This window comes from Nitrospira sp. M1 (assembly GCF_965152605.1).
The window spans coordinates 1862644-1920314 of sequence record NZ_OZ224217.1 but is presented as its reverse complement, the minus strand read 5'-3'; the positions used below and the strand labels follow the sequence as shown (position 1 = coordinate 1920314).

Sequence of the window (57671 nt, the reverse complement as noted above, 5' to 3'; positions counted from 1 at the left end):
CGTGAGCTGAGGAAACCGTCACTATCGCACGTGAAGGGGTTTCACCAAACAGGAGTGCATCTAATCGTAACTGCAACTGACGAAGTTGAACGGAAGCGCCTCGTGGCGTTGAGGGATGTGAGATGCAACATTCTCCTAGTGTAACGGCTAACCCACCTTCTGAGCAATCATGTGCCGACTGGACCAGACCTTCACGAATAGCCTGAAGCAGGGTGCGATGGAGTGCGCACTCTTGATCAAGGTCTAGCCATGGCGGACTCCCCTGCTCACGCGCATGCACGAGCTTCAGGTATTCCGTGCCGCCTAAGTCCTCTTTCGTATCACCCAACAAAATAATCTGATCGCCTTCATGTTTGAACCATTGCGTCATCGCGCGAGATGCCGGTTCAATCAGACCGACCATGCCTAAAACGGGAGTCGGGTAAATGGAAAGACCATTCGTTTCATTATAAAAGCTGACATTTCCACTCACCACTGGAATTGCGAAATGACGACAGGCATCGCTAATTCCTTCAAGCGCCAGAATAAACTGCCACATAATATCCGGCCGTTCAGGATTCCCAAAATTCAAACAATCCGTCACGCCAATTGCCTCAGCACCCGAACAGGCCAAATTACGTGCGGCCTCGGCAACCGCCAGTCCCCCCCCCATGTACGGATTCAAGAGGCAGTACCGACTATTCCCATCTGTCGTCAGAGCAAGCGCTTTATCGGTTCCTTTAATCCTGACGACCGCGGCATCTGATCCAGGACACACGATTGTATTGGTTCCAACCATATAATCATACTGACGCGCCACCCAACGTTTACTGGCAATCGTTGGAGACTGCAATAACTCAAGAAGCACATCAGAAGGGTTTTTGACATCTGGTAAATTTTCAATGACCAGGGCCTGTAACAAATCTTGATATTGCGGTGGTTGAGACGGCCGTTCATATCGAGGTCCCTCTTCGGCTAAAGCCTTAGCAGGGATTTCTGCAACAACGGTCTCCCCTTCTTTAATGCGGAGCATGCCATCATCCGTCACGCTTCCGATTATTGCGGCGTCGATACCCCATTTATGGCAAATGCCAATGACGTCTTGTTCCTTACCCGGCTTCGCCACCAAAAGCATGCGTTCTTGAGATTCAGAAAGCAGCATTTCATATGCCGTCATATTGGGTTCCCGACAGGGAACGTGCGTGACGTCTAGTTCAATACCTGTGCCGGAGCGAGAAGCCATTTCACAGGATGAACTCGTCAGTCCAGCTGCTCCCATATCTTGAATGCCAACAAGCAAGTCTTTCTCTAAAAACTCCAAACAGACTTCTAGGAGTAACTTTTCAAGGAAGGGATCACCGACTTGAACATTCGGTCGCTTGGCTTCAGACTGATCATCAAAACTATCTGACGCCATGGTCGCCCCGTGAATGCCATCCCTCCCCGTTTTCGCGCCGATATACAACACGGGATTCCCCACACCTTGCGCCAACCCCCTTAGCAGGCGATCTTTTTCAACAATCCCAAGACAAAAGACGTTGACAAGTGGGTTTTTTGAATAGATGTCATTGAACGTAATTTCTCCCCCGACCGTCGGAACGCCGATACAGTTCCCATACCAGGAAATTCCAGACACCACGCCTTTGAGTAAATGACGATTCTTGGGCAGATCTAACTCACCAAATCGAAGCGAATTCAATAAGGCAATGGGTCGTGCTCCCATGGTGAAAATATCGCGAAGTATCCCGCCAACCCCGGTCGCGGCACCTTGAAAGGGCTCGATAAAGGATGGATGATTATGTGACTCGATTTTAAAGACCGCCGCTAATCCATCACCAATATCCACCGCTCCGGCATTTTCGCCTGGTCCTTGAACGACGCGTTCACCTTCAGTCGGCAAGCGTTTCAAATGCACTCGCGAACTTTTATAGCTGCAATGCTCACTCCACATCACCGAAAACACTCCCAACTCGGTCAGGTTAGGTTCACGTCCCAAGTGTTGAACAATGTTCTGGTATTCGTCTTCCGACAAGCCATGTTGCTCGATGAGCTCTTTTTGTATTGGAGAGTGAGTTGAAGACATGTTACGTCTCAGAATGTTGGGAAGGCATCCGAAGTGGCAAATGGTCAGTGACATATGACGCATACCGCAGGGCAGTGAGCACTTGTTCGTAGGTCACATGAAATGCTTCTTGCACAGCTTCAAAACTTTGCCCCGTTCCTAAGGCACCAACAATCGTGGCGACATCAACCGAGGTATCAGTAATACACGGTTTACCGGAACACATTGCTGAATCCATTGACACTCCAGGAAAAATTTCCAATTGCCCCTCTGGGTAATGCGCTATGCAACCATTTGATTCAACGCGTGGCGAAGCGATGTAAAAAGCCCGACCCCATCCGTCATGCCAAACACACTTTCCGCACAACGTTCGGGATGCGGCATCATGCCTAACACGTTTCCTGCCTTATTGCGGATTCCTGCAATATTCTCAAGCGATCCATTCGGGTTCGCCTCAGCAGTCACGTTTCCACGTGTATCACAGTAACGAAAGACAATTTGCGCGTGCTCCTGTAATGCCGAAAGCGTCATAGGATCGGCATAGTAATTTCCCTCTGCATGGGCAATAGGAATTGTCAGGACTTGATCAGCCGTGTACTCGTTTGTAAACGTCGTTTCGGCATTCTCAACTTTGATGCACACATCTTGACAAATGAAGGAAAGATGCTGATTTTTGAGCATGGCACCAGGAAGCAGACCCGCTTCAAGCAATATTTGAAATCCGTTGCATATTCCAAGAACGATGCCACCTTTTTCGGCAAACTGCTGAATGGATTCCATGATTGGTGAAAATCGAGCAATAGCGCCAGTGCGAAGATAGTCACCGTAAGAAAAACCTCCAGGGAGTATCACCACATCGACGTTTGAGAGAGACGTTTCTCGATGCCAGATCAAGTGAGCTTGGTATCCCAAGACATTTCTGACAACATGCTGGCAATCCCGATCGCAATTCGACCCAGGAAAGGTGATGATGCCGACGTTCACGGAGCAATCTCGTCTTTCATCGTCATATCATAGGAAGAGGACATGTCGATTGTGAACGATGCGTTGCTGACAAAGCGATGAGTCTCATCGATGTAACCGTCGTTACACCTATGAGAGTTCAAAGCGATACTCTTCAATGACAGGATTTGATAATAATTTTTCACACATCGCGTTCACGACAGCTTCTGCTTTGGTGTGATCAGTTTCCTTCAGATTGACTTCAAGCAATTTGCCAATGCGAACAGTATCCACGGAGTCAAACCCTAATGTCTCAAGCGACTGATGAATGGCATGCCCCTGTGGGTCATGTATGCTAGACTTGAGCGTCACGTAGATTTTAGCTTTCATCCTTGCCCAACCTCGCGTTCAAGCACACACACGCTTCAAGACTTCTTGATAGGTTTCTTCAATTCGACCGAGATCTTTGCGAAACCGATCTTTATCCATTCGTTCACCTGTTTGAATATCCCAAAACCGACAAGTATCCGGGGAAATTTCATCAGCCAGAATGAGCTGCCCGTCTGAGTCACCAAATTCAAGTTTGAAGTCCACAAGCATCATGCCCTTGTCCTTAAAAAATGGAGTAAGGACCTCATTGATTCGTAGCGCGGCTTGACGTAACTGAACAACTTGCGCATCAGTCGCTAACTGCAATAAACGGATATGGTCTTCGGTGATTAACGGATCCCCAAGCGGATCATTTTTATAGAAAAATTCGACAAGCGGGGGATCAAGCACCATACCTTCTTCAAAGCCCAATCGTTTCACGAGGCTTCCTGTAGCTCGATTTCGCACCACGACCTCAATCTGAATAATTTTTAAATGTTTGGTGCGCATTTCTCGGTCGCTGATCTGTTCAACGAAGTGCGTGGGAATTCCGGCTTCCTCAAGCAATCGGAATAAGCGTACAGAAATCTTATTATTCACGATTCCCTTGTTGAAAATCGTCCCACGTTTTTCAGCGTTAAAGGCCGTTGCGTCATCTTTAAAATACTGAACGACTTGATCGGGGTCTGGTGTCGCAAAAACTTTTTTGGCTTTTCCTTCGTAGAGTAGTGTTCCTGATTCCATGATCGTTACCCTCGCTTTGATCGTGATCGTAATGTGGGTTTCCCACGTTTCGCAGATGATGTGGATGCCGTCTGACGAGATTGTGACTTGGCAGTCTTCTTGCCAAATACGCGTGCAAAGATGTGTTTCTGATGACGAACATACGACTTGGGCTCGAAGCACGACGCGATCTCTTTTTGAGACAAATGTGTTGTAATCACCGGGTCATGCGCAATGAGTGTCTGAAAGTCTCCCTGATTCTTCCAGGAAGTCATCGCATGTCGCTGAACCGTTTCATAGGCTTCTGTTCGAGTTGCCCCTTTGTTGACCAATGCCAGCAAGAGTCGTTGTGAATAGACGAGTCCTCCGGTCATGTGTAAATTGCTCATCATGCGTTTCGGATAGACTTGAAGATTTTTCAGAATTTTAGTCAGCCGGACCAACATGTAATCAATTAAGATCGTGCTGTCTGGGATAATGATGCGTTCAACAGACGAGTGACTGATATCTCGCTCATGCCAGAGCGCCACATTTTCCATGGCGGCAAGACTATTGGCACGTATCACTCTCGCGAGCCCGCAGAGATTTTCCGAGCCCACAGGATTTCGCTTGTGAGGCATGGCGGACGACCCCTTCTGTCCAGCCTCAAAATTCTCCTCGGCCTCCAGGACTTCGGTCCGTTGGAGATGGCGAATTTCCGTTGCGACTTTTTCAATGCTGGCGGCTAATAACGCCAACGCTGAGACATACGCAGCGTGACGGTCACGTTGAACGATTTGACTGGAGATCGGCGCAGGGCTCAAGTTCAACTTTGCACAGACTGCCTTTTCTACAGACGGCGGCAAGTGCGCAAACGTTCCCATGGCCCCGGAGAGTTTGCCCACCGCAATATCATTCCGTACGGTACGTATCCGTTGGCGTTGTCGAAGAAATTCCTGATACCAAATCGCCAATTTCCAACCAAAGGATATGGGTTCTCCGTGAATGCCATGCGATCGGCCAACCATCATGGTGTCTTGATGCTCGAACGCACGCGCGTGAATCGTCTCTAAGAGATTCCCAACATCCTCTAAGATCAGATCGGTGGCTTCACACATTTGCAAAGCCAGTGAGGTGTCGAGAACGTCCGATGAAGTCAATCCGGCGTGGAGATGTCGAGCTTCTTTTCCCGCTTGCTCAGTTACCGATTCGAGAAACGCAATAACATCATGCTTGACAACCTGTTCAATGGCCTCGATCCGTGTAGGATCAATTCTGACCTTTCGTCGAACACGAGCAGCAACGCCTCGCGGCACAGTTCCTTGTTGTTCCATGACTTCGCAGACAGCCAATTCGACACGAAGCCACGATTCATACTTACGCGTTTCGCTCCAAATGCTGGACATTTCCTGTCGTGAATATCGGGCGATCATTTTTTACTCTTCGCAAGATCCCGCGTTACGTGATGGACTGGAATGTGGCTGTGACGACTGGGGTGGGTGTTGTGCGGTAATCTCGAAGCGTTTGGCCTCAAGCTGGGGAGCATGTTGAATAATCCGATCCAACATTCCGTTCAGAAAGCGCCTACTTTCCTCATCGGCAAAGCGTTTAGCAAGTTCAAGCGCTTCGTTAATCGTGACTTTGGCCGGAACATCTGGAAGCCAGAACAGTTCGAAAAGAGCACAGCGTAAAATATTCCGATCAACGACCGGCATACGACTTAGCGACCACTCCACCGCATATTCATTAATAACGGTATCGAGTTCTTTCTGATGTGCAAACACTCCAGCCACGACTTGATCAGTGAAAAATTTGACCTCTGGAGTGGCGTCATGATCCACCCAGAAATCGTCTAGGGATTGAGCGGTCGTTTCTTGAAACTCATCTTGAAATAAGAATTGCAACGCCAGTTGTCGCGCCGCACGACGCGAACGATGAGGTGATGATTTTTTTTCCGTTGTCACGGTTGAATGTGCTGAAGAATTCATGAAAGACAATAGATTGTAAAACCAGCGTTTCCAACTCTAACGAAGTTGAAGAGCATGTTCAATTGGTCTTTTGGCTCATATCACGATAGGAGGCCATACAAGAGAGCGCTGCCCTTCTTGAAACCCACCATCACCTTTTTAGCCTCGCCGCAGAGGACATGGACAAAGATTCGTTGTTCTGGTGCATGATCCATGTCGTGTCAACAACTCAGCCATTAGCCTCCTTACGCAACCACCCTGGTTCGTATAGGTCAATCGCGCATGGTCTTTGGGACGAAAGGTTAACTACCAACATTCCAAAGGATCAATGGCGTCACGAGGAGTCGTTTGTGAATTGGAGCCCTTGGAAGATCGCTGTAACACAGGATGAGCCATCAATGCAGCCATCTCAATAGCCGAACGCGCGGCATCTGCACCACGATTTCGCTCCGATGAGCCTGCACGTTCCATGGCCTGCTCCACCGTATTTGCGGTCAGGACACCGAAAATCACCGGAACGTTTGTCTCAAGACTGATGTGCGCAATACCACGTGCCGTTTCTGCGCAAATGTAATCAAAGTGTGGAGTCTCACCTCGAATCACCGCGCCTAAACACAGCACGGCATGATAGCGCATCGAGACCGCCAATCGTTGCGCAATGAGAGGAATTTCAAATGCTCCCGGAACACGAACAATTTGAATATCCTCCTCCACGGCTCCGTACTGTTTCAACGTCTCAAGGGCACTCGCTAGCAAGCGGCTCGTGACAAATTCATTAAATTTGCTGACGACAATGCCAAAGCGACAATCTTTGGCTTGAAGTACGCCTTCGAGTGGTTCGATCATGAGGTCCTGTCACGAGGTAATGGATAAGGGGTGCAGAGTAATGAAAAGTTCGTGTCCTGAGGACTGAGAAATGCATCGACGTGCGAAGTCATAGAATGAGCTAGACGTTATTCAAAATATGGCCAAGCTTGGCCTTTTTTGTCCGGAGATAATGGACGTTGGATTCTTGAGGAGCAATTTCAATCGGAACCCGTTCGACGACTGTCAATCCATAGCCTTCAATGCCCACGATTTTCCTGGGATTATTGGTCATCAGTTTAATCTGCTTCAATCCAAGTTGGACCAAAATCTGTGCGCCAATTCCATAATCTCGAAGATCAGCTTTGAACCCTAACTTAAGATTTGCCTCAACCGTATCACTTCCCTCATCTTGAAGATGATAGGCTCGAATCTTATTCAGCAGTCCAATGCCCCGCCCTTCTTGGTTCAAATAGAGCAGCACGCCCTTCCCTTCTTGTTCGATCATCTCCATCGCATGATGCAGTTGATCTCGACAGTCACACCGTAAAGACCCGAAAACATCAGAGGTCAAACATCCTGAATGAACCCGAACCAGCGTTGGGGATTCATCGATTGCCCCTTTGGTCAGCGCGATATGTGTTCCACTATCAAGTTCGTTCTCAAACACCACCGCCTCAAATTGGCCAAATATGGTTGGCATTTTGGCGCTTTCCACGGACCGGACAAAGGTCTCACGATGCAGTCGATGCTGAATAAGATCTTTAATCGTAATAATTTTGAGTTGATGGTGCTTAGCAAATGCGACTAACTCAGGCACCCGAGCCATCGTTCCATCATCATTCATAATTTCACAAATCACTCCTGCTGGATAGAGTCCCGCAAGTTTTGCGAGGTCAACCGATCCCTCTGTCTGGCCTGCACGTTTCAGCACTCCGCCTTGATGGGCTTTCAGCGGAAAAATATGACCAGGCCTGGCAAAGTCTTCAGCCCTACAGTTTTGATTGACCGCCATTTGAATGGTCATGGCACGATCGGCTGCCGAAATACCGGTGGTAATGTCTCGACCGGCATCAATAGAGACGGTAAACGCCGTCCCAAACGGTGCAGTATTTACCGTTGCCTGTGGCGGAAGCTTGAGCTCGTCTACTCGTTCTGGAGTCAGCGTGAGACAAATCAAGCCTCTCCCAAACTTTGCCATGAAATTAATGTCATCAGCCGTGACCTTTTCTGCGGCCATAACCAGATCGCCTTCATTTTCACGATCTTCATCATCGACCAGGATGACACACTTTCCGGCATTGATATCAGCAATGGCTTCCTCAACGGTATTGAATTGGGCTGTTGTCATAAGAGAGCTATATGGAAATGGCTAGTAGGTGATCGGTTCATTTGAATTGTTTTCGCATTCTAGCATAAAGAGCGGTCTTAACCAGACTCTTGATGTATTGGGAATCGGCTTGAACGAGGAATAATCAGAACACTAAGCCCTGCAAGGCCTGCCATGCAAGCAAAAACCCAAAACCCGGAAGAAAATGTACCAGACAGGTCCTTGAGCATGCCAAACCATGCTGGCAGGAGGAAACCTCCCATGGCTCCTGCCGCTCCGATCAGACCAGATGCCGTCCCAATAATATGCCGAAATTGAGTCGCCGCCACCTGGAAAACCACACCATTCCCAAATCCAAGAAGAAGAAGTACGCTTATTGACACGGGGTATGTCCACACGGGAGACAGCAATTGCCCTAGCACAATGCACAATATGGCAACAACAGGAAAAAGGATTTGAAGTAATTTCATCCCTCCATATCGATCAGCCAAATGCCCGCCAATAGGCCGCGCCACGCTACCAGCCAGGCCACAAAAAGCTGTCATCGTTCCAGCCGCAATCATGTCAATTTGATATTGATCATGAAAGAATATGGGAAGAAAACTTGCTAAACCTATAAATCCACCAAATGTTACTCCATACAAAAAGCACAACCAATACATTAACTTCTGACTTATGGCATGACGTAATAAGCTTCTGACGGATATTGAGTCTTTGCGCACTGACGAGAGTTCTGATGCGCCAACCGTAAACCAAAAAATGACTGCTGTTACAACAACGGGAATAACCATCAACCCGAACGTGTTACGCCACCCAACGACATGCGCCATGCGGGGGGCCAGCAAGGTCGCCAAGAGGACTCCGCTATTGCCAATGGCAGCCACCCCCATGGCTAACCCTTGATGGGCTGCTGGATACGCCTGACTCGCGAGTGGTAATGCGACGGCAAAGCTTGCCCCCGCAATGCCCAATAAAAGTCCGATACAGAGCAACTCTAGGTAATTCGAGGCAAAAAGCCAGACAAATACAAGTGCAAGGCATTCGCAAACTAACACAAGCATCCCAATGGCTTTCGGACCATAATGATCGACCATTGGTCCAATAAAGATACGGAGCACTCCTCCACCAAGTAGAGGAATTGCAACGAGAAACCCCTTTTGCGTTGCGGAAAGCGCAAACTCTTCGGAAATAGCTATTCCCAGTGCTCCCATAAGCACCCAGACCATAAAACTCACTTCAAAATGAAGCCAGGCACCAATTAATGAAGGCCAATACCCACTCGTTAACGCACGAAAGCTATTGCGCATCATAAGAAATCATTGAGCCTAATGGATGAATAGTTACTGGAATAAACGGAATGATGCTGGCAAAACATGAAGCAAGCGCGACTCATTCAGTCAACAACAAACTATAGTTGAGACTTTCAGGATGTTTCAATTCTTAGTTCGCTGATGAAGGGGGATTTACGTGAAGACATGCAGACTGGTAGCTTGGCCATAATCCTTGAGAGGATCTTGAGAAATTCATTACAATGCATACATTATCGCCCTATGTAATTACGTATATGTCGCTAAGACCGACATTGCCATTCGGCCTGCCATTTCAAAAAGCTTGAGACAGACACATGCATGACCCTCAACAGGAATCTTCCGAGGAGGAAGACTGGCCAGTGGATATTGACGTTGAAAGTATCGAAATCCTTCCAGCAGACGAAGATTCCAAACTTCAGGCTCCAGAAGACCCGTTAATTGAAGGTACGACCAGTGCCTCGTGGGAAGCCGTCTCGACAGCGCTAGTTCCCACTACGACACTTGATCGTTATCTGGCAGAAGTCCGGCGTTACCCCTTTTTAACCAAGGAAGAAGAAATACGCCTCTTTCACGAATATCACGTCAAAGGGAAAGAAGACGCCGCCGTAAAACTTATATTAGCCAATCTACGAATATCCGTGGCAATTGCTACAGAGTATGGCAATGTGGGAATGGATAAAATGGACCTCATTCAAGAAGGCAATGTTGGTCTGTTGCAAGCGATGAAGAAATTTGACCCCACGAGAAATGTTCGATTTTACGCCTACGCCGCTTGGTGGGTGCGAGCCTATGTCCTACGCTATCTGTTGAATAATTTCCGGCTTGTCAAAATCGGAACGACACAAGAACAGCGAAAACTGTTCTTTAATCTCAAAAAAGAAAAGGCGAAGCTCGAACAGCAAGGATTCGTCCCGGACCCAAAGTTAATTGCCGATCGCTTACAAGTACGTGAACGTGATGTCATTGAGATGGATCAGCGCCTGGGAAGCTGGGAATTATCCTTAGATCAGCCCCTCACCGATGACAACGAAGGCACATTTTACGACCTCTTTCCCTCCACGCAGCCGGCTGTTGACGATCAAATTGGAGACAACCAATTACGGGTCGTGTTTCGAAAAAAATTGGGAGAATTTGCCAAGACCTTGACTGAACGGGAAGAGGATATCCTACGAAACCGGTTACTCTCTGAATCTCCGCTTACACTTGAAGAATTGGGGAAAAAATATTCGATCACAAAGGAACGGGCAAGACAGGTCGAAGCGAAAATAATCAAACGATTACGGGTATTTATGAAAGACAACCTGAAGGATTTTGACCAGATTCACCTGTAATACCCACGTTTTCGTTTTGTTCAATCAGTAAAACCACCATCTCAGCAATCGAGCCTGAAAAAATATCTTCAACACGCCTCTTGACTTCCTTCAGAATAGTCTTATCTGATTCCAGTCAATGCGACAAAAATGACTGACAGGGCACAGGGGCCGATGTCGAGTCACGATACATCGTCATTTCGTGTTTAAACAAAGGAGGAGAGTTCACATGGCAGCATCAACGAAAGAAAAGAAGGATGAAAAGTCTGGAAGTAGTGCAAAGGGGTTTCGCCCCCTAGGTGACCGTGTCTTTGTTACCTATACAGAAGAGTTAGAACGAACAGCAGGAGGAATTTATGTTCCTGATTCTGCTCGTGAAAAACCTCAACGTGGCACGATTGAAGCGGCTGGCCCTGACGTGGATAATGTGAAAGTTGGCGATCAGGTTCTCTTTGATAAGTATTCAGGAACCAAAATTAAGATCGAGAATGATGACTGCCTCATCTTAAAAGAAGAAGACATCTTAGGTGTATTTGAAAACTAACGAATTATGCGTACTGTCAGTTTATAATCTTGTAACCGTGAAATGTGAGCCGATAAGGCTCGCATGATTTGAAGGAGGACCATATGGCAAAGCAGCTCCAGTATAGTGAGCAAGCACGAGCATCGATTCTGAGTGGAGTCAATCATTTAGCCAATGCTGTCAAGGCAACGCTCGGCCCCAAGGGTCGAAATGCGATTCTCGACAAGAAGTTTGGCGCGCCAACGATCACGAAAGACGGTGTGACGGTGGCAAAAGAAATCGAATTGCAAAATCCATATGAAAATATGGGAGCCCAACTTGTGAAAGAAGTGGCGAGCAAAACCAGTGACGTGGCTGGTGACGGAACCACGACGGCTACTGTATTGGCACAAGCCATTTTCCGTGAAGGCGTGAAAAACATCACCGCTGGTGCGAATCCAATGGACCTGAAGCGTGGGATTGATCAGGCCGTTGAAGTCGTCATCGGAGAGTTAAGCAAAATCAGCAAACCATGCCAAACGAAAAAAGAAATTTCACAGATTGGTGCCATTTCGGCCAATAATGATCATACAATTGGTGATCTTATTGCTGAAGCTATGGACAAAGTGGGAAAAGACGGCGTCATCACAGTAGAAGAAGCCAAATCCATGACCACAGCACTTGATGTGGTCGAGGGTATGCAATTCGATCGTGGGTACATTTCTCCGTACTTCGTCACGAATGCCGAACGAATGGAAGCCTCACTGGAAGATGCCTTCCTATTGATCAATGAGAAGAAGGTCAGTGCGATGAAAGACTTGCTTCCGATCCTTGAGCAAGTCGCTAAGATGGGAAAACCCTTGGTCATCATCGCTGAAGATGTTGATGGTGAAGCCTTAGCCACCTTGGTGGTCAATAAGCTTCGTGGAACGCTGAACGTCTCAGCCGTGAAGGCTCCAGGCTTTGGTGATCGTCGAAAGGCGATGCTTGAAGATATTGCCACATTGACTGGCGGACAAGTCATTTCTGAAGAAGTCGGCTTGAAGCTTGAGAATGTCAAGCTCACAGATCTCGGTCGCGCCAAGAGAGTCACTATCGACAAAGATAACACGACCATCGTCGAAGGTGCTGGTGATCCGAAGCGCATCGAAGCTCGAGTCAAGCAGATCAAAACTCAGGTTCAAGAAACGACGTCTGACTATGACAAAGAAAAGCTACAAGAACGCTTGGCCAAGATGGTCGGCGGTGTTGCCGTCATTAATGTTGGCGCGGCAACGGAAACCGAAATGAAAGAAAAGAAGGCTCGCGTGGAAGATGCGCTGCATGCCACCAAAGCCGCAGTCGAAGAAGGCATTGTTCCTGGAGGGGGCGTCGCTCTTCTTCGTTGCATTAAGTCTCTTGAATCACTAAAGCTTTCACATGACCAACAAGTTGGCGTCAATATTGTGAGGCGTGCCTTAGAAGAGCCGCTTCGACAAATCGCCATCAATGCCGGAGAAGAAGGCTCAATGATCGTCGAAAAAGTCAAAGACGAATCAACCACGCGCGGATTCAATGCCGCATCTGGTGATTATGTCGATATGGTTGAAGCTGGCGTGATCGATCCAACGAAGGTCTCGCGTTGTGCCTTGCAGAACGCAGCCAGTGTTGCCGGTCTCATGTTGACCACCGAAGTGATGATTACCGATCTTCCTGAAGAGAAAAAGGAACCAGCCATGGGTGGTCATGACCATGGTATGGGCGGTATGGGTGGTATGGGCGGAATGATGTAAAACGCCTCATCTAGATGAGGGTATCTGTTTAATAAAAAAGGGCCTGGGACATATCCCAGGCCCTTTTTTTATTGCCGTCTCCCTCACGACCACCACAAGGAATGCGCCTACGACGAATGCCTACTTAAGCCTGATAAACCTGAGGCTTTGCATGTAACTCTACTACGAAAAGCCCAATTGATTAGTACATGACAAGCAGAAACACTGTTCGCACAAAGAGTCTTCAACGACCTGCAGTCTTATCGACTTTCTGTCACTTTAATGTGAGGTGATCGAACCTGACGCCACGTATCAAATGCTGGAAACGGTATACGATCCTGACTCATCAACCCCCATGCCGCTTCGATTGGTTCACCACTTTGCTCCGCTTTCCACGGTAACGAAAACGCCTCGAACGACGTGGCAAACGATGTCCAAACATGAGGATTGGACAGTGAATAGACTAGACGATCCTCCCTGACATACATATCCCAAAACTTTTCCTGAGCTTGTGGCGTAAAATGTCGCTCACCTGAATGAGGATATCCGGTTTCTTTTACGAGTACAGGCTTCTGGGATTTTTTCATCAAAGAAATCGCTTGAGTTCTCGTCCAAAATACAGCATCTTTGGGAGGCAATGCCGGCTTTTCCCAGACCGGATGGATATTGGGCGCTAAAAAGTCTCCGAATGCAAAGAGGGCAGGATCACGATACCTGCTCATTGGTTCACTGGTCGTGATCGGAACATCAAGATTCGAGCCGAGTTCGTCTCGAATTACGTGTTCAGCTTGAAGCAAATCATTGATCGTGTAACGATGAAAAGTCAGCCCTTCATTGCCAAGACATATGGCCAACGTCATACTATCAGCATATTGACGAACCAGTTGAATCACACCAGCAATTTCTCTTGTTGAACGTGCACTCCAGATTCCCAACACCACGGCACGAAAATGAAGTTGTTTCGCTTTCTCAAGAATCACCGGAGTGACATTTGGGTGATAACTGTACACGATCAGGCCATCAAATACTTGCCGTAAGGCAAACAAATCTTTCTCAATCGACTCTGGAGATGGTAGATGAAAATTACGGCCATGACGAGGATCAAAGTCCGATGGAGAATAGTCTATGAGTAGTGGCGAACGCTCCTTGTCAGTCAAATACAAAAAAAATGCGGACTCTTCCTGCAAAGAAGTTTGATTGGCGAAGGCAGAGTCGATACCCTCCAGTGAGAGGCTCAACACGACAAACATAATCAGTACGGCCGAACGCGTTCCCCAATTCATTGCTCATTTCCTTTCCAAATAACCAACCAGAGCTTTTGTCAACTCTTTCGGAGTATTTCGAGAAAAAATGAACTGGGCTTGTCCCGATGACCGCACGACGGAACTTTCTCACATAGTCATAGAAACCTCCGCTATACTTCCCAATCTGTCATCGATGGAATGAGACATGCCCCAGGCCTGAAGACTCAGCGAAACCATCAATTCACCAGGGTCCTGGACGGTTGAGAACGAACCGTTATTGACTTGAGACAATAGCGAAGAATTGCCTATGCAGTTGGAGAATTTCTACAATCGTCAAGGACGGACACGACGACCTAGGGCATGAGTTGAAAGAACGGCTCGAAGGAGTTTCACGAGAATATAATCGAGAAACGTGCCTGAATCTCACGTGACATTGTTTTGTCAAGTCCGTTGGAGAGTTTGCGTTGCATCTTGCCATCCCTTCAGTTTTCTCTGGTATCCTTGTGAGCATTGCCTTGGTCTTTGGATAATATGACACATTGCACGTTCTCGTTATGTGAAAGAACCATTCTCGCTGCCTACCAGTTCCAGAGACGATTTCAGATTTCATAATATGCTCCGGGAGACACACATTAAGGTCAGTCTCTCGCCTAGCCGAACAGCACCTTTATGATATTTAGCTCCACTATTTTCTTATTTGTATTCTTGCCCGTGCTTCTGATGGTCTATCATCTAGTGCCCCGATCATTGAAAAATGTGGTGGCACTGTTGGGGAGTTACCTATTTTACGCGTGGGGAGAGCCGATTTTTTCCATAGTGTTATTGGGATCTTCGCTTATCGATTATCTACTGAGTTTGTATCTAGTTCGACATGCGGACGATGAACAATTCAAACGAAAATGTGTGTTAGCGGCATCAATTGCAAGCAATATTGGCACATTGCTCTACGCAAAATATTCGAATTTCTTTATGGAGCAATTGAATGTGACTCAGGGATGGTTGGGACATGACCCACTATCCTGGGAGCATATCGCACTACCAATCGGCATCTCATTTTTCACTTTTCAAAAGTTGAGCTACATGATCGACGTGTATCGAGGTCATGTACGTCCGGCAAGTAATTTTGTGTCATTCGCCTTGTATGTCGCCTTATTTCCACAGCTCATCGCGGGTCCGATTATTCGTTACCATGACGTGGCGGATCAGTTGGTAGAACGCGTTCATTCGAGTCGAAAATTTATGGAAGGCGTATATCGGTTTAGCGTCGGGCTCGGAAAGAAGGTACTCATTGCCGATGCGATGGGACAACTTGCAGACACGATATTCGCATACTGGTTACATCACCTGCCAATGCATTATGCCTGGATTGGCATCTTTGCCTATAGCATGCAGATTTATTTTGATTTCTCAGGCTATTCAGATATGGCTATTGGCTTGGGTAAGATGATGGGATTTGATTTTCTCGAAAACTTTAACCGCCCCTATGCAAGTCGAAATTTTACAGAATTTTGGCGTCGCTGGCATATCTCACTCTCAAACTGGATGAAAGAATATTTGTATATTCCATTGGGGGGGAATCGGGTAAAGCCGTTTCGGCAATATTGTAACTTATGGATCGTGTTCTTATTGGCAGGCTTTTGGCACGGAGCAAGCTGGAATTTCATTATCTGGGGAGCGTTTCACGGCTTCTTTCTCACCTTAGACAAAATTTTCACACCGTGGAAATGGACGAAAATCCCTAAATGGGTTTCGCAAATGGTCACGTTCTTCTTCATCTCACTCGGGTGGGTGTTCTTCCGTATGGAAACGCTTGACCTCTCGCTGCTGTACATCGGGTGTTTGTTTGATTTTGAAAGTTGGGGAGAGGTTTATGAATTTCCAGTCAATGCGGAACGTCACCTTGGTTATTTCTTGTCGGAAATTATTGACTCTCGAACGATGTTTATCATGGGGTTGGCGGCAGTCATTACACTTGTACCAGACGACAATCGATGGCTTCTGAAAGGGCGAACATGGCTAGGGAACAGCACATGGGCCCCCTACTACAAGGGGTTGGTCGCGACCATCTTGTTATTCCTGGCTATTATCGATATCGCTAATATGGGTTATCATCCGTTCATCTATTTCAAATTCTGATGATACAGGAAACACACAGCGTACGTATTCTTCGAATTGTATGGATTATCGCCATCTCGCTGGCGTCGACGGCCGTGCTGGTTCAAACCTATCGACCCTATGTAGTGGTTAGACCATTGCAAGGTGTCGTCATTCCCTCTACGCCTCATGTCGACCTCAGCTGGCAGAATTGGTTTTCAGGGGAGTATCAAAAGCAATATGAAGTCTGGTTGAACACGCATGTCGGATTTCGTGCAGCGATGGTGCGATTGGCAAACCAAATTAATTATCGTGTGTTTCGTCAGAGCGTGTATTGGGAAGAAGGAACCAGAGTATTATTGGGTAAAGATAATTGGCTCTTTGAGGGGTTATCGGTAAGAGCCTATCAATGGCCCGGTTGGCGTACTAATGCGGAATTGGAAGGAGCCGTCCAACAACTAGCCAAACTACAGCAGTTAATGATGGAAAAACGGAATGTGCCCGTGGCACTGGTGCTGGCTCCAAGCAAACCACAAATTTACCCGGAGTATATGGATTCGACTCACCAAAAGAAGCGAATGAATGTGGAGGAATCGGTCTTTTCCGATTACCAAAGAATCCTCCCGTTGTTAAAGAAAAAGAACATAATGGTCAGTGATGGACATGCAATACTGACACAGCTCAAGAATGTAGAGGAACATCCATTCTTTCCAAAAAGTGGGATGCATTGGAATGATTATGCAGCCTTCCTCGTCTTGAAAGATCTTCGCGAACGGGTAAACCCAAAACTACACAAGCCCCTCCCTCTACCCGAGATTACGGGTTTTGAGAAACGGCCTCCGGAACGGGAAGATACGGATTTGGCGAAATTAATGAACATCTATACAACGAATGAACTAGTCACGGATGAGATGTACCCATTAGTGAAACAGCCGAATATGCCTCCGGCTCAAAAACCGCGAGTGTTGATCGTCGGGGACAGTTTTTCGTATCAACTCGCCTATGCGTTGAAACACTATGGTATGTGTCGTGATGTGGATGTGTATGACTATTTTCAGACTTTGCGCTCTTATACAGGAACACTTATCGAATCGAAAGCTAATATCAGTTGGGAGCAGCTTCTATTACGCTACGACCTGATTATTATTGAGAATGTAGAAAACCTAATCCCAGAGTTTGGCTATGGCTTTGTGAATGAGGCCATTGCGTACCTGGAGGAGGCATCGGATTCACCTAGCACTGTCCCGGGTTCCTAAAAGCCCGGGGACAACCTCTGGGGGGAATCCTAATCCGCTATCCCTTAGCCAGTTTGAGTTCCTCAGTTTATATATAGTTTCGCTATAATTGAATCGGCTAGAATATGCACACTCGGCATCGATAATTGCAAGCAACACAAATAATATCTGGACTGATGGTTTACAGAAGCGGAATGGTGTAGAAGAGAATTGTTGGATCCATATTAAAAGAACAAAAGCATCACCCCACTTCAGTGGCGTACTTTTTTAACAATTCGGTACTCCGGTGGCGAGGTTGTTGAAGGCATTGTAATCGGATTTGAGTGGCCAGTTTGTTTCACCAAAAATATAAACCGGTTTAAGCGTTCATGTTCAGCCTTTCCGACTGTAATGACGGCAATTTCGAATTGATACCCGATATCCCGTTCTTCTCCAAAACGTACATTCTTTATCCATGTCGAACTCTTGGCGTTGACCCTGACTTCCCCCTGAGGCCACCAAAGATCTTCAAATCCTCGTATTCGATGAACTAAAATCCAAAGGAAGTTGTCCTGTGGCATAACGGCCGTGCCTTTGATTGCGGCGCTCATCCCGACTTTCTGTCCTTCGCCTGATGGTTCAATGATATCGACTTTTATGTGTGACTGAGCATACAGGCTATCAGCTACCGAACCCAACAATACAATCGTTGCGACAAGAATCCCAACATAATGAACACAGGTGTTCGTTCTAGTAATCGTATTGTTACATCTCATGACAACCTCATGATTATTACATTACATGATTCGACACGTACGGTTGGCAAATATCTTTGGGACTCCCTATCTATGTATGACAGTCCCCCAAGATATGTTGTTCACATGGACGACCTCATTCAACTCATCCCGTTCATTTTATAGAAGCGATGAGGAAAGCCGGCACCAACAACAGTCCCCAAGGATCAAACCATCCAAATACCAACCCTTCCGCACAGTAAAACCCAATAAATGTCACGCAAACGAAGAGGTTTACCGACCGCACAGACAGTGGACTCGTTGAAAGAGGTCCCACTCGATGGCGAAGAAATTTGGGAGTTCGAAACCAGTCTAATTGCATTCGAAGGAGGCCTTTCAGATTCGCCACAATATACGTCAGCATCACGCTCCAGCCATACCACAACATCATGGGGAAATGAAAAAGATCTCGATAGGCACGTTTTTTAAAGACAAGCATGACGAATGGTTCAATCAGGTTCGAAAACAGGCAAATACAGATCACGACCGTAAACGGAAACTGCACAGTGTTCAGCAGGTAAAGATAGTACTCGACTTCATAGGAATTCCACCCTACAGCAAGCCACCAAACTGTGAGCATGCCGAGAAGAATGGCCGCTCCGGTTAACATCGGAGTTGTGTAATAAGCATTCTGACGGAGAGCGGACATTTTTTCGCTGACTGAAAGCCGATCGGATCGGATAATATCCCAGAAATACTCCCGAAAAACCCTGGCCGTGCCGGTACACCAACGTTCCTGTTGTCGTCGAAAATGATTCAGGGAAAAAGGGACTTCTCCATAATTCACCACATTGCCCAAATAGACGCCTTTCCAACCCGCTAACCACAATCGATTGGTCAGATCGATGTCTTCCGTCAAATGTCCAGGAGTGAATCCACCTACTTGCTCCACAGCTGACAAACGAAACAGGGTACAACACCCGGAAAACAACGCAGGATGGCCTAAGACTTGTCGTCCTTCAAAGTCCACGTAGTAACAACTCTCTTCAGACAGCGCCACATATTTTTGAAACAGATTCATGCCATACGGAAAGGCCGCCCTCTTGGTTTGGACAAATGCAATATCATCTTTCGCCTCCAAGACTTCAAGCGTTCTTTCGACTGCATCGGATTGCGGTTTCCAATCGGCATCCAATAAGTACATGTACTTTGTGCCACGATGGGCAAGATAATCTTCAAGTTTTCGAAGGCTCCCAGCTTTGAATCCATCCTTGGAAGGCCGATGGAATAAAACAAAATCCTTGGATTCCCATATTTCTATGGGTTCATGTTGCAACTCACCAGAAGGGGTAGTCAGCTCTTGTAAGAAAGGGTGATTATCCAACCGTATACAGCCACGTGCAATCGCAAATTGACGTATCTGGTCGATAATGTGGGGATCAGTCGAATCGTCAGCCAGAACGGTGAATCGCTTCGGATACGTTAACTGCTCACACCCTTTCAGCGTCCGTTCCAGAACAAACTGTTCGTTGTAGGCCACCACCACAATGGCGACTTCTTCGTCACTGTGAGGAACTCGAGGAATGGAGGGCTTGCGTAAGCTGGCAAATGCATACAAATAATTAAAAAAGGCAAAGGTGAAAAATACGGACAGACACACAACTTGAACGGTGAAGAGAAACGTTGCCGACCAGACCATTCTAGAGCTCTCTGAGTTTCGACGTTTTGTGGATATACTTTGATACTGCCCCAAACACAAGAAGCAACATAATGCCGAGCATTGATGGCATGAACCCCCAGGCTAGCTTGCCGCCAATGAGCGTTCTGGCAGACGTGTTCACGGATGAGGACAACGCAGTCGAGGCGCTAGGAGTCGGTTCAAGTAACCAGTAAAACCCCAAGGATTTGACAGAAAATGCCCTGAGCGGTTGAGGTTCAATATTCCCGTCTCGCAAAGAATCTATCATCAAGGATTGTGGAAGGCGCTTCTGCCATTTCCCATCAACACTTTCGAATAACGTGACGGTTTCTGACAATCCCCTCGTGTAGAGTGTCACACGCTGGACATGAGTCCTGACTGAATCAGGCGCAGTCAGGAGTAATGTCAGTTGTCCATCCGATGTTGTGAGTTCTCGTAAAATGATATGCCCGCTTTCGAGGCTGGGAGCATACAGTGTAATCATGGCAACTAAACTATGCTCGGATGGTCGTGCAATCCAGAGTCGTCCTGATTTCTCTAACTCAACGAACTCTCGTGTGGCTGTCGAGGCATCTCCGTGTGTGAGAATCGGTCCAATATTGGAAATGCCTCCCATTGTGGCCATTGAAGGAGAAGTAAAAAAGAACACAATAAAACCGATTACACTCCCAATTATGGACGATTTCAATTTCATCGGTATTCTCGACGAGTGACGGACTCAATGGCTTTTTTAGGTTGCCCCCGGGCATCGTACAACCCCCAATGGCCTTCGGCTTCTGGTTGATTTTCCAATTCATACTTCCATGGCTGGTCAAACGCTTCAAAATACACAAATTGCACACCCGTAGATTGTAATTCCTTAAAAAATTCCCGTTGCATTTCTTCGCTTTCAGGATTCGATGCGAGAGTCGGCAGCCCCGTTTCTTTTAGAATGACCGTCCTTCCGGTTGCGCCTTCCAAATAATCAATACGAGCGAGAACCCAATGAACCGCCTCTTGAAACTGTGTTTTCCCACCCCAAAAAGGATGAGTATTAGGAAAAAGCCAATCGGAATGTTTCCACAACCATTCTCGATATGGTCCCTCAAGGTAGCTATCGATGGGTTCGCCTGTCGTGACCGGTTTTCCTGTGACTTGCCGTAATTCAGCCATTTTCTTTTCTAACTCTTGAACGGTATATCGCAAGAAAAGAAGACCTTCGTTTCCTAAACAATAGCCATCGACATATTCTCGTTGCGCGACGGCATTGTCCCACTCTTCTTTCGATTGAATATCCCAAATTCCCATAATCACCATACCCGAAAATCCTTCTGCTCGAGCAATTTGGGGAATGTCTCCCATTGCACCACGGGCACCATAGGTCACGAGGCTTTGAAATCCTAGCTCATGTAGTTGCTTGAGCTCTTGTTTGATTTGAGTCGATGCCGACGATGAAAATTCAGCTCCCGGGTAAAAGCCTCGAGGCTGATAGGCAATGGCCGGCGGACGAAACGCGTGAATAATTTCTTCACCTTTAGAAGACGCGACAACCTCACCACCGGATGAGAACATCAAAAGGATGATGACCATGCAGATCATCCACCAACTGGACTGCATTCTCGCCTGCGTAATGTGAGATTGGTTCATGGAAAAATCCAACGTAAGAAAAAGAATCAGCGTTCTAAAGGCTTTCCGAATAGGCACGTTAAACTAACAAGGGGAGGCATCTGAGGTAACTCAGGTAGGCAATGTCTCTTCGTTCTTGCTACGAACCGCCTTCGCATGCACACACCTTTCAAACATCGTACCCATCAAACATTCGTTCGAAACCCAGAGCTCAAATGAACGGGCCACATTCATAAAGAGCACTCTACAGAAAAATTTCATCAAGTCATCCAAGACACATTAAGGGTTCGATCCCGTGTTTTCTCCAAACCACACATCGTCTAGGTAAATCGTACTGGACATTTGCTCCCACTCAAACACGACTTGGAATTCTTCAAGGTGAGTTAAATCCACGCCATAATCGGCGAAATCCTGAAGGGGAATCGTGATCCATCGCCATTCAGTGGTCACCTCTTGATAGTCTTCAAGGTCGACACTCCACCGAAAGTTGCCATCATCGAGATAAATATTCGGCTTCTCACCTCCCTGACCACCTCGTATACGGAATGTGACCTGAGAACAACGTGAACAGTCGATGCCGCCAAGGTGAGTCTCCCAGCCAGCGTACGTTAAGAGATCGCTGGCATAGGCATTGATCGTTCCAATGTTGCCACCATACGAAAGTCGATACAAACCATTGGGAGACCCGCGGGTATACGTGCCGTTCACTGCCGCAACACCTTCCGCAAAGGTTCGATGTTGACCGCCAAGCAGGTTTTCCCCATGCCATTGCTCAAAATTGTCGACATGAAAGGTCTGGACATGTTTATGAAATTGAATGTCATCCAGAAGTATCGTGCCCTTCGATTGCTTTTCATAAGCAAAAGAAAAGCTCAGATGGTCGATTTTCTTCAAATGCAGCTTCGGACCAAATATCGTTAATGGAATCATCACCTGTTCCCAGTGCGTCTTCAGAGTTCGGGATAGATACGTGCTCAAGAGTATTTTTTGTTCATGCCCGAGCGAATCGCGAATTCCGATAAACAGATCTTGACTCGTGTCGAGACTCTTCGCCGAAAAACTTAAAGCATGAAATCCTCGAAGATCAAGATTGGGAAATGTCGTCACATATCCACTGAATGATTTCGGTTGAGAAACATCGTAGGCAAGAGCTAATGAATGTCCATGGCCTGATGCGTCATCACTATCAAACCCTATGTGAATATTCCCCCCATCATCTCCAGAAGAGTTTTGAAATCCTGAAAAGGCTCCTCCAAGATGGTTTCGTTCTTTTTTCTGATTAAACGTGTCAACGACAATAGTTTCATCATTCGTACGTAATCCTGTCTCCAGCTCTCGTCTAATCATAAAATTATCGATGTAGTATGTCGCTCCTGAACGATTATGGCCAAACTGAAGCTTCATGTAACCAGTCACATCCCAATCAGCCATAATCAATTCTTCAACCATGACATTTCCGGTTTTTGTTCGTAACATGTCATAGAGATTGAATTGAGCTGTATGCCATTGATCATCAGCCGAAATTCCTGGAACACTTCCGATATTTGCGATATTCACACGCTTGCGTTTGAGTTCCATTGGATCATCGGTCAGCCCAACCATGTACCATCGCCCAGAGACCTTAGCGTAGAAATTGGTCTTCACCTCTGGCTCCATTCGATAGTCAAATTCGATGACCGGGAATTCACGAATATCAAATGGTGTTGTGCTCACATTGACCGCAAAGTTTCCTCCGGGATGAGCATTCACAATTTTGAGAGCTTGGGTTCCATCAAAAGTCGCTGACTCATCGAGGCTAACCGTAGCTCCAAACTCACCATCTCGATTCGACCATTGCCCCATATCATTTTCGAAATTCTCTTTGACAAGGTAAGGACCGAAGTTCGGTACGTTGGTCACATCGACAAGAGTGGCGTCCGATGACTCAACAGGAAGGGGAGAGGAACCCTCTCCTGTGCTATTCGTCGACATGACGGCATAAAAGGGATGCAACGCTTTCACGCGAGTCAGCAATCTTCCCTCACTGTTCGCTCGCTGAAATGTTGGAAGGTGAATCCACTTCTGCATTGTGTCGTCGTACCCGTAGATAGCCATTCTGGCCATCTCGTCATTAGGGATAACTTCTGGAATCTTCATCTCAAGGACCGCAGGCTTCGTAAACCGTTCTCCCACCTCTTTGACCTCATAGACGTGTCCAATGTGCTCTCTACTCTTTCGCGTCATGATTGGTGCGTGGGCAGCAGACTGTATGAGAATCAGCCTAAACGGTGCTGTCATGGATTGCTCCGGCACAAACAATGTCACGTGTTCGTCAGGACTGACCACGCGTCCCCCCCACGCATTGGGGATGACGTTTGCTACATGAAGCGTAACTCGATCTTCAACGGTCTGACCGTCCAACGACGACACCACCAGTCGAACCGTATACGTCCCCTTAAAATTAATCGGGTGATCTTTGGGGTGCGTGGGAAGATAGACATAATTCTTGAGCCCTGTATCCCATGTTGCAAGATTGCCCTCGATAGAGAGATCAGCCGACAAATAACGATGATCGGGAGAAACATTTTTCGTTTGCGGGGTTGTCGACGTTTCAATTACAGTCCAATCGGTTGGGTCTTCTCCTCGACCATACTCCACACGATACTCTTTGAAATTTTCCCCATAGGCACGTCCAAAAATCGGAACGTTGGCTCGAACGAGTGCCGCATGCCCCGGAATAAGGATTTCGCCAACCAGCCCATTCACACTTTGAGAGAGAGAGCTGGACGTCATAACCGCACCGCCTTCAGCCGTCACCTGAATAAACGTCGGATCCGCACTGATAATGTCTTCATCGCAGCCACCACTGAGCGCACACGGGAAACCATCCTCTTGAAGATCCTCGCTTCCACGCGCTGGCAATAGGCGATCCTGTGCTAAAGCAGGGGTACCGCAAAACAATACAGAAAACATCAAGACCCAAACGGTCATTTGGAAAGTTTTCATCATAGAAATTCTGACCTCCTACCCCTTTGGACAATTCCCCCCTAAATCTGAATCAGGACCAAGGCTTGCGCTACATGCTTCGCAAAGGGAAATTCTGTCTCGTCAGTGTTGTCAGAATTACGGGAAGGTGACACCGACAAGATGACTTTGTCGATCATAACTGTACGCACTGGTAAGATCCTCTGCGTTGATTACTGAAATTAAATTTCCGATGTCGTCATGTACATACGTAGCCGAACGGCCCTGCCCATCGCGAATGAATGTCAGGTAATGCGTCTCGGGATCATAGTAGAACGTGATGACGTTTCCTTTCGTGTCACTGATAGATTCCAAATATCCGTCAGCGCCATAGGCGACCGATAGGGTATTTCCATATTGATGTCCCTGAATGTGAATTAATCGGCCTTTTTGATTGAAACCATATATCACCCCAGTATCATCATGGAGCGTGTGAGTCCCATCACCATGTTGTTTAAGCACCCGAGGAGGGTCCTCTTTGGATATAAAGGTCCCCGGTTCTGCAAGGGTGAAGAGCGTTGTTGATCCATTTGCGTCAAAAAGCTGTAATTGGTTATCAGAAGCATTTCGTATGTGCATCAAATAATTATGCGTCCACCGCATACCAATTGGGCTATCAATGCGAGCATGTGAGAGATAGCTTCTTACGACTTCAATATGAATCCCCTCCCCTCGAAATCCGATATCCACTGCAGCCTCTTTTCCAAAATGTCCGACCCACCATCCATACCGCTGATTCTTGCGCTCCTCCGACCCTTGACTTGGTGCCTTGAGAGGCGGCGCGCACCCATGTACGCAGATAGCCGTTAGGATGAAGACCCACACAACAGATTGCGAAGCGACTCGTCCGCACACGAAGAACCCCTTGTTCCACAGTCTGCACCTCTCATCTCGAATAGGCGCAATTCAATCACACTAACAAAGGTAACACTCAGTGTAGTATACGAGGCAAAACAATAGGATTACAACTGCGTTACTACGTCATAATTCCTTGTGATAACAGAGTATTATTGAAAATCTCTGACCGCAGTTCTGTGCGAGACGTATGAGCCAAAGGTAGAACTTGCCATCGAGACATGCCCGTCACTTTGCGACTGAATCAATCGTGGCAGAACCTAGAAAAGTTTGATTATTTTCGGACTGTACGGTAAACTCGGTCGTTTTGCTTTATTGATGTGCGTTCTTGTCAATTAGTGTCGTATTAAGCAAAGCTTCGACTATCATCACTGTGATTCCACAGTGTTCGGTTCGTGAGCTGATGTGCGGTTCTACCCATTCCAGATTTTTGCAAACACTCGCTCCTCATCGTGATTGGCACACACATTCTTTTATTCTTTTCATATTTCGCCACATCAACAGCATGAGGTTCGTTTACGTGAAGGAGGGAAACATTGACTGGTAACTGTATAGCCAACACCGACGGCCATTCTGACCTGAAAGACAGACAACGACGCATCTCAACGTGGACGAAATATAGTGGCATGATTGTCGCCTGTCTTTTTTTCTCTTTTCCAACTTTTGCCTCGGCTGCAGAACGCATTGATCCCTACGCCTGTGGATGGTTTGCGGGAAAAATTGCTCCTACAGACTATCAAGCCGAAATCGACCGACGTCTTATTAATCCACCGCCTGAAGATTCACCCGAATACCCCTATCGACTTTGTATCATTGCCGAACTGATGAAAAGGACTGGAGATCCACGAACCGCGTCCTACTATGAACAAGCCATCCAGCTCCACCCGGAAGAACCAGCACTCGAACTCATCTATGGAGAATATTTGCAGTGGCTCCGTGGGGTCCGCAATGGAGGGCTCGTCATGGCAGCCAAAGAGCGCTATCAACGAGCTCAAGAAAAAATTGCCAATCTCAAAGCCCAGGAACGGTGGGGGGCAAGAAACGATGCAAAAACCAGCGACGACTTAAAGAAATCCATCTTTTACTTGAATCGAGCCAACGGAATCGGTTTGTCTTTCGGAGGCAACGCCCCCTCAATGTTCTTCAGTACTATCACTGAAGCTCGCAACGATACGGTTGCGTTTGATTATCAATGGGTGGATAGCCGGGACTTAAATGGTGAGGCACTTTTCGCGGAAAGCGTCATTGGAAGAATGCTTTCCAATGGTGAACTCAAAAGTCTTGCTCGCGAAAAATTGGGCATCGTCACGTCCAACCGTTTACGATTTCAGCCAGGCCAACTACGAGCACTTGACCTAACCTATCGCTATCTTCGGTTTAATGACTCAAAGATTCCTGATTTCAACGACCCAACACATTTTGTCAACGATGTCGGCCATGAAATTGGGGCAGGTATTTCGGACGACTTTCAACTCCCTTATGGATTTGACCTCTTCGTCAAAGCCGCGGCACAATGGTCACGTCGAACAACGCCGGCGTTGACCTTTCATGCACGAAAAGAAGACGTACAACGATATGACGCCATTGCCGGTTTGTCACGACTCATAGGGGAAGGGAAAATCGTTAGTGAAATTCAGTTCACGCATCAGAATTGGGATCCGGGCTTCAATTGGGATGCCATCAACTCATATAAAGGTAGCCTTGTCTATCAGTCACGTCTTTTTGGTCCAAACAGACTGACGCTCAATGGATACTTTGTGTTGCAGGATGTGGATCCGAGTGAATCTTTCCCTGACAATGATAACCAGAGTGCCATTGTCACTCAAGCCGCCTACGCATTCGACGTACCGGACATTCTCTTCGGACGTAATATTTATGAGGGAGAAGTGTTCGGCGGATTTATTGAAGAGGTGACACTTATCGCTTCTGGCAACGAAGTGAAAAGACGTGAATTTTTTGGCGGACTGACGCTACACCGCCTTGAACTTTCGCCAGCCCTCAATCCGTTCGATGTGACATACCGGAGTTCGTATTATCAGAGCGATGTGAAGTTTGACTCATCTCAAGACCATACTCAATGGCGAAACCAGCTCACCTTCGGTTATCGGCTCGTGGAAAATCCACAAGTTCAGTGGCTCCCCGACAGAAGGAGTGCGATCCAACCGGCCTTGCTGAATCTTGAAGTCCCGATACGGCACGATGGGTCGGTCGAAGGGCTGAGAGATTTTGCCAACTACCGTGTGGGACTCCAGGTAAAAGGTGACTTTATCTTTACTCGAACGACCGTGCCGTTTCCATTTTACGGAACAGTAGGTTACGCCTTTGAACGGTTTTATCATCTCAAAGAAAATTTCCACATTTTGCTCTTCCGACTTGGAACCGGCTTCTAACTCTGAGCAACGACCTCGGAGTGCGATATCAGAAAGTTTAGAGGAGTGATAATTCCGTTCAACAGATACCTTCTTACGGTTTAACCACGCCCAGGGTCATGCACTGTCGGCCCAGTATCTGAATCTAACCACCCCATCATTAGCCTAGCCATGCTCACACTTCCACGACCTAGCCATCTTTTCGGCAGATCCTACCTACCGTACAGGCTGCGCTTTGATCGTGTTAGTCGATCACCACTCAAATGGTGTCTTATGGGTATCGGCGTACTAGGTCTTAGCCTTGCCGGTTGCTCTTCAAGTTTGCATTGGATCACCGAACCGTCAACACCCAGCCCGGCTTGCATCCCGGACCGACTGCCGACATGGGACGATTTTGCAAGAAAGAATCCTCCTGCGGCGACTCCATCGGCGCAAACGGCCATCAGATTCTTGTTGAATGATTCACCCCCATATCTCATTGCCAAGTTTGATCACGAGTATTCCTGGGTGAAACCACAATCAGCAGACTCAACGAGTCCCGCTGAATGGATCGCATCAGAAAAATTACTCGCGCACGAGCAGGTGCATTTCCTGATCAGTTGCTTGCTGATACGACAGGCAAACCAGTCACTACAACCAGACGAAGATCATCAAAAAATGTTAGAGCTTGTCAAATCTGTCGCTCAACGAATTAACGTTCAATATGATCAAGATACTAAACATGGGACAGATGACCAAGCGCAAATGAACTGGGAAGCTCAGGTGCAAGAACAATTTGAGGAAGTCACCTCACAACAATGACACGTGCAAATATTCATTATCAGCTTAACCCAGCTGTACCTATTCTCGTTCACTCACACGGTATGAAAGAAATGACGAAGATGTTCGAATCACACTTTGCATCACCCACAGAAAGGCATGTACCCAATTGATAGATATGCAATCTACATCGCTAACCGTCATACTCTTCCTCATTGTAAGCGTCCTGGCCGCCCAAGCAGGCTCAGTGTCCGAGGCTTCAGTTCAGGCACGAACTGAAACCAACTGTAATTTTGGCATGATCAAAGGACAAGCCAGTAGTAGCTGCCAAGTTCCAGTTCCGTCAGATTGTACAGTTGCTCAATTCCCCGGCTTAGACCAACACTGGGCTGATATCTCCAAAGGCGGCACCACTCATTGTCGTTTTGATGAACATCAATCAGATTGGGAAACAACGATTGTCGGAACCTGTGATACCTGCACGAGCGACCGATGCTCGGCACGCTTTAGCGTGATGTTTAATTGTGGCAATCCATCGCCTCCCCCAAAGATGCAGCGACCAACACAGTAATGATCGGCACCCATGAATGTCGTTGATGTTTGCGAGATGTCGCTGACGGAAAGAATTAAAAAGGAGGCGTCTCGTCTAGGATTTGATGCCGTCGGGATTGTCCACCTCTCTCGTCATCCACCTGCATCCGAGGCAAACTCCGTTCAGACAACAGGCGAGCATTCTACCGTAACCGAGAGATTGTATACGTCACTCGTCCAGTGGCTTGCACACGGCTATCATGCCACGATGGACTGGATCAGTCGCTCCCCCGAACGTCGAAGTGATCCTGGCATCGTGCTTCCTGGATGTCGATCGATTATTTCAGTCGGGCTCAATTACTATACCGACGCTCAAGCAAATGAAGGCGAGGGCAATGGTCGAATCGCACGGTATGCGTGGGGAAAAGATTATCATACGGTATTTAAGAAGCGGCTCAAACAACTTGAATCGTTTATTCAGACTGTCGCTCCTGAGGCCCAAACCAAATGGTATGTCGATACCGGACCAGTGATGGAAAAGGCCTGGGCTCAAGAAGCCGGCCTTGGCTGGATTGGCAAACATTCAAATCTGGTTTCCTCTGACTATGGATCGTGGCTCCTCTTAGGCGAAATTCTTACCACTGTAGCCTTAGACGCGGATACACCAGGCTCTGATTTATGCGGATCCTGCACACTCTGCATCAACGCCTGCCCTACCGGAGCCATTGTCGAGCCCTATGTCGTCAATGCCGAAACATGCATCTCCTATCTCACGATTGAATATCGAGGACATGAAGATGATCTTTCGCCGGAACTCAAAACGCAAATGGGCAATCGAATTTTTGGGTGCGATGATTGCCTCGACATCTGCCCCTTTAACCACAACAGCGTGCCGACCGATGCGCAAGATTTTCATCCGACGCCGTTGACACTCGCCCCAAAACTTTCTGAACTCCAGACCCTCACGAAAGAAGAGTTTAGCGCCAGGTTTCAAGGAAGCCCCATTCGACGAGCCAAGCATGAGGGATTGTCCCGCAATCTTCACATTGCGCAAAAAAATTCACGCAAGCCATAGCCATTTATCGTAACGCCACGATCGTCACGCCGTCTCCGCCTTCCGATCGTTCTCCAGGTCGAAATCCTGCGACATAAGCTGAAGAAGTAAAATAGGCACGCAATGACGCCTTCAGCTTTCCTGTGCCATGCCCATGCACAACAAGCATCGAGGAGAGGCCCCGTTGCATCGCATGATCACAGGCAGACTCCGTTGCCTCCAAAGCTTCATCCACGGCTTTCCCCCGCACGTCAATCTTGAAAGATGGGAGGGCTATCTGAGTTGCATGCACGTGAGAGACTGCCGGCATCTGTGTGCTATGCGTTTGAGGACGACCACGATCTGACTTTGACGATGACGAAACGCCTGAGGATGCATGAGACGAACCTATTCGTTGTAATAAGTTGGCCTCAACAGACACAACTTTTTCTCCAATACGAATCTTGACCCGTGCCTTCTCTTGGGCAGGCTCTAAGAGAATCCCGGTCGTCCCCAGATTCTTGATTTCAACCACATCCCCGACTTTGGCCAAATGAAGCGGCATCGTCTCGTCACGAGCGAGAAGCGTTTGACTGTCTTGTTGCAAAGCCGACACGCGCTGCCGAATCGACTGTGTTTTACTGAGGGTTTTGTCTCGCTTTAATTCTTCAATAGTCTCATTAATCGCTCGCGTGATGCGTGAAAATTCTGATTGAAGCTCTTTCCGAATCTTTTGTCGCTCCTGACGCTCGGATACCTGCACACGATCTTTAGCCTCTCGAGCTGCTTGATGAAATTGCTCAGCTTCCAGCCGTAAGACCTGAGTCTGTTGTAATTCATGATTCAACTGTTGTCGGGTATCTTGTAATTGTTGAAACACCGACTCGAGATCGCGTTCCTGCCCCTGCACTAACGCCGAGGCATGTGTCACAATACCTGAGTCCAATCCCAGTTTTCCCGCAATCTCGATCGCCGAGGAGCCCCCAGGCAGTCCTTCGAGCAAACGATACGTCGGCGATAACGTCGTCAAGTCAAATTCATGACTGGCATTGACGAATCCCGTCCTTCGCAACGGCAAAGTCTTCAAGGCATGATAGTGTGTCGTCACGACGACTTTAAAGCCAGCCTCATCCAGGTAGCAAAGCAAGGCTTCTGCAAGCGCCGCCCCTTCCAAAGGGTCTGTCGCATTCCCGATTTCATCCAGGAGGACCAGCGACGCCGAACACTCATCGGACGAATGCATCTGAGTTTCTTCCAACAGCGCAATCATGTTGGTGATGTGAGCAGAGAAGCTTGATAAGTCACGTTGAATATCTTGCGCATCGCCAATATCCGCATAGATTCGTTGAAACAGTCCCATCTCGGAACTTTCCAGACATGGAAGATGCAGCCCGGCACGTACCATCAATGCATAGAGGCCAACCAGCTTCAGCGTAACCGTTTTCCCCCCAGTATTCGGACCGGAAATAATATAGATATTGTTCGCATCGGTCAGATGAAAATCATTGGCCACAACGTGTTCTTTCTTCAACACCAGGAGAGGATGACGAGCCTGTTTCAAGACGATCTGTTGACGCTCATGCAATGAAATAGGATTGGCGTGCATGGTCATGCTGAGACGGGCCTTTGCTCCAAGGCTATCAAGATGCTGTAATCGTTCTAGGTTGTGTGACAGCGCTGTCACATGCGTCCCCACCATGCCGGATAAGTCCTGTAAAATACGTGCGACTTCTTGTTTGACTTGGAGATCGGCAATTTTGATGGCATTATTCAATTCAATAAAATCACGGGGCTCCAAAAAGACGGTGGCTCCACTGCCGGATATATCATGCACAATTCCTGGAATCTGATGCTGCATATCAGCCTTCACAGGGATGACATAGCGATTTTCACGCTCAGCAAAGTACTGACCCTGGAGAAGATCTTCATGCTCATGAGAGGAGAGTAGACGTTCTAGTCGTTGACGAATTCGTTGTCGAAGTTGATGAAGATGTTGCAACAACTCAGACAGTTCAGGAGTCGCAGTTTCCTGGATATGCCCTTCATGATCGACGCATCGCACAATCGCCTCATGCACCCACACGAGAGGCTCAAGCTCTTGGACGAGTGCATGAATAAGGGGACACGACTCCTCACATGCTTCAAGACTGTAGACTAAATCTTGGCAGAGCCCCAACATGACTGAGACATGAAAGAGTTCCATCCCTTCTAACTGGGCACCTTTGGACGCTCGTTCAAACACGTCTCGCATATCGTCAAACGTTAGAACAGGAATCGGCGTTGCACGTTCCAGCAACATTCGCATTTCAGTCGTTTCCTGCTGCCGAATTCTGGCTTCCTCAAGAGATGTTGCTAACGGGAGCTGCCGACAATATTCAGCGCCCAGTGAAGATTGCGCCAGCGCGGCCAAGGCCTGAAGCAGTTGCTCCCACTCCAAAGCGCGCTGAGCCTGTCGTTGTAACGAGTCATTGACCATAGGAGAGAGTGTACTATGTTTGCCCGTGAAAGATGTAGAGGAAGAAACTGAAAGTTGATGGTTTTTTCGAAAAATGCAATATGAGTGAGCGACAACGAAAGACCATCATTTGAGAAGTGACACAAGAGGCAGGAGACGTTACTTTGACGATGGAGGTTGGGGCAGGGATTGATTGAGGTCGTTCAAGGTCTTGAGGATATTTTCCCGAATATCCTGCCAGGTATGCTCGCTGCTGTTGCGTAACTTTTCGACCTTTGACAGTAACGCAACTTTTTTATCTTTCAGTGTTTCCAATTTTTCATGTAATTGAGATTTTGTTTGTTCTTGTAAATCCGTACTCTTTTCCCGTAATGTTTGGACTTTTCCTTCCAGAACCTGTAGTTGCTTTCGTACATAGTGTTCGAATTCTTGCTTTTCTTTCATGGCCGAGGCGATATTGTCATCAAGGACATCTGAGAGACCTTGCTTCGAAGTCGTTGGGGGATTTTCTGCTGCATGAACAGGAGTCAACATCACACTCACATGCATCGCCGCAATCACACTCAACATACATGGCCACAGCAAGGTCATTTGGGATCTTCTAAGAAATTCTGTCATAATACGACTCCCATACGAGACGAGAAGTTTCATACAGTTATATCGTACCACAAGGGATGAATATTTCACAGGCTGATAGGTCGCCAGTTGCTAGCAACTCTCATCCTGTGACGTTATTCGAGAAAGGTTTTCACCATGACGCAAGACGAAGCGCGATCATACTTACATTACTTGCTCACGTTACATCTTCGAAGAGAAGAGGCCTTTGGGCCGCTCGCGCTCACATTCATCAAAGAGCAGAATCTTTCAGAACTTGGCTTGGCACCTGAAGAGCAGTTTAATCTGATTATGGCCACAGCCCAGGCTCTTGCGGCCGAACCCAAACGCTATACACTCAAAGTGGAAATGCTTCAACGTGCCATCAGACTCCTCCCACAGACACGGTATAACGATCCAGAACTCAAGATGGAGTTGGAGCATGATATTCGAAAAACTCAAGCTGATCTAAATATTTACACTGAAGCCATGAAAACGCCTCGGCCACAAGGCGATCGTCAACGTCTTATTGTGGAAACCGATGCCCCTCAATACTTTCTTGATATCGCACAAAAGCGGGCTTCGTCGTATTATCAACAGAAATATCGGCTTTCGAAAGAAGCCAAAACCGCGCAACACTTTGGTGGAGCCCCGAAAAAATTTGAACCGGAGAATCAGTCGGTTCACACAGAGTTCCCGGGAGCTTGCGCCCCATTTATGGCCGTTCGATCCAATGCCTTTCACATGATGCTCCCGTTCGATCTTAAAATCAGTCGTGATCCGAGTGATCCATTAGAAGCCGGCGTCCGAATCTTCTATGCCAAAATGGGATATTCGTTTCCTCTGCGATATGAAATGGGAAAATTGTGCAGCTATCATGATGGAGAGGTTCTCGACATAGACTTGAATGATTCAAATTTACTATTTGTTTCGGTTTCAAGAATACACGATCCGGAATTTCAATCGCATGCCGAAGCAAATGATCCAAACATTCCCCCAGAGTTTTCGTATCCAGTACGCGTCCTGGAACATACTGGAAGCCTTGGACCGTTTATTCAAGTTGCCTGTAATTTCAAGGTATGGTTTGATGCGTCGGTGGTATCATTATTGATACAAGGCGCACCAGATTTACATGAATATGGGCTGCAAGGAGGAGCCGGTTTGATGACGAGAAGTTACGCATCAGACAAGGTTGAAACCTATGCCGAATCCTTTTCACAGCCATGGCAGGAAGGCTTGAGTTTTAACTTTGTGAATCTACATTTACAGTTAATGCCAGGCATGTCGGCTGCGCTCATTCCCCATAGTACTCCAATATTTTCAGTCTTCCCAGTGCTGAATCGCCAATCATTCCGCTTTGAAGATCGAGCACAATTTGATTAAGATAGCCGAAGGCACGATCCTCAGAAATTAAAGTAATGCTTTAATAAAAAGAGTAAAAATATCGTTTCTTTCACTATTTACTTCTATCGACACGTTCAACCATTTGCATGCATAAAAAAAGACCTTGATTTTTTCTGAAGACCAGAATAGTCTTTACTGTATGAATGAGATACGGTTACCACATCTTGTTCATTGCCAGTAACCTCAAGCCTATGGTAGCGTAATATCATAGATGGATGACGATGGCCCTAGATTTCATGCTCGCCGAACTGGACTGAGCGTTCATTTTATTAACTCCACATCACTTTCCCTGGCTACTTTTCCCCATATCACCAAATTTCCCAGAATGGTGGAGGCTTCCACCCAGCACCCGTCTGCCTTATTGATTCGTCCTTGATGAGCTTATGGATATCCTCGCGGTTATAGTCTGCCTTGGGCTTTCTGCATTTTTCTCAGGGGCTGAGATTGCCTTTTTCTCGATTAGTGAGAGTCGCCTGCATTCGCTCGCCGAAAGTGGGAAAAAGGCAGCTATACTCGCACTGCGCCTTCGCTCAAACCCTCAACGCCTCCTCTCGACCATTTTGATCGGCAATAATCTTGTCAATATCTCCGCCACGACACTCACGACATTAATTGCCCAGCGCTTATTTGGCATAGAGGCGGTGGCCATTGCGACAGGTGTGCTCATTTTATTTGTCTTAGTCTTCGGAGAGATTGTTCCAAAGTCACTCTGCCAAAAGCATGCAGAAACTGCGGTACAAATCATGGCCTATCCCGTCTATTGGTTTGAAAAAGCTTTTGCACCCGCGCTCTTCCTTCTTGAACCGTTCATCATGAAAATGACTGGAGGTCGTTCACTCACGCTTCACTTTGCGACCGAAGAAGAACTCAAGATCATGCTTGATGCGGGAGATAAAGCTGGCGTGCTGGAAACAGAAGAAGTCAGGATGATCAAAAATGTATTCGAGTTTACCGATCTCACGGCCGAAGATGTCATGACCCCGCGCATCTATATGTTTGGCCTTGACGGTAACGAAACATTAGAAGAAGCGAGAGAAGAACTGTTTAAATCAAAGTTTTCTCGCATACCAGTCTACGACGACGATCTCGATAATATCACTGGAATTTTGTATCGAAGTCATGCGTTAAAAGATCTCGCTCAAAACCAGACCACGAGCCTCATAAAAGATATTGCTAAGCCTGCGCTTTTTGTTCCAGCAAGCAAGCCTGCAGATGATCTGTTGAAACAATTCCAACAAGAAAAACGGCACATTGCTATTGTCGTCAATGAGTTCGGCGGTGTCTTGGGACTGGTAACAGCCGAAGACTTACTGGAAGAAGTGGTTGGTGAAATTCTTGATGAAGGCGACCTAACGGAAGAGCTGATTAAACGGACAGGCAAAAATCAGATTTTAGTCGACGGCCGAACCGAGGTCCGAAAAATTAATGAGTTTCTGAAAGTGGAATTGGATGAAGAGCAAAACACGATTAGCGGACTTATCTTGGATGAATTAGGACATATTCCAGGGATCGGAGAACGCGTATTCACAAATAACTGTCATTTGATCGTACGTGACGCCGATGAAAAATCTATTAAGAGCGTCCAGATCATTAAAGAAGAAGTTGTCCCGGAAACGTCAACAGACGAAGAACCCTCTCCCGTCGGCCCTCCGTCCTAGAACAATCACACACAATTCAAAGCCAGTCATGGATTGTCCGGGCACTGCGGAAGCGCAGAGCAGGAGAATGGTGGCTCCTCTTTCCATTGTGGGACAATCGGAGAATAACCAAGACGCTCTACAACCTTCATGGCTGGCTTCGCATGATCGACCAACACAAAATCGACTCCTCGCTTAAATAACAGAGCCAGTTTCTCTTGAAGCGCATCTTCTTCCTTTTCTTTTACCCATGAATAGTTCACGTGAATGCCTGCGTGCTTCAAGCCATCGACAGTCTTCTGGCTCGGCTTCCCGCGCAGAGACGTCAGCTGAATAAATTCATCACACGAAGCAATGGTCGTGTCAATATACTGAGAACGAAGCAATTGCCGGCTCATATTGCCAATCCAGCTCTCGGTCCCTGATTCCATTTCAACCCGTCGTACCGCAGGAGCCGCTTTCGCGCGTACGCCAAATATCACCTGATCGACACGATCCAGTTTTGCAACGGTCTCCGCCACAAGCCTCGCAACAAGCGGGTCATTCTCCTTGATATCAAGATTAATCCAGATGTTTGTGGGCATAATCGCCAGCACATCTTCAAGGGTTGGAATATGTTGCTGGCAATCCCTCTTTCCCGTACAGGGTCCAAGTTCGAGAGCTTGAACTTCAGCAAGTGTCGCCCGAGAGATTGTCACGGATTGACCATCGCGGCCGGTCATGTGATTGTCATGGGCAACGACGAGAACGGCATCTGCCGTCGCACGAACATCCAGTTCAATTTGGTGAACACCAAGACAAATCGCACGTTGAAACGCTCCAAGCGTGTTGTCAGGACAACCCAACACGCCCCCTCGGTGAGCAGAGATACCTCGGACAGGAAGATCTGGAGAGAATGCGCGTGGCGGATCACAGGAAACCGGAATGGCTGTTGACGCACAACCAACCCAAATTGTAGAACTTGCGAGCATCGCACCAAGCCTGAGCCAACGCACCGGTCGTGGCAGCCTTCTGCCATCCATCATTACGCCTCCCTTCAAAAACGTTTAGATGAAATCATGACCAAATTATATATCATTTATATATTGATCACTACACTTCCTCAGCACCATCAAGACAGGCTGTACATTCATCCATCTTAGACTCCCCATGACGGCTGCAGAAATGTCGCGAACAGAGCGCACAGACCATAAAACTCATCCGCACAAAACCCGCATCTCCACAGACATAACAGTTCTTTTCTTTCTTGGCTTTTGGCATCACTCTCTCCTTATAGAATAATCGTATTCCCGATCCGTAAACCTATAGCGAAACCAAATAACTTCCAACCGAATGTACATCATGTTCACAGCGCAAAACACACGTCGTACAGACGGAAGTAAATTGGAACGGCTATAGCAGGCATGTGTCAGGTCCAGTCCTGGCAGGATAAACTCATGGTGTAAGGCTGTATCATTTCCGGTCAAAGACTTGGACAATAAAAAGGCGAGGAAGTCGGACAAGGCGTGAATTCGCGCAAAGACGCGCGGTGCTGACGCTGATCCATAACAGGGTTATGAGAGTACAGTATGAGCGGACAAGATAGCAAACCAACTATCGTTCATAGTATGGTTCAGTATGTGGTCGCGATACGTGACCATGTTTATCAGATGTTGAGGATGTCACGATGACGGTACAATGGTATCCAGGTCACATGACCGTAGCACGTCGAGAAACCGCTAAGACCATGGCAGCCAGTGATGTCGTCATCGAAGTGTTAGATGCACGCATGCCGGAAGCCAGCAGTAATCCTGTGATCACGGAACTTCGACTGGCTTGCCACCGCCCGTGTTTGAAGGTGTTGAATAAAGCCGACCTGGCTGATCCCACTATCACGAAGTCCTGGCTGAAGCAGTACAACCAAATGGCGGACGTTTCGGCTGTAGCTATCTCTTGCACTCATCCCGGTCAGACAGCCAAAGTTCCGACTCTCTGTCAACCACTGGCTCCACATCGCAACAGTCCAACGAAACCGCTACGGATGTTCATCACAGGCGTGCCGAACGTGGGAAAATCCACGCTCATGAATATGCTGCTGAAACGCCGTCTCGCAAAAGTCGGCGATCAACCGGCTGTCACCAGAGTCCAACAACGTCATTCGCTGAGCAGCAACATGACGCTCATTGACTCACCAGGCCTGTTGTGGCCAAAAATCGAAGATCCGAATGTGGGACTGCTGCTTGCCACGATATACGCAATTAGCGCCAGAGTTGTGGTTGACGAAGAAATTGCCGAATTTCTCGCAACCATTCTCCTTGCGCGCTACCCTGCATTACTTGCAACGCGCTACGGAGTGGCCTCCGAGGGACTCGATGGCTCTGACGTACTCGACGCCATTGCCATCAAACGGGGTTGCTTGAGAAAAGGAAAAGGAGGTGAATTAGATAGAGAAAAAGCCGCAAAAATTCTGCTAACGGATTATCGTCACGGCAAACTTGGACGAAGCAGCTTAGAAATTCCTGGAGAATAAAATGTCGAGATTAGTTCTCCAGCATCGGATCAGGGACCCCACCAACCAACGTCAGCAATAGTGCGGCGACCACAGCCTGTACAATCCACCCAATTAAACAAACGCCAATTGCGCGATACGTGCTCTGGTAATCCAAGGCTTGGCGAACGGCAATGACCATCGCCACGAGCATCCACGCACTGGCGATGAAATTCACCAGCGTACCCAAGCCTGGAAGTATAGCCAGCACGCGAATCATCCCAGGAGCACTTGAAAAGCCGACCGTCCGTAACAGTTCCCCATGATCTGCATGAGTTTGCGGTTCGGGCAAGAGTTTCGTACCAATGAGATAGGTTAACAGCGCCCAGATATACCATCCAATCAAGGACCCGACCGTGCCGACCACCAGCCCCATGAGTCCACCGTGTTGCATAAACCCAACCCCGCCAGCCAGGCTCGATAAGACCACGACCGCCATGGCTTGGCCCATCGCACTTTTGTCTGCCTCAACTTCTTCATAGAGATGGACATCGAGTTTAGCCGCACGAATCATCCGATCAACAAACGGAGTCATAATGGTCGATCTCCTTCATTCCGAACACAGATGCCTATCATAGGCTAAGGTGGCAACTCTTCCTTCGTCAGTATCCTCGCCCACTACCACCGCGTCCCATCCGATCAAATGGAAGCGCCTTATACCGTTTTTCCAATTCTGGATTTTCACTCAAAAATTCCATGACGGCTGTCTCATCGGCAAAAATTTCTGGACTCCGCAGACGATAGTCCTCCACACTCAGATCATGCTTCGCCAACAGCGTACTGAGCTTCTCATTGATATCTTCACCAATTTCCTTCATTTTCTCTGGCGACGGTCGTTCACCACCGCCATAGGCCTGCCCGCCGGAAAAATACTCTGTCATCATCTCGCCTATTTCAACTCGAGCCTGGACAAACTTCCCAACGTCACTCGGGTCGGCCCCCAATCCCGTCCCCACCCACAAAAGCACACCGAAACAGATTCCTAAACACATACGTGTGATAGCCATAATGTGTCCTCTTCAGTAAAAGTGATGAATTGACTAGGTACATACGAATACCCCTAGCATAACATCTCCACAGTGCGCGGCGCATGCCAACTCTTAGCAAAAAAACATGAAGTCTGTCACCGAGACAAGTTACAGATCTTGATGTACACAGATTTTGTGAAATTATGTTCATGTACCCAATAGGATACATATTATAGCGAATCCCAATACGTTCCAGCTGAGGTCGATCAACTATAGCGAAACCAAATAACTTTCACCCGAATTTGCATCATGTACACAGCGCAAAAACACACGTCGTACAGACGGAAGTAAATTTGAACGGCTATAGCCCCGCGCGATGACTCACTCAAGCATGTTTCAACGAATGGAAGGTTATCCCCGCTTGAATGTCCTGACAATGCTTGACGTGTTCTCTCACGTATTGGATATCACTCGTGTACAAGATGGCGTGTTATCGTTTCGGAATAACTGAAACGGCTATAACAGTTCCACTTTAAAGAAGGACTCCCTTCTTCCAGACTCTGAATTCACTCACGATGTGAATAGCGATTGTTAAGGTCTTTACGGTAGAAAAATCACACTCGAGTGCATGACGAGACGTACACGACACGAACATGGACTGGATTGCGTCAAACGTAAGAAGAACAGACTACGGGGTAGGAACATGCTATCAGGATACATCCAGAACTCTGCCTTGAGCTCGTGCCAAGTTAATTCGAGCAGCGTTAAAATTAAACAAAGCCTCAATTCGATTATCACGCGCCGTTGCGACAGAGGCTTGAGCATCCGTGACTTCAATATTTGTCGCCATCCCCACGGCAAACCGAGTACGTGCCAACTTGACTTCGGTCAGAGCCAGCGTTAACCCTTCTTCGGCTTCTTTGACCTGCAGCTTGGCAGAGCGTAACGAACGGACTGCGTCTCGAACTTCTAACGATATTTGGTCTCGGATATCCTGCGTCTTGATCATTTCCTGACGAATACGACTCCGGCTTTCAGAAATCCGACCTTCTCGTTGCCCTCCATCAAAAATTGGGATCGTCATCATGAGTTGCAGATTGTCATTTGTGAGCATATTGGACAGTTTATTCCCAATCAATCCAACATCGCCAGACGCTTGAATGGACGGCACGCGTTCAGTTTGCACCGAACTCAACGTCAGATCAGCCAGGCGTTCTTTTCGTTTCTGCACCTTCAGCTCAGAGCGATTGTCTTCAGCCACCTGCAACGCCTCAGTCAGAGTTTGCTCACGCACCGACACCATTCGCAAGCTATCAGTCAAGACCAGATCGATATCAAACGATAGACCGATCGCACGAAGTAAATTCAGTCTCGCACGATCACGTTCATTTTGCGCTACCAACCATCGCTGTCTCGCATTCTTAAATCGTACATGTGCACGATTGACATCTAAACTTGTCGCCATGCCGGCTTTTCGTCGCTTGGTCGTGAAACGAAGCAGCTCATGATTGAGTGCAACATCAGCCTCTCGAGCTTTTGCCGTTTCCTGTGCACGGAGCGTTTCCAAGTACACGAGCCCAACCGTGGCCATCGTATCGCGCGTGGTGACTTCTGCGTCCAATCCTGCAACCTCCACCCCCATTTTCGCGGCACGCCACTTTTGAATAAGGCTCAAACTAAAGACATTCTGTGTTAACAAGGCGCGTGTTTCATACAATCGATCGGGGTCAGCCACAATTGGCGCTCGACCAAATGAACCGAAAAACAGGCGGCGTCTCGCCCCACTCATTCGCCCAGAAAGGTTCGGAAGCAATTGCCCAAGTTGCGTATCGGCAGCCCCCTGAGCTTCAGCTACCCGCTCCTGAAACAGACGCACACTGGAATTTTGATCAACAGCAGCAGCCATGGCATCTCGCAAACTCAGTCGCAAAGTCGGGCGTGCGCCTAGGCTTCGCAGATCGTCTGACTCTGCCCAACATACTTGCACGCAACCAAGGAGCGTGAACAAGAGAAGGGTACAGGTCATACTCTGTTTGTTAGAGAGTAATCGTCTCACTCTCTCTATGTCGGTCAGCAAGCCAATTTCTTAAAACAAGAGGATTGGTACAATGGGAGGCGGAAGGCGGAAGCATGCAAAGGGAGAAAGTCTTACATCATGCCAGAGGGTTTGTTTAGAACGATCAAGTCTTATGAATAGTGCATTGAGCGTATGGCAGGAAACGCACAGACACCATACATGAACAGGAATATGGCCTGGAGGAACAGAAAATACTGCACCATTCAAATAATTTCGTCACATCTTCATTATTCTTTGAAGGCATGAACGAGATGATCTTCGAGGGGTTTGACAAGATAAGAAAGCACTGTGCGCTGATGGGTTTGGATGAACGCCTCTACAGGCATACCAGGCAAGAGAGCCTTCCCCTCAAGTTTGCGTAACTCGTGTTCTGGAATGGACAGACGTGCAATATAATAACTCATTCCGGTCGCTTCATCATGAGTTAAATCGGCTGAAATGGTCGAGACCTGAGCCAATAATTCCGGTGTCGTGCGTTGATGAAACCCCGGAAACCTGACTGTCGCATGTTGCCCCCCGACCACTTGATCGACATCCGTCGGTTGCAACCGTGTCTCGACAATTAGGACATCTTCACGAGGCACAATCAGCATCAATGTCTCTCCAGCACGAATCACACCGCCAATCGTGTGAACAGCAAGCTCATGAACATACCCGGTTCGTGGAGCACGAATTTCCACGCGTTGAAGCTTATCAAGGGCCGCGATTCGTTCTTCACGTAATTGCGTGATTCTGGCACGAACATCTTGCAATTCTTCTAACACTTGTGACCGAAATTCATCCTCAAGCTGAAGAATTTGAAGACGCCGTTCGCTTACGGTCTCATGGGCTTGAGCAATCTGTGCAATGAGTTCACCTCGATCCCCGGATAGTTCTGCACGATCACGTTTCAGCGCCGTAATTTCCGAAGCCGTGACCAACCCTTCCGGAAGAAGAGGCTCCAGTACGGTTAATCGCTCATTGATCAGTGTAATATTTTCAGACTTTGCATCTCGTTGAACTTCAAAACCATCGATCTGTTCTTCAAGTTGAGAAATTTGTTCATTCAATTGTCCTTTACGCCCGCGAAGAGTTGATGTTCGAACCTTTTTTAACGCGCGTTGATCTGACAAGCTGCTGGCGATCGCAGAATCGTGCACTGCCTGCTCATGTAGGTCTTGGGGGTAGGTCAGCCTACCCATTCCATCTCGTTCAGCCACAAGCCGCGCTTCCTGTGCAGTCAGCTTGCCTAATTCACCCATTATCATCGCCAAATTTGCCCGCACAACCGTATCATCTAAGTGCACGAGCAGATTGCCGGCTTCGACAACGGCTCCATCCTGAACGTGAATGGACTTCACTATACCACCCTCTTGATGTTGCACTCTCTTCGCATTGCCTTCAACGACGATCACGCCTGAAGCAATCACGGCACCGTTAATTTCTTGAACCATCGCCCAACTCCCCACACCTCCGACAAGAAGGAAAATCAACAATACACTGACGATCAAATGTCGGTTGAGACTGCCGGCTATCTGTTGTTCCGTGTGTGTCATGACTTCACAGTTTCCATACCCGTACCTGAATGGCATGCCGAACGGGTCACTTGAGCCAACACCTCAGCCTTCGAACCAAATGCGCCTTGTCGCCCCTCTTTGAGATATACGAGTTGATCAACTGGTTCAATGGCACTTGGTCGATGCGCCACCACAATCACGATGCTACCACGAGCTCGCATCGTGGTAATGGCTTCCCGGAGCGCCACATCGCCTTCATGATCCAAATTGGAATTCGGCTCATCGAGGACGATCAAAAAGGGATGCCCATAGAGCGCACGCGCCAATCCGATGCGTTGGCAAAGGCCCGCTGAAAGCCGTCCTCCGGCTTCACCAATCACCGTGTCATACCCTCTCGGCAATGAGGTAATGATGTCATGAAGAGCAGACAAACGCGCTGCGGCAATAATAGACTCGGATGTGGCATCGGGCTCAAACCTGGCAATATTTTCGGCAACCGTCCCATCAAACAACTCCACATCTTGCGGGAGATACCCAATCGATTTTCCCAGCGTCGTCCGGTCCCATTGATCGTATTGGGCCCCATCGAGTCGCACATCACCTTTGACCGCAGCCCACACTCCAACCAATGCTCGAACAAGACTCGTCTTTCCTGACCCTGACGGTCCGATGACTCCCAACCCATCCCCCGCCTCTAAACGGAACGTGACACCTTGAATGACAAGGGTTCGCTCACCAGGGGCAGCAAGGGCAAGTTGTTGAACATCTAAAGAGTGTGTTGGCGGAGGAAGTTGAGTTTCAGGTGTCGTGACCATACCGACTCGAAGAGACTCGGCTAAGTTCTTTGCACCTTGGCGAGCGCTTAAAAATCCGCGCCAATGTGCGACGGCTTGCTCCACAGGAGCCAACGCTCGTGAAGTCATAATCGATGCAGCAATCATCACTCCTGGCGAAATATCTTGACGAATCGCCAGCCACGCTCCCAATGCCAGCACAGCGGACTGCAACATAAAACGAAACGTCTTGATGCTGGTACTAAAGAACGTCGAATGATCGATTGCCACACCTTGCATCCGAAGGTAATCGGCATTGTCCTTCTCCCAACGTTGGATAAACGCGCTCAACATGCCCATGGCTGTCAAGACTTCAGCATTTCGTCGCGTTGCTCCGACTATCGCGGTACGTTGCGCAACACATTCAGCCAATTGCTTCGTAGGTCTGCGGCCCACCATTTCATTCAATCCAATCAACACAGAAATGATCAGTGCGCCAACCAGCGCAAGCCAGCCTAAGTACGCATGAAACACAAAAATAATACCCAAGTAGACGGGCATCCACGGCAGATCAAACATGGCGGATGGCCCAGGACTCGACAAGAACTGCCGAACCGAATCTAAATCGCGCACAGAGTCACGCCCCTGGAGCTCCGGACCAAAACGCAGGGAAAGGGAGACATTCGCAGCTAAACTATTGCCAGAAAACCGATCATCGATCCATGCGGCAATCCGTGCGAGACAGCGCAACCGCAACCCTTCCAGCAGACCGTAAAAGAGATATAAACCTCCAACCAACCCGGATAAGACGACAAGCGTGGGAACACTCCCGCTCGTCAGAACCCGATCATAGATTTGCAACATAAACAGGGGGCCGGTGAGCATCAACACGTTAATCACCAGGCTGATCAACCCCACGATAATAAACGCCGTCTTTCGGAGCGAAAGCGCCTCGACAATGGGGGAAACCACAGGCTGTCTTGAATGAGAATTCTTCATAGCTCAACTCAGGCGAATGCTAAAAAATCTTGGCAACGGTTACTCCGAAAGATCAGGGCACTGGCGATTCAATGTTCGACAGACAAGATCATCATCACGTCATCCTGCATCACAAGCGGCCATGACGAAAGAGACTCACACGCTTGACTCGCCGCTCATCGTGTCTCCGATCATCATCGCGAACATTGCACCCCGGACACCATTCCCCATTTGAATGGGATAGGGCGAACAACGACATGCAACAATTCCATCCTGTTCGCACCAGCAGACAGGAACGGCAGGCAACCGCAGGTACCACAGAAAACAACCGCCACGTTGATGAGATTGGCAGCAGCCGTTACAGGCTAGAAACGTATTATGCTATTTCATCTCTGCCCCCAGTATATTTCCAAAAAAAATCGGCCCCGCTTATGAAAAAGGGGGCCGATTGAAAAGGCGTTGACACGATGAGCTCATCACTCAGTCATAAAACACCACTTATACAAACTGAAAGTCATCTTGATGAAGATGGCTCACAAGAACATTCTCAAGCGTAATCGAATTCTCTGCATCAATCGTAATCGTCGTATTGGCTCCATCGTCAGATGCTGCTAACAGGACATCCTCGAATGACGTAAATGCATTCGTTTCCACAACATCATCGGACGCCTCCCCAGCTGTAAAATCCGTCACCGTATCATGACCGAAAATCGTATCGCGAAACACGAAAGTATCATTGCCAGTTCCACCCGTCAGGATGTCGTCACCGGCAAACCCTGTGAGAAGATCGCCCTGTTCCGTCCCAGCAAGTACGTCTGACACAGATGTGCCATCGATCAGCCGGGACCTTACATTGGATTCTGTCCACACCGTGCCATCATCAAACACAATCTGTTCAATACGGTCTGATTTGGTCGTGATTCCATTCACCAACGTGACACGATCTTCAGTACCAAGGAAGGTTAAGACTATTGTATAGTTCCCCTCTCGGCTTAAATTGACGTCTTCCGTTGCATAATCATGAAGCACTAACTTGTCTGTATCGTACCACCCATTGTCGTCGATCCGGTCCTGCCCATCGCCGCGTGTGAAGACATACGTATCCGAGCCATCTTCCCCATGGAGGGTATCGTTCCCTAACCCGCCGACTAGCTCATCGGCCCAATTATACCCCACAATCACATCATCGCCCGCAGTCGTCTCTTGGGCCACCACCTGGTCACGCATGGCCCCTTCCGTCCACACGGTGCCATCGTCAAAATGCACTTCTTCAATCATATCGCCCTTTGTCGTAAACTCATTCACAATTGTGATTTCATCATCCGTGCCCAGGAACGAAAGAATCACCGAGTAGCCTCCGTCTCGCTGTAAGCGCACCTCTTCCGGCGTATATCCATGAATCAGGAGTTTATCCGTATCATACCACCCGTTATCTTCGATCAGATCCTGTCCATCGCCACGTGTGAAGACATATGTGTCAGAGCCATCATCTCCATGCAGTGTGTCGTTACCCAACCCTCCTGCCAGCACATCACTGCTCTCAAAGCCCACGATCGTGTCATCCCCTTCCGTGATGGCTTCAGTCAAGATCCGCTCTTGCAATATACTCGGAGTCCAAAGAGTTCCATCCTCGAACACAATCTGCTCGAGTCCATCGGCCCACCCATCAAGTGCCCGAATGATCCTCACTTGATCCTCCGTTCCGACAAATGTTAACACGATCGTCGTGCTCGTCCCCTCCCGGCTCACCTGGACTTCGTTTGGCGTATAGCCGTTGAGCAACAGTCGGTCGGTCGAAAACCAGCCATTGTCCTCAATGACATCTTGTCCATCACCTCGCGTGAACACATACGTATCGGATCCCTTCTTGCCGTGCAGCGTATCGTTGCCCAATCCGCCTGTCAGCACATCAGCAGTCTCGAAGCCCACGATCGTCTCATCCCCGTCAGTAGCTGCTTCGGCCAGCACTCGCGCACTCAACGCTGACGAAGTCCAGACGGTCCCATCATCAAAAACAATCTGTTCAATTTCATCGTGTCCATCCAAGAGGCCGTTCACCAACGTCACCCGATCAGTCGTCTCGGAAAAACCTAGCTCAATTGTATACGAAGTTCCCACACGATTGAGACTCACATCATGTGGGGCATACCCATGAATACGCAACGTATCAGTCGAATACCAGCCATTGTCCTCAATCACCTCCAGGCCATCCCCGCGTGTAAAATGATACGTATCGGATCCCTTCTTGCCGTGCAGCATATCGTTCCCCAACCCGCCTGTCAGCACGTCATCGGTCTCGAAGCCTACGATCGTGTCATCCCCGTCTGTGATGGCTTCAGTCAGTATCTTTTCTTGCAATGTCGAGGGGGTCCAGATTGTCCCGTCTTCAAAGACAATTTGCTCAAGCCCATCGGCCCACCCATCAAGTGCCCGAATGATCCTCACTTGATCCTCCGTTCCGACAAACGTTAGCACGATCGTTGTGCTCGTCCCCTCCCGACTCACATGGACTTCGTTCGTCGTATAGCCGTTGAGCAAGAGTCGGTCGGTCGAAAACCAGCCATTGTCCTCAATGACATCCTGTCCATCACCACGCGTAAAGATGTATGTATCCGATCCTTTTTTTCCATGCAGCGTATCATTACCTTTCTGACCCACGAGCGTATTTGCGCTACTCGTGCCCGTGATGGTGTCATCAGCCGCGGTCCCATTCAAGGCATTGGCATAATCCGTCACGAGCGTTTCGATGTCAGAACGATTCCAGGCCTCTCCATCGGAAAATACGATTTGCTCTAATCCCAATCCACCTGAGGTGAATTGATTTGTAATCTGAAGCACATGTTGCGTAGCAATGACCGTGACGAACAGATCAGCTGCTGTTCGCGCAAACGTCAAATCAGTACGTGAGAGATCCGAGAACTGTAAAGAGTCGTGGTCTTCCACAACCGTCCCCGTATCCTCAACCGTATCGCTGCCATGGCCACTGGCGTAGTAATACATATCGCCACCCTCTTGACCGTCAGACATATCATTGCCCAGGCTCGACACGAACACATCGTCATGCGGCGTTCCCCAAATGGTATCGTCCCCATTCGTCCCGACGAATGGAACAAGTGTAAAGACCTTCCCACGATCCCATTGACTCCCATCGGCAAATTGGATGACTTCCACTCCATGGGCCGCATCGATAAAATAATTCTCCATCGTGAGCGTTTCGCCAGTCGCATTGATGGTCAGCAGCAGATCTTGCCGTTCGTGACCACTACGCGTGACCGAGACATCGGCTTCTGTGAGTCCCGATAATTCCACTCGGTCGATATCCTCCTCCGCACCATTCTCTTGAATCACATCATGGCCGGCACCAGCACCAAAGACATAGGTGTCGGATCCGCCCATGCCGCCGAAGACATTTGCGCCTGATGAGCCGACAAATCGGTCATTGCCCGACCCGCCGATCGCATTCTCAATGCTCACGAATGTTTCCACCGTGTTGGAATCGGAGACGTTTTGCTGATCGAGATTCACCACGAGATCGTCGAGGCTTTCACGATAATCCACCGTGTCACTGCCTAGTCCGCCATCAAACGAATCAAGACCATCGCCTCCGCTTAGCGTATCATCCCCGTCTCCACCATAGAGGACATCGTCGCCAGACAATCCATGGAGGACATCGTCGCCCGCTCCGCCGTCGATCACGTCAGAACGATCCTCGAACCCATAAATCGTGTCATCCCCATCGGTGCTCGCATCAGCCAAGAGACGCGCAAGCAGGTCATCACCGGCCCACACGGTTCCATCGTGAAAAACCAACTCCTCAATACCCTGACCTGATCCGGCTAATTGATTCTTGAGTACCATCGACCCCGCAATACCCTGCAGATGAAGACGAACATCGAGGCCTTGCGTCCCGATACGTTCCAGCGTCAAATCGACAGGCACCAAGCCCGCACCTAATTGAATGACATCTCTCCCGAGGGCATCCTCACCTTCAACGATCACATCATGCCCATCCCCAAGATCATAGACGTAGGTATCCGACCCATCATGCCCCGTGAGCATGTCATCACCACCACCGCCGTCAAGCAAATTGTCGCCGTCGGTGCCGGCAATATCGTTATCCTCGTCCGAACCCAACATCGTCCGCGCCGTCATGTCCGCTTTACTCAGGACTTGGCCATCGGCAAACGCAAACTGCTCGATAGAATACCAGCCGGTATAATGGTACTGAGACCGAATCGTGAGCGTATCAGCCGTATCCTTTATCTCAATCACAAGGCGGGTGTCATCGCGTGAGACCCACAGATCATCCGGCGTAAGCGTACCACCGAATTCGATCGTATCGGTATTGGCATGCAAAATACTGACAAAGCTGTCGGATACGGTGTCGTGACCATAGCCGCGATCAAACACATAGACATCATTTCCTGAATTGCCGCGTAGGTAATCGTCGCCAGCTCCGCCATCCAAGCGGTCACTACCGACAAATCCATCAATCACATCGTCGCCGCTCGTCTTGGCATCGGCCAGTACTTGCGTTTTCAGATCATTGATAAAGAGTGAGCTATCCGAACCTTCAAAATACAACTCCTTGATTCTGTTAAAGTTTGCATTTCCACCGAAATAGCCCTCGATGGTCAGTGTAGACCCATCCGGCAAGTGAACGGTTACCGTATTCGAACTCCCCTCTCGGGACAACCTGATGTCATCAGGCGTCAATGCGCCGGTAAAGATCACCTTGTCGTCATCGCCGCTGAAAATACTGGTGCGAGCTTCACGGATCGTGTCATGGCCGTAGCCCAACCCGAACATATAAGTATCATTTCCATTGCAGCCCGAAAGATAATCGTTCCCCGCGCCACCGTCTAAAACATCGTCACCCTCAAATCCATAGATCGTGTCGTCGCCATCCGTTTGGGCGTCCGCGAGCAAACGTAATTGAATATCATTCATGAACAGCGAGGTTTCAGATCCTTCAAAATAGAACTCTTCCAGACTGTTAAAATTAATACTCTCAGCAAAATACCCCTTGACGGTCAACTGTGAACCATCGTTTAAAAAGATATCTAACGTATCGGCATTGCCTTCGCGTGACAGCGTAATGTCGTCAGGCGTTAACTCGCCAGTGAAAATCACTTTGTCATTGTTGCCACTAAAAATACTGGTGCGGCCCTCTCGAATCGTGTCATGGCCATAACCTAGACCAAAAATATAGGTATCGTTTTCATCACCACCAGAGAGGTAATCATCACCCGCGCCGCCGTCCAACACATCTTCACGAGAAAAACCGTAGATGACGTCATCGCCATCCGTGCTTTTATCTTCGAGCACGCGACCCATCACGTCTGAGGCACTCAGAGTGACCGTCTCACCAGCAATGTCAAACTGAAATTGTTCGATCCGGTCAAACCAACGAACGCCAAACACTCCGGTATAGGTAGCATTGAACTGCCCACGCGCAGTGACGCTATCGGTATCAGATACGCGAACGATCAGGTCTTCACTATTGCCATCTCGGTCAAATATCACCTGATCCAACGCCACCTCCGCTCCGAATTGAATGGTATCCGTCGAGCCAGAGAGAATATTGTCTTGACTATCTTTGATCACATCATGATCGTAGCCGAGATCGAAGATATACGTATCGTTTTCATTACCGCCGGACAAATAATCATCGCCAGCTCCACCATCCAACACGTCTTCTCGAGAAAACCCGTAGATCGTGTCGTCGCCATCCGTCCTGCCGTCCTCCAACACGGTCCTCATCACATCTTCCGCCGTGAGCGTCACCGTCTCCCCATTCACCAGAAACTCGAACGCTTCGATCCGGTCAAACCAGCGTGTGCCGAAAGAACCGGTATACGTCGCGTCGAATTGTCCGCTGACTGTCAATGTATCCTCGGCAGAAACTCCAATGATCACATCTGAACTGTTGCCGTTTCTTGTGAACGTCACTTGTTCGAGCTCGACACCCGAGCCAAACCTGACCGTATCGGTCTGCCCGGACAAAATATTGTCCAGGTTGTCCTCGATGGTGTCATGCCCGTACCCCACGTCATAGATATACGTATCATTTTCATTGCCGCCGGAGAGATAGTCATTCCCTGCGCCGCCATCCAGCACGTCTTGATAGTCAAATCCGTAAATGGTGTCGTCCTCATCCGTCTTCTGTTCGGCAACCACCTGTGTCAACACATCAAACCATTGCAGCGCTGTGCCGTCGGCAAAGATCAGGTATTCAATCCGGTCAAACCATTGGGTCCCAAACGAGCCGGTATACGTCGCATCGGCAAACCCTTGCAACGTCAGCGTATCGCCAGTCTGATCAAGGGTGACCACAATATCGTGGGATGACCCTTGACGCGAGAACGAAACGTCATCAAACGCAATGTCCTGACCGAATACCAGAAAGTCCGGATCATCCACCAACACATAGGTCAACCGGTCCTGCGCTACATCGTGCCCGTACCCTTCATCGAAGAAATATATGTCGCCACCATCACCGCCAGAGAGATAGTCATCGCCCGCACCGCCATCCAGGTGATCGGACTCCCAGGTTCCTGTGATGGATTGATCGGTGTCCAAGGGCCGCGACACAGCCTCGGCAATCTCAAATGCCCGCCAGACAGTCCCGTCAGCAAAAATCACTTCGTTGATCCCGCGATCGGGGTTCACGTTCCCACCAAACAAATGTGGCTTTTCGCCAATGAAATGTTCAAGGATTCGTAGTTCATTGGCCGGATTATTGACTGTCGTCACCACAAGATCGATTCCATCACGGGTAAAGACCAGATCCTCAGGCGTGTAGTGAGCAAACCGCAGCATGTCTTCGGAGTTCTTGGTCAACGGCGCTTCGTAGTCGTCAATGATATCGTTACCGAAATCCCGGCCTACCACGTACACATCATGCCCGCCTTCGCCTTTCAAGATCTGATCACCCGCACCGAGGTAAATCAAGTTCTGCCCGCCATCACCTACGACTTCACCGCTACCCACAACAAGCATATCCTCAGGAATCCCCAAGTCGATGGCCGCGGTCTTCAGGTCAATTGCCAACCCAACGTTCTCATATGCCGCCACAATGTTGGTAAACACAAACGAGTACGAGGGCGTAAGATGATCATCACCAAAGCGTTGAAAGCTTTCGCCCATTACATCCAAAATGGCTTTCCAGTCTTGTAACCACGCGGAATCACCACTCGTCTCACCTGGGGCATCGGCAAAGATGGCTTCGAACGTGGGCACCAAGTCGCGATTGGTCGTCGCCTTAATGCGATCGTGTTCCACTTGATATTCCAGCCCGACAAAATACGATTGCAACGGCCCTTGCATCGCCAGCTTCACCGCCAAGACATCCATTCGCTCGATCATGAATTCAATTGTGCCTTGGAGCGCGGCAATGGCGGCATCGTTTCCCGCTTCCACCCGCTCAATGGCAATCTCTTCCCCCATAAAACGCTCGAGGAATTCAATCTGCCGTCCTTCAATCGTCTCCCAAGCGCCTTCAGCCGCTGGAAGAAAGGCCAGAATATCCTCGATAGTCGGTTGGAGAATAGTTTCCCCAGCAGCATCCCGTATGGTCGTCCCGCTGGCTAAGGCCCAACTTCCATCCACATTCTGCACAGCAAAATCTTCAATAATCGTTGCCCCAGGGGTACGGTACACAAAGGCATGCACATCGGGTTGAGGTTGAGGAGGAGTATTGGGATCCACGGGCTCAAGGCTCTGCACCGGCACCGCTGCCGCCCAAGCCTCCAGCACGGGAATCGTCCGCTCGCGCAACGTCTCCAACTTCGGCGTAGCGAGCGTCGGTAATACCGAGTCCAGAGTATTCTTGAGATTGCCGGTCGCATCCAACGTCAACGCCACATGTAAGTCATTCAACGTGCCATGGCCTGTGAGGTTGGGCAGATGCGCGACGGTGGGATCTATCGTCGAATCTCCTAACCATTTGGAATCGTAATTATTAATCTTGAATTTGATATCGGCGATTTCATTGGTCGTACCATCCGTGCGCGTAAAGCTGCCAGTTTCGGCTACAAGATTGTTCGCGTTGGTCTCACTGCTTGCCGTCGCGGTGAGCGAGATGGATTCAATTCCAGCATCTTCCAAAGACGAGAGTTCGCCCTCATCCACCTTGGCGTTTTGATTCAGATCCTGCCACACGCGCAGCTCTGAAAAGATGGCGTCATTGATATCGATCACACCATTTTCATTCGTATCGTGTTCGGCCAGTTCCTCAAACCCCGAGGTCGTGGGCGAGCCAAACAGTTCCCGAATATCATCAATCTCCCCATTGCCATTGATGTCATGTACCAACAATCCATCATCTGACTGCACCCACCCCGTTTGCTCCGCAAAACCGTCACCATCTAAGTCAAAGAGGGGCGACTGTGTCGTCCGTGCTGTGAGTTCCAAGCCATCGCCATCCAAATCGAGAACCAATGGATCAACGCCGGAAAAATACGATTTTCCGGTCATCGCCTTCATGTAATACCCAAAGAATGTTTCAAAGAAATCAAACAGCCCTTGACTCCAGCCTTCCCAGCCCTTGCGCACTTCAACCTCAATCTCAATCACGAGAAGGCCCGCCGTGCGCTCACTGAATGGATCCGTCGGATCGACCTTGGCATTCGCCACATACGTCGCATTCGGGTTAGCCTTGGATCCCCCGGTGAGGGGGCTCCAAATAACTAACTCTCCGTCCGTATTCTTGCCATAATGGATAGCCCCGATGGGGTTGTACGCCCACGACGACTCCGACTGCTTATTTTTCACTCCGCCTGTCAGATCCCACAGCCCAAAAAACGAGATCCGGTCTTCCGGCTTGGCATCGGTGATTAATGTATTTTTTGACAGCCAGAAGGTATCTTGGCCGTCACCTCCTTGCACTTCCGCTCCAAATGTCGTCGACCAAATAGTATCATTGCCATCCCCGCCAAAAATCTTGGTTCCTTCCCCACCAAAGGAGTGAATCGTATCATCATGATCACCCCCGTAGATTTCCAGCCGAAGATCCTCCCCTGCCATCGCGCTATCAGCAACCCCGGGGTGAACCAGCGATCCTGCCGTGAGATACTCTGGATTCTTCACGATAATCGTATCGTTCCCTTTACCCGCATCGATCTTGCCGAATCGCATGGTATCATCAAACCGATCTTTCCCATCTGTGAGAATCAGCTCTTCTGCCCCACTAATGCGTAAGGCGCTATCCCCAACCCGTGTCGCTCCGTCTTCGGTAACCGTACCTTGACTAAAGTTGGCAAACGATGCACGGTCATAATCGGCTCTGGTAAAGATTGTGTCTGCCCCACCCCCAGCCTTGCCAAGATCCAACTCGAGGTCGGCATCAAGCCAGGCCTGCTCCACAACAACCTCATCTCCTCGTTCTGACAGAATGACGTTCTCGATATCGACCAGATAATCTGTACCAGACTTCCCGGAGTTCTGATCCGTGATGGTTAGTTTGATCGCATCAGTGCTCCCAAGAGTAGCGTTGTGGTCAAGCTCAGCAAGAGAGAGCCCAAACGCAGCGAGTGCAGACGTTCCTTCCCGCTCATCAGACAATCGATATTCCACAGTGTCGTCGGAGCTTCCCCCAATATACACATCATCTTCATTCGAACGACCATCGGCTGATTCTTCGGTCACCAGATCGATGATGCGATCCTTGCCTGTGCCTCCCACGATAATATCCTTACCCGTCCGACCGTACAGTGTATCCTCCCCCCCACGCGCGACAATAATGTTGTTATCACTATTTCCATCTATCTGGTCTCCTTCCCCAAGGGCCACGAACAGACTGGTGGTGTGTTCATCGTATGAAGGGGGATTACCTCCACGCTCTGGGTCGTTTCCACGTTCTGCAAGCTCCACAGTGAGCGAACCAGATTCAAGAGCAAAATCAATTCGGTTGATGACACGGGCATTATTCGTAATAGCGGATCCATACAGCTCCTGCATGGCCGCGAGAATGGTATCAGCCTCCACTTCTTCGATAAAAAAGTTATTGACAATGGTTTGGATTCCGTCGACCATGACGTCTTGATCTGGATGATCGGCCCCGATATTCCACAGGTCCTTAGCCAGGTCAGCCTTCAAGACCGTGTCATTATTTGAAAGACCTAAAAATCCCTCTTCAGGCCTCCAGTCGGTGTGGCTCTTGTAGTTCACCTCGCCCAACGCCATCTGCCCCGCAAACTGCACAATGGCCTTCGCCAAATCTGGAAGTGGATTCCCATGCGCAGTTGGGATCTTTCCCTCCGTCACTAATTTTCCCAGCTCATCGGCGTCATCAAATAAGGCGCGAATCCCCGTATTGCCGAATACCAGCGTACCGTTACCGTGATCATCTGTATCAAGCGCAGAATAGGCGATGGCTGACAGCATCTTGTCGGTCTCTGAATATCGCCCCTGTGTGTCCGCTGGTTTAAAACCAGCTTGCTCTGCGACTTCAGTAGTAAAAATCGCATTAATGAGAGCGGGACCAATGCTCTCCCAGTCCAAATGTGCATGTTCTTGCCCAAACATCAGTGTCGTAAGAAGGGCTTGCGAGTGCAGATCAACCGGATTTTGAAAAAAAGCATGACTGTCGTAATAGGTGGTAGGCATATCTTGATACACCCGGCCAGCTGTCAGGATATCGAGGAGTTCTCCTGTCACGGCATACCCTTGCAGGTTAGTACTAAGCAACGGCGCAAACGGATCCTCATCGTTATAAAAATCTTTTCGGAATTGATCCCACACCGCGCCTCTCGTGTCAGCATGCCCATAGGCGGTTTCAACCGCGAGCTCAAATGGCATGCTGTTAAAGATCTTTGCATCCTCGTGATACAACGCACCAATGAAGCCAGCAAGCCCACCACCCAGCGAATGACCGGTTAAGGTGGCTGATCCAGTCAGTGGATTACCAGTCTGCGTTCCAGTCACCGCCTGATAAAACTCAGCAGCCAAGCGGGCCTGCTCGCTCGTGCCTGACCCAGCTCCTGTGCCATAACCATTCCAAAAGTCACCACCTTGGTCATTCCAGGGCAATGTGGCAAAGCTGTCTGTCCCCCGATAGGAAATGATCGTTTCGCCATTCCACTCATACGCCACGGCGTAGAAACCGGCGGCTTGGGCTTCCGGTGAAATATCTTGTTCAATTACGGTTGCATTTCCAATTTTTGATCCAAGCCCACCAAGGCCGTCAGGATCATTAGCTCCACCATCGTTTATGCCAGCATTGTATCCACGGTTATAAGAATCCATTGATAAGATTGCTAAAAATAGGTCTCTAGAAATAGCCACAATTATCTCCTTTTAAAATCGAGTCTTGATAAACTGTTTGCAAGTCTGTTTTTTGCGTAAATAGAACTAATTCTTTGCCCATCAAGCATTCCATCTCCAACAGTTTTTAACCACTCCAACACGCTTTCAATCTTCCCCTCCGTCACCGGCTCATCCGTGATTTCCAGCGTAATGCGTTTGAGCGACACCCTAGGTCCAAACGTGGCCGCAAGATTCTCCGGCTCCACTTTCTGCACCGTCTTGGGATCAGTGATGCCCATGAAGGTCACGAGTAGTGGGTAATGGGAGAGTGGAATATCTTGCTTCAATCTCGACTTCGACAAGACCGCAAAACGCTCGATCCCTCGTTGTGGCAGATGCTCAGCGAAGATGTTGACCGCATTTGTTTTCGGACCACTATCGGGAGGTCCACCTGACAGCAACGCAAACAGGTAGCGGTTTCCTGGCAGCTCCACAAATGCCGCTTCCCCTCGCGCCCCAAACTGCAAGGGATACCCTAAGCCCTGCGTAATCGGATCACTTTGACCGACACTCACCTTCACCACACTCGAGCCGGTATAGATCTGACCATCGACTTCCACTTCTAACGTCATCTTCTGATGCCAGGTGTACGGAATCAAAAAATCCTTACAATAAGCCAACATCGCCACCAGCATGACTCCTACAACAATTAGCCCCCACTTCATCGTGCCCTCCTCGCAAAACGGGTCAGCTTCATTCCAGCAACTCGTAAACGCATTGATTTATATGACCAACTAGTTCCTAAATACTCTTCACCCTGGCTTCCTTGATCACACTTTGCGCCTCCATGAGTCCATCAACCCTGGTTGTTCAGCGTTACCCTTACACACGATCGTCCCAATTTATTCATCCCTGTTTTTCGTGTGTCCTCAGCTCGAAGCTTAACGAAGGGGCAAAGAACATCGCCCCTTCGTCAACCCTGCATGTGATCTCTACAGTTAGGCTTTCGCCGATTCAGCTTCCGTCGCTTCTGTTTTGGGAGGTGCTGTGGGAAGTTCCCGGAAATATTTTCTCAGTGTCTTGCCTTGAAACACCGTCTCCTCCAACTTCTTCACCAACGCCTGGCTCGCTTCTTTCGGAGCGACGACGGCTAAGAGCCAAGGGATATCCCCGCTTTTCCAGTCTTGCGGTGCAAGACGAAAGGGTATGCCGGCTTGCTTTTGTGCTTCAAGTTTCTTATCTACCTCTTCCGAGACATATGCCCACATGGCGAGGCCTAAAGGAATCGTCAAGCCATCTTGATCTTTGAGTTTCCCGCGTACACTCGTCACCTGATTAGTCATTAAC

General features: G+C 48.5%; 41 protein-coding genes (2 of these 41 only partly in view). 12 read left to right on the top strand and 29 right to left on the bottom strand.

Features of this window, described 5'->3' with window-relative positions; translation table 11 throughout:
- The 10 genes from purL to ACWHX8_RS08715 all read right to left on the bottom strand — a co-directional run.
- Window positions 1-2062, bottom strand: the 5' portion of a protein-coding gene (purL, locus tag ACWHX8_RS08760) for a phosphoribosylformylglycinamidine synthase subunit PurL (RefSeq protein WP_447971572.1). The gene continues 200 nt to the left of window position 1, outside the view; only the first 2062 of its 2262 coding nucleotides appear in the window; it begins with the start codon at window positions 2060-2062; its stop codon lies off the left edge, out of view.
- A 1-nt stretch (window position 2063) separates the two neighbouring features.
- Window positions 2064-2279 (bottom strand): DUF433 domain-containing protein, encoded by a 216-nt coding sequence (locus tag ACWHX8_RS08755; protein ID WP_447971571.1) that lies wholly within the window; start codon window positions 2277-2279, stop codon window positions 2064-2066.
- A 44-nt stretch (window positions 2280-2323) separates the two neighbouring features.
- On the bottom strand, window positions 2324-3025 hold the full coding sequence (purQ, locus tag ACWHX8_RS08750) for a phosphoribosylformylglycinamidine synthase subunit PurQ (RefSeq protein ID WP_447971570.1): 702 nt from the start codon (window positions 3023-3025) through the stop codon (window positions 2324-2326).
- A gap of 108 nt (window positions 3026-3133) precedes the next feature.
- Entirely contained in the window at window positions 3134-3373 is a 240-nt protein-coding gene (gene purS / locus ACWHX8_RS08745; protein ID WP_447971569.1) for a phosphoribosylformylglycinamidine synthase subunit PurS, read from the bottom strand.
- A gap of 18 nt (window positions 3374-3391) precedes the next feature.
- Window positions 3392-4096, bottom strand: coding sequence for a phosphoribosylaminoimidazolesuccinocarboxamide synthase (gene purC / locus ACWHX8_RS08740; RefSeq protein ID WP_447971568.1), 705 nt, complete (start codon window positions 4094-4096; stop codon window positions 3392-3394).
- 5 nt (window positions 4097-4101) lie between these two features.
- A complete protein-coding gene (gene purB / locus ACWHX8_RS08735) occupies window positions 4102-5487 on the bottom strand; it encodes an adenylosuccinate lyase (protein WP_447971567.1) in 1386 nt (461 codons plus the stop codon).
- A gap of 3 nt (window positions 5488-5490) precedes the next feature.
- The gene (gene nusB, locus ACWHX8_RS08730) at window positions 5491-6042 is read right to left on the bottom strand and encodes a transcription antitermination factor NusB (protein ID WP_447971566.1); all 552 of its coding nucleotides are present in this window, start codon (window positions 6040-6042) and stop codon (window positions 5491-5493) included.
- Window positions 6043-6327: 285 nt separating this feature from the next.
- Window positions 6328-6864: a 6,7-dimethyl-8-ribityllumazine synthase gene (ribH, locus tag ACWHX8_RS08725; protein ID WP_447971892.1), complete on the bottom strand. Its 537-nt coding sequence runs from the start codon at window positions 6862-6864 to the stop codon at window positions 6328-6330.
- A 103-nt stretch (window positions 6865-6967) separates the two neighbouring features.
- Window positions 6968-8176, bottom strand: a complete 1209-nt coding sequence (locus tag ACWHX8_RS08720) for a bifunctional 3,4-dihydroxy-2-butanone-4-phosphate synthase/GTP cyclohydrolase II (protein WP_447971565.1) — start codon at window positions 8174-8176, stop codon at window positions 6968-6970.
- Between the two features lie 77 nt (window positions 8177-8253).
- The gene (locus ACWHX8_RS08715) at window positions 8254-9465 is read right to left on the bottom strand and encodes an MFS transporter (protein WP_447971564.1); all 1212 of its coding nucleotides are present in this window, start codon (window positions 9463-9465) and stop codon (window positions 8254-8256) included.
- Window positions 9466-9779: 314 nt separating this feature from the next.
- Between ACWHX8_RS08715 and ACWHX8_RS08710 the strand changes: the two genes are divergently transcribed.
- The 3 genes from ACWHX8_RS08710 to groL all read left to right on the top strand — a co-directional run bounded on the left by ACWHX8_RS08710 (window position 9780) and on the right by groL (window position 13049).
- Entirely contained in the window at window positions 9780-10796 is a 1017-nt protein-coding gene (locus ACWHX8_RS08710) for a sigma-70 family RNA polymerase sigma factor (RefSeq protein ID WP_447971563.1), read from the top strand.
- A gap of 208 nt (window positions 10797-11004) precedes the next feature.
- Complete coding sequence (locus ACWHX8_RS08705) at window positions 11005-11319, top strand: co-chaperone GroES (RefSeq protein WP_447971562.1); 315 nt, start codon at window positions 11005-11007, stop codon at window positions 11317-11319.
- Window positions 11320-11402: 83 nt separating this feature from the next.
- Entirely contained in the window at window positions 11403-13049 is a 1647-nt protein-coding gene (gene groL / locus ACWHX8_RS08700) for a chaperonin GroEL (protein WP_447971561.1), read from the top strand.
- Window positions 13050-13288: 239 nt separating this feature from the next.
- On the opposite strand, the gene ACWHX8_RS08695 is transcribed toward groL, so the two are convergent.
- Complete coding sequence (locus ACWHX8_RS08695; protein ID WP_447971560.1) at window positions 13289-14311, bottom strand: exo-beta-1,3-glucanase; 1023 nt, start codon at window positions 14309-14311, stop codon at window positions 13289-13291.
- A 696-nt stretch (window positions 14312-15007) separates the two neighbouring features.
- Between ACWHX8_RS08695 and ACWHX8_RS08690 the strand changes: the two genes are divergently transcribed.
- Window positions 15008-16408 (top strand): MBOAT family O-acyltransferase, encoded by a 1401-nt coding sequence (locus tag ACWHX8_RS08690; RefSeq protein ID WP_447971559.1) that lies wholly within the window; start codon window positions 15008-15010, stop codon window positions 16406-16408.
- On the top strand, window positions 16408-17622 hold the full coding sequence (locus tag ACWHX8_RS08685) for an alginate O-acetyltransferase AlgX-related protein (RefSeq protein WP_447971558.1): 1215 nt from the start codon (window positions 16408-16410) through the stop codon (window positions 17620-17622). The genes ACWHX8_RS08690 and ACWHX8_RS08685 overlap by 1 nt, the downstream gene beginning before the upstream one ends.
- 230 nt (window positions 17623-17852) lie before the next feature.
- On the opposite strand, the gene ACWHX8_RS08680 is transcribed toward ACWHX8_RS08685, so the two are convergent.
- The 6 genes from ACWHX8_RS08680 to ACWHX8_RS08655 all read right to left on the bottom strand — a co-directional run bounded on the left by ACWHX8_RS08680 (window position 17853) and on the right by ACWHX8_RS08655 (window position 25476).
- Window positions 17853-18356, bottom strand: coding sequence for a hypothetical protein (locus ACWHX8_RS08680; RefSeq protein WP_447971557.1), 504 nt, complete (start codon window positions 18354-18356; stop codon window positions 17853-17855).
- Window positions 18357-18489: 133 nt separating this feature from the next.
- Window positions 18490-20013 (bottom strand): glycosyltransferase family 2 protein, encoded by a 1524-nt coding sequence (locus tag ACWHX8_RS08675; RefSeq protein ID WP_447971556.1) that lies wholly within the window; start codon window positions 20011-20013, stop codon window positions 18490-18492.
- 1 nt (window position 20014) lies between these two features.
- Window positions 20015-20707, bottom strand: coding sequence for a hypothetical protein (locus ACWHX8_RS08670; RefSeq protein ID WP_447971555.1), 693 nt, complete (start codon window positions 20705-20707; stop codon window positions 20015-20017).
- Window positions 20704-21639 (bottom strand): hypothetical protein, encoded by a 936-nt coding sequence (locus tag ACWHX8_RS08665; RefSeq protein WP_447971554.1) that lies wholly within the window; start codon window positions 21637-21639, stop codon window positions 20704-20706. Before ACWHX8_RS08665 ends, ACWHX8_RS08670 begins: the two co-directional genes overlap by 4 nt.
- 258 nt (window positions 21640-21897) lie before the next feature.
- A complete protein-coding gene (locus tag ACWHX8_RS08660) occupies window positions 21898-24606 on the bottom strand; it encodes a hypothetical protein (protein WP_447971553.1) in 2709 nt (902 codons plus the stop codon).
- A 114-nt stretch (window positions 24607-24720) separates the two neighbouring features.
- Window positions 24721-25476: a DUF6531 domain-containing protein gene (locus ACWHX8_RS08655; protein ID WP_447971552.1), complete on the bottom strand. Its 756-nt coding sequence runs from the start codon at window positions 25474-25476 to the stop codon at window positions 24721-24723.
- 536 nt (window positions 25477-26012) lie between these two features.
- Between ACWHX8_RS08655 and ACWHX8_RS08650 the strand changes: the two genes are divergently transcribed.
- The 4 genes from ACWHX8_RS08650 (at window position 26013) to queG (ending at window position 30210) form a co-directional block, all read left to right on the top strand.
- Complete coding sequence (locus tag ACWHX8_RS08650; protein ID WP_447971551.1) at window positions 26013-27866, top strand: hypothetical protein; 1854 nt, start codon at window positions 26013-26015, stop codon at window positions 27864-27866.
- Window positions 27867-28118: 252 nt separating this feature from the next.
- Window positions 28119-28646, top strand: a complete 528-nt coding sequence (locus ACWHX8_RS08645) for a hypothetical protein (protein ID WP_447971550.1) — start codon at window positions 28119-28121, stop codon at window positions 28644-28646.
- Window positions 28647-28782: 136 nt separating this feature from the next.
- Window positions 28783-29175, top strand: a complete 393-nt coding sequence (locus ACWHX8_RS08640) for a hypothetical protein (protein ID WP_447971549.1) — start codon at window positions 28783-28785, stop codon at window positions 29173-29175.
- A 12-nt stretch (window positions 29176-29187) separates the two neighbouring features.
- Entirely contained in the window at window positions 29188-30210 is a 1023-nt protein-coding gene (gene queG, locus ACWHX8_RS08635; RefSeq protein WP_447971548.1) for a tRNA epoxyqueuosine(34) reductase QueG, read from the top strand.
- A 4-nt stretch (window positions 30211-30214) separates the two neighbouring features.
- On the opposite strand, the gene ACWHX8_RS08630 is transcribed toward queG, so the two are convergent.
- Both ACWHX8_RS08630 and ACWHX8_RS08625 read right to left on the bottom strand, forming a co-directional pair.
- The gene (locus tag ACWHX8_RS08630) at window positions 30215-32644 is read right to left on the bottom strand and encodes an endonuclease MutS2 (protein ID WP_447971547.1); all 2430 of its coding nucleotides are present in this window, start codon (window positions 32642-32644) and stop codon (window positions 30215-30217) included.
- Between the two features lie 138 nt (window positions 32645-32782).
- Entirely contained in the window at window positions 32783-33274 is a 492-nt protein-coding gene (locus ACWHX8_RS08625; RefSeq protein WP_447971546.1) for a hypothetical protein, read from the bottom strand.
- A gap of 102 nt (window positions 33275-33376) precedes the next feature.
- Here ACWHX8_RS08625 and ACWHX8_RS08620 point away from each other — a divergent pair, with 102 nt between their 5' ends.
- The gene (locus ACWHX8_RS08620; protein ID WP_447971545.1) at window positions 33377-34600 is read left to right on the top strand and encodes a hypothetical protein; all 1224 of its coding nucleotides are present in this window, start codon (window positions 33377-33379) and stop codon (window positions 34598-34600) included.
- Between the two features lie 404 nt (window positions 34601-35004).
- On the top strand, window positions 35005-36279 hold the full coding sequence (locus tag ACWHX8_RS08615; RefSeq protein WP_447971544.1) for a hemolysin family protein: 1275 nt from the start codon (window positions 35005-35007) through the stop codon (window positions 36277-36279).
- A gap of 26 nt (window positions 36280-36305) precedes the next feature.
- Here the strand turns inward: ACWHX8_RS08615 and ACWHX8_RS08610 are convergent, their stop codons facing one another.
- Together ACWHX8_RS08610 and ACWHX8_RS08605 are read right to left on the bottom strand one after the other, a co-directional pair.
- Window positions 36306-37229, bottom strand: coding sequence for a glycerophosphodiester phosphodiesterase (locus tag ACWHX8_RS08610; RefSeq protein WP_447971543.1), 924 nt, complete (start codon window positions 37227-37229; stop codon window positions 36306-36308).
- A gap of 121 nt (window positions 37230-37350) precedes the next feature.
- Complete coding sequence (locus ACWHX8_RS08605; RefSeq protein ID WP_447971542.1) at window positions 37351-37518, bottom strand: hypothetical protein; 168 nt, start codon at window positions 37516-37518, stop codon at window positions 37351-37353.
- Between the two features lie 406 nt (window positions 37519-37924).
- Here ACWHX8_RS08605 and ylqF point away from each other — a divergent pair, with 406 nt between their 5' ends.
- Window positions 37925-38767: a ribosome biogenesis GTPase YlqF gene (gene ylqF / locus ACWHX8_RS08600; protein WP_447971541.1), complete on the top strand. Its 843-nt coding sequence runs from the start codon at window positions 37925-37927 to the stop codon at window positions 38765-38767.
- A gap of 10 nt (window positions 38768-38777) precedes the next feature.
- Here the strand turns inward: ylqF and ACWHX8_RS08595 are convergent, their stop codons facing one another.
- From ACWHX8_RS08595 to ACWHX8_RS08560, 8 genes are all read right to left on the bottom strand, one after another.
- Window positions 38778-39320: a YIP1 family protein gene (locus tag ACWHX8_RS08595; protein WP_447971540.1), complete on the bottom strand. Its 543-nt coding sequence runs from the start codon at window positions 39318-39320 to the stop codon at window positions 38778-38780.
- 67 nt (window positions 39321-39387) lie between these two features.
- A complete protein-coding gene (locus ACWHX8_RS08590) occupies window positions 39388-39792 on the bottom strand; it encodes a hypothetical protein (protein ID WP_447971539.1) in 405 nt (134 codons plus the stop codon).
- 670 nt (window positions 39793-40462) lie between these two features.
- Window positions 40463-41779 carry a TolC family protein gene (locus ACWHX8_RS08585; RefSeq protein ID WP_447971538.1) on the bottom strand — a complete coding sequence of 439 codons (1317 nt, stop codon included), beginning with the start codon at window positions 41777-41779 and terminating at the stop codon, window positions 40463-40465.
- 278 nt (window positions 41780-42057) lie between these two features.
- Complete coding sequence (locus tag ACWHX8_RS08580; protein WP_447971537.1) at window positions 42058-43365, bottom strand: HlyD family type I secretion periplasmic adaptor subunit; 1308 nt, start codon at window positions 43363-43365, stop codon at window positions 42058-42060.
- Complete coding sequence (locus ACWHX8_RS08575) at window positions 43362-45098, bottom strand: type I secretion system permease/ATPase (RefSeq protein ID WP_447971536.1); 1737 nt, start codon at window positions 45096-45098, stop codon at window positions 43362-43364. The genes ACWHX8_RS08580 and ACWHX8_RS08575 overlap by 4 nt, the downstream gene beginning before the upstream one ends.
- A gap of 477 nt (window positions 45099-45575) precedes the next feature.
- Complete coding sequence (locus ACWHX8_RS08570) at window positions 45576-56363, bottom strand: calcium-binding protein (RefSeq protein WP_447971535.1); 10788 nt, start codon at window positions 56361-56363, stop codon at window positions 45576-45578.
- A 2-nt stretch (window positions 56364-56365) separates the two neighbouring features.
- Window positions 56366-57049, bottom strand: coding sequence for a hypothetical protein (locus ACWHX8_RS08565; protein ID WP_447971534.1), 684 nt, complete (start codon window positions 57047-57049; stop codon window positions 56366-56368).
- A 273-nt stretch (window positions 57050-57322) separates the two neighbouring features.
- Window positions 57323-57671, bottom strand: the 3' portion of a protein-coding gene (locus ACWHX8_RS08560; RefSeq protein ID WP_447971533.1) for a toxin-activating lysine-acyltransferase. The gene runs 254 nt beyond the window's last position; only the last 349 of its 603 coding nucleotides appear in the window; its start codon lies off the right edge, out of view — the gene reads right to left on this strand; it ends in the stop codon at window positions 57323-57325.

What these genes read in the sequence shown, in the direction of transcription:
- ACWHX8_RS08755 (WP_447971571.1), bottom strand. Translation starts at nt 2,279, where the DNA reads ATGGATTCAGCAATGTGTTCCGGTAAACCGTGTATTACTGATACCTCG.
- purS (WP_447971569.1), bottom strand. Translation starts at nt 3,373, where the DNA reads ATGAAAGCTAAAATCTACGTGACGCTCAAGTCTAGCATACATGACCCA.
- purC (WP_447971568.1), bottom strand. Translation starts at nt 4,096, where the DNA reads ATGGAATCAGGAACACTACTCTACGAAGGAAAAGCCAAAAAAGTTTTT.
- purB (WP_447971567.1), bottom strand. Translation starts at nt 5,487, where the DNA reads ATGATCGCCCGATATTCACGACAGGAAATGTCCAGCATTTGGAGCGAA.
- nusB (WP_447971566.1), bottom strand. Translation starts at nt 6,042, where the DNA reads ATGAATTCTTCAGCACATTCAACCGTGACAACGGAAAAAAAATCATCA.
- ACWHX8_RS08720 (WP_447971565.1), bottom strand. Translation starts at nt 8,176, where the DNA reads ATGACAACAGCCCAATTCAATACCGTTGAGGAAGCCATTGCTGATATC.
- ACWHX8_RS08715 (WP_447971564.1), bottom strand. Translation starts at nt 9,465, where the DNA reads ATGATGCGCAATAGCTTTCGTGCGTTAACGAGTGGGTATTGGCCTTCA.
- ACWHX8_RS08710 (WP_447971563.1), top strand. Translation starts at nt 9,780, where the DNA reads ATGCATGACCCTCAACAGGAATCTTCCGAGGAGGAAGACTGGCCAGTG.
- ACWHX8_RS08705 (WP_447971562.1), top strand. Translation starts at nt 11,005, where the DNA reads ATGGCAGCATCAACGAAAGAAAAGAAGGATGAAAAGTCTGGAAGTAGT.
- groL (WP_447971561.1), top strand. Translation starts at nt 11,403, where the DNA reads ATGGCAAAGCAGCTCCAGTATAGTGAGCAAGCACGAGCATCGATTCTG.
- ACWHX8_RS08695 (WP_447971560.1), bottom strand. Translation starts at nt 14,311, where the DNA reads ATGAATTGGGGAACGCGTTCGGCCGTACTGATTATGTTTGTCGTGTTG.
- ACWHX8_RS08685 (WP_447971558.1), top strand. Translation starts at nt 16,408, where the DNA reads ATGATACAGGAAACACACAGCGTACGTATTCTTCGAATTGTATGGATT.
- ACWHX8_RS08680 (WP_447971557.1), bottom strand. Translation starts at nt 18,356, where the DNA reads ATGAGATGTAACAATACGATTACTAGAACGAACACCTGTGTTCATTAT.
- ACWHX8_RS08675 (WP_447971556.1), bottom strand. Translation starts at nt 20,013, where the DNA reads ATGGTCTGGTCGGCAACGTTTCTCTTCACCGTTCAAGTTGTGTGTCTG.
- ACWHX8_RS08670 (WP_447971555.1), bottom strand. Translation starts at nt 20,707, where the DNA reads ATGAAATTGAAATCGTCCATAATTGGGAGTGTAATCGGTTTTATTGTG.
- ACWHX8_RS08665 (WP_447971554.1), bottom strand. Translation starts at nt 21,639, where the DNA reads ATGAACCAATCTCACATTACGCAGGCGAGAATGCAGTCCAGTTGGTGG.
- ACWHX8_RS08660 (WP_447971553.1), bottom strand. Translation starts at nt 24,606, where the DNA reads ATGATGAAAACTTTCCAAATGACCGTTTGGGTCTTGATGTTTTCTGTA.
- ACWHX8_RS08645 (WP_447971550.1), top strand. Translation starts at nt 28,119, where the DNA reads ATGGGTATCGGCGTACTAGGTCTTAGCCTTGCCGGTTGCTCTTCAAGT.
- ACWHX8_RS08640 (WP_447971549.1), top strand. Translation starts at nt 28,783, where the DNA reads ATGCAATCTACATCGCTAACCGTCATACTCTTCCTCATTGTAAGCGTC.
- queG (WP_447971548.1), top strand. Translation starts at nt 29,188, where the DNA reads ATGAATGTCGTTGATGTTTGCGAGATGTCGCTGACGGAAAGAATTAAA.
- ACWHX8_RS08630 (WP_447971547.1), bottom strand. Translation starts at nt 32,644, where the DNA reads ATGGTCAATGACTCGTTACAACGACAGGCTCAGCGCGCTTTGGAGTGG.
- ACWHX8_RS08625 (WP_447971546.1), bottom strand. Translation starts at nt 33,274, where the DNA reads ATGAAACTTCTCGTCTCGTATGGGAGTCGTATTATGACAGAATTTCTT.
- ACWHX8_RS08620 (WP_447971545.1), top strand. Translation starts at nt 33,377, where the DNA reads ATGACGCAAGACGAAGCGCGATCATACTTACATTACTTGCTCACGTTA.
- ACWHX8_RS08615 (WP_447971544.1), top strand. Translation starts at nt 35,005, where the DNA reads ATGGATATCCTCGCGGTTATAGTCTGCCTTGGGCTTTCTGCATTTTTC.
- ACWHX8_RS08610 (WP_447971543.1), bottom strand. Translation starts at nt 37,229, where the DNA reads ATGCTCGCAAGTTCTACAATTTGGGTTGGTTGTGCGTCAACAGCCATT.
- ACWHX8_RS08605 (WP_447971542.1), bottom strand. Translation starts at nt 37,518, where the DNA reads ATGCCAAAAGCCAAGAAAGAAAAGAACTGTTATGTCTGTGGAGATGCG.
- ylqF (WP_447971541.1), top strand. Translation starts at nt 37,925, where the DNA reads ATGACGGTACAATGGTATCCAGGTCACATGACCGTAGCACGTCGAGAA.
- ACWHX8_RS08595 (WP_447971540.1), bottom strand. Translation starts at nt 39,320, where the DNA reads ATGACTCCGTTTGTTGATCGGATGATTCGTGCGGCTAAACTCGATGTC.
- ACWHX8_RS08590 (WP_447971539.1), bottom strand. Translation starts at nt 39,792, where the DNA reads ATGGCTATCACACGTATGTGTTTAGGAATCTGTTTCGGTGTGCTTTTG.
- ACWHX8_RS08585 (WP_447971538.1), bottom strand. Translation starts at nt 41,779, where the DNA reads ATGACCTGTACCCTTCTCTTGTTCACGCTCCTTGGTTGCGTGCAAGTA.
- ACWHX8_RS08580 (WP_447971537.1), bottom strand. Translation starts at nt 43,365, where the DNA reads ATGACACACACGGAACAACAGATAGCCGGCAGTCTCAACCGACATTTG.
- ACWHX8_RS08575 (WP_447971536.1), bottom strand. Translation starts at nt 45,098, where the DNA reads ATGAAGAATTCTCATTCAAGACAGCCTGTGGTTTCCCCCATTGTCGAG.
- ACWHX8_RS08565 (WP_447971534.1), bottom strand. Translation starts at nt 57,049, where the DNA reads ATGAAGTGGGGGCTAATTGTTGTAGGAGTCATGCTGGTGGCGATGTTG.